Origin of the sequence: Paraburkholderia sp. GAS32, from assembly GCF_050434225.1 — a bacterium.
GTDB classification, from domain to species: Bacteria; Pseudomonadota; Gammaproteobacteria; order Burkholderiales; family Burkholderiaceae; genus Paraburkholderia; species Paraburkholderia madseniana.
Map to the genome: position 1 here is coordinate 171,813 of NZ_JBNPVS010000001.1, position 57,286 is coordinate 229,098.

At 60.0% G+C, this 57,286-nt stretch carries 52 protein-coding genes and 1 pseudogene (1 of these 53 running past the window's edge); 25 read left to right on the plus strand and 28 right to left on the minus strand.

All coding sequences use genetic code 11. The features are described from left to right. Positions 1–213: the final stretch of a hypothetical protein gene (locus P3T25_RS00770; RefSeq protein ID WP_154567114.1), read on the plus strand. It extends 222 nt beyond the left edge of the window; only the last 213 of its 435 coding nucleotides appear in the window; the start codon falls outside the window, past its left edge; the stop codon is at positions 211–213. A 30-nt stretch (positions 214–243) separates the two neighbouring features. Here the strand turns inward: P3T25_RS00770 and P3T25_RS00775 are convergent, their stop codons facing one another. After that, positions 244–2,199, minus strand: a complete 1,956-nt coding sequence (locus tag P3T25_RS00775; protein WP_154567100.1) for a PhoX family protein — start codon at positions 2,197–2,199, stop codon at positions 244–246. Positions 2,200–2,389: 190 nt separating this feature from the next. Continuing rightward, complete coding sequence (locus P3T25_RS00780; protein WP_154567099.1) at positions 2,390–2,962, minus strand: hypothetical protein; 573 nt, start codon at positions 2,960–2,962, stop codon at positions 2,390–2,392. Positions 2,963–3,589: 627 nt separating this feature from the next. Here P3T25_RS00780 and P3T25_RS00785 point away from each other — a divergent pair. From P3T25_RS00785 to P3T25_RS00795, 3 genes are all read left to right on the plus strand, one after another. Continuing rightward, positions 3,590–4,741, plus strand: coding sequence for a porin (locus P3T25_RS00785; RefSeq protein WP_154567098.1), 1,152 nt, complete (start codon positions 3,590–3,592; stop codon positions 4,739–4,741). Between the two features lie 295 nt (positions 4,742–5,036). Continuing rightward, complete coding sequence (locus tag P3T25_RS00790; RefSeq protein WP_174825341.1) at positions 5,037–5,387, plus strand: sugar ABC transporter ATPase; 351 nt, start codon at positions 5,037–5,039, stop codon at positions 5,385–5,387. A 155-nt stretch (positions 5,388–5,542) separates the two neighbouring features. Next, on the plus strand, positions 5,543–6,049 hold the full coding sequence (locus P3T25_RS00795; protein WP_171928745.1) for a metal-dependent hydrolase: 507 nt from the start codon (positions 5,543–5,545) through the stop codon (positions 6,047–6,049). Between the two features lie 313 nt (positions 6,050–6,362). On the opposite strand, the gene P3T25_RS00800 is transcribed toward P3T25_RS00795, so the two are convergent. From P3T25_RS00800 to P3T25_RS00810, 3 genes are all read right to left on the minus strand, one after another. Beyond that, positions 6,363–7,187 carry an AraC family transcriptional regulator gene (locus P3T25_RS00800; RefSeq protein ID WP_154559116.1) on the minus strand — a complete coding sequence of 275 codons (825 nt, stop codon included), beginning with the start codon at positions 7,185–7,187 and terminating at the stop codon, positions 6,363–6,365. 151 nt (positions 7,188–7,338) lie between these two features. Further along, the gene (gene epsC, locus P3T25_RS00805) at positions 7,339–8,274 is read right to left on the minus strand and encodes a serine O-acetyltransferase EpsC (protein WP_154559117.1); all 936 of its coding nucleotides are present in this window, start codon (positions 8,272–8,274) and stop codon (positions 7,339–7,341) included. 127 nt (positions 8,275–8,401) lie between these two features. Beyond that, positions 8,402–8,635, minus strand: coding sequence for a hypothetical protein (locus P3T25_RS00810; RefSeq protein WP_154559118.1), 234 nt, complete (start codon positions 8,633–8,635; stop codon positions 8,402–8,404). Positions 8,636–8,971: 336 nt separating this feature from the next. On the opposite strand from P3T25_RS00810, the gene P3T25_RS00815 reads away from it, so the two are divergent. Both P3T25_RS00815 and P3T25_RS00820 read left to right on the plus strand, forming a co-directional pair. Then, the gene (locus P3T25_RS00815) at positions 8,972–9,424 is read left to right on the plus strand and encodes a DUF3005 domain-containing protein (RefSeq protein ID WP_154559219.1); all 453 of its coding nucleotides are present in this window, start codon (positions 8,972–8,974) and stop codon (positions 9,422–9,424) included. Positions 9,425–9,631: 207 nt separating this feature from the next. Beyond that, a complete protein-coding gene (locus P3T25_RS00820; RefSeq protein ID WP_154559119.1) occupies positions 9,632–10,237 on the plus strand; it encodes a short chain dehydrogenase in 606 nt (201 codons plus the stop codon). A gap of 13 nt (positions 10,238–10,250) precedes the next feature. Here P3T25_RS00820 and araD read toward each other — a convergent pair whose 3' ends face one another. The 7 genes from araD to P3T25_RS00855 form a co-directional block, all read right to left on the minus strand. Further along, positions 10,251–11,990, minus strand: a complete 1,740-nt coding sequence (araD, locus tag P3T25_RS00825) for an L-arabinonate dehydratase (protein WP_154559120.1) — start codon at positions 11,988–11,990, stop codon at positions 10,251–10,253. Beyond that, entirely contained in the window at positions 11,987–12,910 is a 924-nt protein-coding gene (locus P3T25_RS00830) for an ABC transporter permease (protein WP_154559121.1), read from the minus strand. The genes araD and P3T25_RS00830 overlap by 4 nt, the downstream gene beginning before the upstream one ends. After that, positions 12,910–13,788 carry an ABC transporter permease gene (locus P3T25_RS00835; RefSeq protein ID WP_154559122.1) on the minus strand — a complete coding sequence of 293 codons (879 nt, stop codon included), beginning with the start codon at positions 13,786–13,788 and terminating at the stop codon, positions 12,910–12,912. The genes P3T25_RS00830 and P3T25_RS00835 overlap by 1 nt, the downstream gene beginning before the upstream one ends. Further along, positions 13,785–14,864, minus strand: coding sequence for an ABC transporter ATP-binding protein (locus P3T25_RS00840; protein ID WP_154559123.1), 1,080 nt, complete (start codon positions 14,862–14,864; stop codon positions 13,785–13,787). Before P3T25_RS00840 ends, P3T25_RS00835 begins: the two co-directional genes overlap by 4 nt. A gap of 142 nt (positions 14,865–15,006) precedes the next feature. Further along, positions 15,007–16,176 (minus strand): extracellular solute-binding protein, encoded by a 1,170-nt coding sequence (locus P3T25_RS00845; protein ID WP_154559124.1) that lies wholly within the window; start codon positions 16,174–16,176, stop codon positions 15,007–15,009. 285 nt (positions 16,177–16,461) lie between these two features. Continuing rightward, a complete protein-coding gene (locus P3T25_RS00850; RefSeq protein WP_154559125.1) occupies positions 16,462–17,406 on the minus strand; it encodes an SMP-30/gluconolactonase/LRE family protein in 945 nt (314 codons plus the stop codon). Positions 17,407–17,513: 107 nt separating this feature from the next. Next, on the minus strand, positions 17,514–18,455 hold the full coding sequence (locus P3T25_RS00855; RefSeq protein ID WP_154559126.1) for a dihydrodipicolinate synthase family protein: 942 nt from the start codon (positions 18,453–18,455) through the stop codon (positions 17,514–17,516). A 572-nt stretch (positions 18,456–19,027) separates the two neighbouring features. Between P3T25_RS00855 and P3T25_RS00860 the strand changes: the two genes are divergently transcribed. Next, a complete protein-coding gene (locus tag P3T25_RS00860; protein WP_154559220.1) occupies positions 19,028–19,732 on the plus strand; it encodes a helix-turn-helix transcriptional regulator in 705 nt (234 codons plus the stop codon). On the opposite strand, the gene P3T25_RS00865 is transcribed toward P3T25_RS00860, so the two are convergent. Beyond that, positions 19,716–20,033 carry an XRE family transcriptional regulator gene (locus tag P3T25_RS00865; protein ID WP_154559127.1) on the minus strand — a complete coding sequence of 106 codons (318 nt, stop codon included), beginning with the start codon at positions 20,031–20,033 and terminating at the stop codon, positions 19,716–19,718. The genes P3T25_RS00860 and P3T25_RS00865 overlap by 17 nt on opposite strands. Positions 20,034–20,187: 154 nt before the next feature. On the opposite strand from P3T25_RS00865, the gene P3T25_RS00870 reads away from it, so the two are divergent. Further along, the gene (locus P3T25_RS00870; RefSeq protein WP_093637295.1) at positions 20,188–20,781 is read left to right on the plus strand and encodes an acyl-homoserine-lactone synthase; all 594 of its coding nucleotides are present in this window, start codon (positions 20,188–20,190) and stop codon (positions 20,779–20,781) included. A 195-nt stretch (positions 20,782–20,976) separates the two neighbouring features. Here the strand turns inward: P3T25_RS00870 and P3T25_RS00875 are convergent, their stop codons facing one another. Beyond that, complete coding sequence (locus tag P3T25_RS00875) at positions 20,977–21,666, minus strand: FadR/GntR family transcriptional regulator (protein ID WP_054040669.1); 690 nt, start codon at positions 21,664–21,666, stop codon at positions 20,977–20,979. A 290-nt stretch (positions 21,667–21,956) separates the two neighbouring features. Between P3T25_RS00875 and P3T25_RS00880 the strand changes: the two genes are divergently transcribed. From P3T25_RS00880 to P3T25_RS00895, 4 genes are all read left to right on the plus strand, one after another. After that, positions 21,957–22,424 (plus strand): universal stress protein, encoded by a 468-nt coding sequence (locus P3T25_RS00880; RefSeq protein WP_154559128.1) that lies wholly within the window; start codon positions 21,957–21,959, stop codon positions 22,422–22,424. A gap of 381 nt (positions 22,425–22,805) precedes the next feature. Next, complete coding sequence (locus P3T25_RS00885; RefSeq protein WP_154559129.1) at positions 22,806–23,462, plus strand: helix-turn-helix domain-containing protein; 657 nt, start codon at positions 22,806–22,808, stop codon at positions 23,460–23,462. A gap of 131 nt (positions 23,463–23,593) precedes the next feature. Further along, complete coding sequence (locus tag P3T25_RS00890; protein WP_154559130.1) at positions 23,594–24,907, plus strand: SUMF1/EgtB/PvdO family nonheme iron enzyme; 1,314 nt, start codon at positions 23,594–23,596, stop codon at positions 24,905–24,907. Between the two features lie 624 nt (positions 24,908–25,531). Further along, positions 25,532–26,701 (plus strand): porin, encoded by a 1,170-nt coding sequence (locus P3T25_RS00895; protein ID WP_154559131.1) that lies wholly within the window; start codon positions 25,532–25,534, stop codon positions 26,699–26,701. Between the two features lie 135 nt (positions 26,702–26,836). Here the strand turns inward: P3T25_RS00895 and P3T25_RS00900 are convergent, their stop codons facing one another. From P3T25_RS00900 to P3T25_RS00910, 3 genes are all read right to left on the minus strand, one after another. Further along, a complete protein-coding gene (locus P3T25_RS00900; RefSeq protein ID WP_154559221.1) occupies positions 26,837–27,196 on the minus strand; it encodes a DUF4148 domain-containing protein in 360 nt (119 codons plus the stop codon). 1,338 nt (positions 27,197–28,534) lie between these two features. Further along, the gene (locus P3T25_RS00905; RefSeq protein WP_199203016.1) at positions 28,535–28,783 is read right to left on the minus strand and encodes a hypothetical protein; all 249 of its coding nucleotides are present in this window, start codon (positions 28,781–28,783) and stop codon (positions 28,535–28,537) included. Positions 28,784–29,261: 478 nt separating this feature from the next. Next, a complete protein-coding gene (locus P3T25_RS00910; RefSeq protein WP_429357247.1) occupies positions 29,262–29,927 on the minus strand; it encodes a nuclear transport factor 2 family protein in 666 nt (221 codons plus the stop codon). A 431-nt stretch (positions 29,928–30,358) separates the two neighbouring features. On the opposite strand from P3T25_RS00910, the gene P3T25_RS00915 reads away from it, so the two are divergent. Both P3T25_RS00915 and P3T25_RS00920 read left to right on the plus strand, forming a co-directional pair. Beyond that, the gene (locus tag P3T25_RS00915; protein WP_429357248.1) at positions 30,359–31,075 is read left to right on the plus strand and encodes a metallophosphoesterase family protein; all 717 of its coding nucleotides are present in this window, start codon (positions 30,359–30,361) and stop codon (positions 31,073–31,075) included. Positions 31,076–31,131: 56 nt separating this feature from the next. Next, entirely contained in the window at positions 31,132–31,449 is a 318-nt protein-coding gene (locus tag P3T25_RS00920) for a plastocyanin/azurin family copper-binding protein (protein WP_372342359.1), read from the plus strand. Positions 31,450–31,829: 380 nt separating this feature from the next. On the opposite strand, the gene P3T25_RS00925 is transcribed toward P3T25_RS00920, so the two are convergent. Beyond that, positions 31,830–33,017: a TIGR03118 family protein gene (locus tag P3T25_RS00925; protein ID WP_154559224.1), complete on the minus strand. Its 1,188-nt coding sequence runs from the start codon at positions 33,015–33,017 to the stop codon at positions 31,830–31,832. A gap of 508 nt (positions 33,018–33,525) precedes the next feature. Between P3T25_RS00925 and P3T25_RS00930 the strand changes: the two genes are divergently transcribed. Further along, the gene (locus tag P3T25_RS00930) at positions 33,526–34,023 is read left to right on the plus strand and encodes a class I SAM-dependent methyltransferase (RefSeq protein WP_166618157.1); all 498 of its coding nucleotides are present in this window, start codon (positions 33,526–33,528) and stop codon (positions 34,021–34,023) included. Between the two features lie 5 nt (positions 34,024–34,028). Here the strand turns inward: P3T25_RS00930 and P3T25_RS00935 are convergent, their stop codons facing one another. Both P3T25_RS00935 and P3T25_RS00940 read right to left on the minus strand, forming a co-directional pair. Continuing rightward, positions 34,029–35,420 carry a DUF3300 domain-containing protein gene (locus P3T25_RS00935; protein ID WP_429357249.1) on the minus strand — a complete coding sequence of 464 codons (1,392 nt, stop codon included), beginning with the start codon at positions 35,418–35,420 and terminating at the stop codon, positions 34,029–34,031. 363 nt (positions 35,421–35,783) lie between these two features. Continuing rightward, positions 35,784–37,115 (minus strand): hypothetical protein, encoded by a 1,332-nt coding sequence (locus tag P3T25_RS00940; RefSeq protein ID WP_429357250.1) that lies wholly within the window; start codon positions 37,113–37,115, stop codon positions 35,784–35,786. Positions 37,116–37,525: 410 nt separating this feature from the next. Here P3T25_RS00940 and P3T25_RS00945 point away from each other — a divergent pair. Further along, positions 37,526–37,648: pseudogene (locus tag P3T25_RS00945) on the plus strand (DDE-type integrase/transposase/recombinase); the annotation flags it as partial. Positions 37,649–37,859: 211 nt separating this feature from the next. On the opposite strand, the gene doeB reads toward P3T25_RS00945, so the two are convergent. From doeB to P3T25_RS00965, 4 genes are all read right to left on the minus strand, one after another. After that, positions 37,860–38,885, minus strand: coding sequence for a N(2)-acetyl-L-2,4-diaminobutanoate deacetylase DoeB (doeB, locus tag P3T25_RS00950; RefSeq protein ID WP_171925970.1), 1,026 nt, complete (start codon positions 38,883–38,885; stop codon positions 37,860–37,862). 182 nt (positions 38,886–39,067) lie between these two features. Beyond that, positions 39,068–40,276 carry an ectoine hydrolase DoeA gene (gene doeA / locus P3T25_RS00955; RefSeq protein WP_429357251.1) on the minus strand — a complete coding sequence of 403 codons (1,209 nt, stop codon included), beginning with the start codon at positions 40,274–40,276 and terminating at the stop codon, positions 39,068–39,070. A 73-nt stretch (positions 40,277–40,349) separates the two neighbouring features. After that, positions 40,350–41,504 carry a branched-chain amino acid ABC transporter substrate-binding protein gene (locus tag P3T25_RS00960; protein WP_429357252.1) on the minus strand — a complete coding sequence of 385 codons (1,155 nt, stop codon included), beginning with the start codon at positions 41,502–41,504 and terminating at the stop codon, positions 40,350–40,352. A gap of 103 nt (positions 41,505–41,607) precedes the next feature. Next, positions 41,608–41,844, minus strand: coding sequence for a hypothetical protein (locus tag P3T25_RS00965; RefSeq protein WP_429357253.1), 237 nt, complete (start codon positions 41,842–41,844; stop codon positions 41,608–41,610). 393 nt (positions 41,845–42,237) lie between these two features. Here P3T25_RS00965 and P3T25_RS00970 point away from each other — a divergent pair, with 393 nt between their 5' ends. Beyond that, on the plus strand, positions 42,238–43,716 hold the full coding sequence (locus tag P3T25_RS00970) for an NAD-dependent succinate-semialdehyde dehydrogenase (protein ID WP_429357254.1): 1,479 nt from the start codon (positions 42,238–42,240) through the stop codon (positions 43,714–43,716). Between the two features lie 10 nt (positions 43,717–43,726). Further along, positions 43,727–45,124 (plus strand): aspartate aminotransferase family protein, encoded by a 1,398-nt coding sequence (locus P3T25_RS00975; protein ID WP_429357255.1) that lies wholly within the window; start codon positions 43,727–43,729, stop codon positions 45,122–45,124. A gap of 82 nt (positions 45,125–45,206) precedes the next feature. Here the strand turns inward: P3T25_RS00975 and P3T25_RS00980 are convergent, their stop codons facing one another. The 3 genes from P3T25_RS00980 to P3T25_RS00990 all read right to left on the minus strand — a co-directional run bounded on the left by P3T25_RS00980 (position 45,207) and on the right by P3T25_RS00990 (position 48,160). Beyond that, entirely contained in the window at positions 45,207–45,683 is a 477-nt protein-coding gene (locus P3T25_RS00980; protein ID WP_172176542.1) for an Lrp/AsnC family transcriptional regulator, read from the minus strand. A gap of 222 nt (positions 45,684–45,905) precedes the next feature. Beyond that, the gene (locus tag P3T25_RS00985; protein ID WP_429357256.1) at positions 45,906–47,555 is read right to left on the minus strand and encodes a fatty acid--CoA ligase; all 1,650 of its coding nucleotides are present in this window, start codon (positions 47,553–47,555) and stop codon (positions 45,906–45,908) included. A 110-nt stretch (positions 47,556–47,665) separates the two neighbouring features. Further along, a complete protein-coding gene (locus P3T25_RS00990) occupies positions 47,666–48,160 on the minus strand; it encodes a 2,4'-dihydroxyacetophenone dioxygenase family protein (RefSeq protein ID WP_429357257.1) in 495 nt (164 codons plus the stop codon). Positions 48,161–48,362: 202 nt separating this feature from the next. On the opposite strand from P3T25_RS00990, the gene P3T25_RS00995 reads away from it, so the two are divergent. The 5 genes from P3T25_RS00995 to P3T25_RS01015 all read left to right on the plus strand — a co-directional run bounded on the left by P3T25_RS00995 (position 48,363) and on the right by P3T25_RS01015 (position 52,980). Then, positions 48,363–48,956: a TetR/AcrR family transcriptional regulator gene (locus tag P3T25_RS00995; protein ID WP_266256964.1), complete on the plus strand. Its 594-nt coding sequence runs from the start codon at positions 48,363–48,365 to the stop codon at positions 48,954–48,956. Between the two features lie 195 nt (positions 48,957–49,151). Next, positions 49,152–50,360: a CaiB/BaiF CoA transferase family protein gene (locus tag P3T25_RS01000; protein WP_154559145.1), complete on the plus strand. Its 1,209-nt coding sequence runs from the start codon at positions 49,152–49,154 to the stop codon at positions 50,358–50,360. A 192-nt stretch (positions 50,361–50,552) separates the two neighbouring features. Beyond that, positions 50,553–51,059: a 2,4'-dihydroxyacetophenone dioxygenase family protein gene (locus P3T25_RS01005; RefSeq protein ID WP_266256966.1), complete on the plus strand. Its 507-nt coding sequence runs from the start codon at positions 50,553–50,555 to the stop codon at positions 51,057–51,059. 50 nt (positions 51,060–51,109) lie between these two features. After that, entirely contained in the window at positions 51,110–51,991 is an 882-nt protein-coding gene (locus P3T25_RS01010; RefSeq protein ID WP_429357258.1) for an alpha/beta fold hydrolase, read from the plus strand. Between the two features lie 62 nt (positions 51,992–52,053). Next, positions 52,054–52,980: a 3-hydroxyacyl-CoA dehydrogenase gene (locus P3T25_RS01015; RefSeq protein ID WP_429357259.1), complete on the plus strand. Its 927-nt coding sequence runs from the start codon at positions 52,054–52,056 to the stop codon at positions 52,978–52,980. A 19-nt stretch (positions 52,981–52,999) separates the two neighbouring features. Here the strand turns inward: P3T25_RS01015 and P3T25_RS01020 are convergent, their stop codons facing one another. Further along, positions 53,000–54,025, minus strand: a complete 1,026-nt coding sequence (locus P3T25_RS01020; protein WP_429357260.1) for an AraC family transcriptional regulator — start codon at positions 54,023–54,025, stop codon at positions 53,000–53,002. A gap of 480 nt (positions 54,026–54,505) precedes the next feature. Between P3T25_RS01020 and P3T25_RS01025 the strand changes: the two genes are divergently transcribed. Beyond that, the gene (locus P3T25_RS01025; RefSeq protein WP_429357261.1) at positions 54,506–55,612 is read left to right on the plus strand and encodes a porin; all 1,107 of its coding nucleotides are present in this window, start codon (positions 54,506–54,508) and stop codon (positions 55,610–55,612) included. A gap of 74 nt (positions 55,613–55,686) precedes the next feature. Next, positions 55,687–57,021 carry an MFS transporter gene (locus P3T25_RS01030; RefSeq protein WP_429357262.1) on the plus strand — a complete coding sequence of 445 codons (1,335 nt, stop codon included), beginning with the start codon at positions 55,687–55,689 and terminating at the stop codon, positions 57,019–57,021. The last annotated feature ends 265 nt before the right edge of the window (positions 57,022–57,286 follow it).

Sequence of the window (57,286 nt, forward strand, 5' to 3'; positions counted from 1 at the left end):
TTCGGCTTTCACGTTTTCGCGGTGGTCGGCTACGAAAAAGACGATCCGATGTTCCGCGTCGGCGACGGTGAACCCGTGGCCCGCTCCGCCTATGGTGTCGTGGTGTTCGGCGGCGAATCCAAGGTCCAGGCCGCGCTCGCCGAGACCGGCAGCACAGCGATCGTGCATCGGGTGGCGCCGCTCGTAACGGCGATTTTCTGCAAGCGGAGTTGAGGCGGCGGGTCGCGCCGCCCCACTCGCCCCCTACAACTTGATCCCCGCCGGGTCCGCCGTCAGATACCCCACCGTCGCGCCGAAGCGGTCCTTATAGTTCGCCCGCACGAGCGGATCGAGTGTCGATTGGATCTTGTCGTGCAACGGACTTTCCCAATTGCCGACATGCTGGAAGTTGCTCATCACGTACGTCCAGCCGTTGATTTCGTCGACTGCATGCAGGCCTGTCGACTCCGCGCCCGCTGGGCACGACAACACACGTGCGAGCGTTTTCGTGTCGACGTTATAAGCCCACAGAAAATTGTTGACGTGCATGCCGCTGTCTTCGCCGATAAAGAGCGTGCGCAGTTTCTCCGAGAACTTGAGGTTGTCCGGATTCGCGATACGCTCCGGGTTCGCCGTGTTGCCAAGCACGTCGGCGGACGACAGATCCTCGCCGACCAGCGCCGCAGGCGCGGCCATGTCCACCGGCACCCAGTCGCTGTTGATCGCGCCGCCGCTGCGGTCGCGCTGGCCGCCCTCCATGTTCAGCGCGTAAACCGCACCGGCGTTGATCGCCTTGTCGACAGCGACATCGGTCGATGCGGCGTGGCCGCGCACCATCGATTTCTCGATGCGTGACATCGCCGAATACAGCACCTTGTCCTTGATATTGACCGTTGTGCCTTCGAGCTTCGTGAAACCCATGCTGCCGCCCGCCAACGCTGCGTAGCGATGCGTTTCGAGGAAGGTCGCCGCCTTGGTCATGCCCGGCTTGATGCGCACCCAGTTGAAGGTGCCGTTGTAGTTAATCTTCGTGTAGGTCGAATCGACCGGGTCCTTGATCGCGACGTCCATGATGTCGCTCGCGCTCAACTGGTTGGCGAGCGCCTCGATTTCGTCGCTGGTCGCGTGGCCCAGATTGATCCAGGAAAGCGTTGCCGCACCCGCGCTGCTCGACGATACCTGCGTCCACTTTGCGACGTACAGCGTGCCCGCCGACAGATCGGCCTCGCGATCGGCAATGAACATGAAGAGGCCGCCGTTGGTCGCGTCGTCGCCCATCAATACGGTGCGCTTATCCGGCATCACCTGAATCAGTTCGTGCGAGATGCGGCCGAGGCAGTAGTGTTTCCTGATCGTGCCGGTGCCGTCGGGATTGACGGTCACTTCCGGCAGATGTCCATAGTGATAGGGATTGGCGGTGGTTTCGTCACCGTAAAGGCTGCGGCTGAAGCCCTTGAACTGACTGTTGGTTGCGATCGTCGCGGCGTCCGGCTCGTACTCTTCGCTCGACAGATGCGTGTTCCACGGCGACAGGCTCGCGCCGCAGGTAATCCACAAGCCATGCGCCTTCGATGTATCGACGCTGTGATAGCCCACCAGCGTCAGCTTGCCCGTGGCCGGGTCCTGATCGAGCGTGAGCACGGCGATCGGCGACGGCAACTGGCCATACATCGACTTCAGACTCTGATCGCGGGTCGCGTATTCGAACTGCACGACGGCGAATACCGCATTGCCCTTGAGGCCCTTCACCGTCGGCTTGTCGAGACGAATCAGCGAACTGCCGTCCGGGCAGTCCGAATAGAACTGGCGCTCTTTGCCCGCTACCGATTTATCGATGATCGGCTGATTGTTGATATCGAAGTAGCCGCCGGCCAGGATCGTCCCGCCCTTGATGTTCGGCACCACGTCGCCGGTCACGAAAAACGGCTGGTACGCGAGCTTGAACGTACGGCTGCTGCCATCGCTCAGTTGCACCGAGAGCGTCGAGCCGACCGTCGTCTTCGCCATCGCGGCAGGGTCCGCCAGCGTCGGCGCGGCCATGCCGCTGAATGCCGCCGAGACGAAGTTGGCCACCGGCCTCACCGGTGTCGCCAACTCGTCGCCTCCGCCGCCGCACGCGGTCAGCATCGACGCCGTTGCAAGCCCGCCTAACGGCAGCATCGGCGCACCGGCGAGGAGTTTCAGGGCCTTGCGGCGGGAAAGGTCGAACGGCTCTGCCATGTTGTCGTGATCCAGGGTTTGGGTAGCGTGGGTGAATGCACAGCCGGCACGCACTCAGACCCAAAACCGCATGGTTCACGCTCGCGCCGCTATGACGCGAGGATTCTATGAAGTGAATGTGAAAGTATATTGACAGGCTTTAGTAATGTTAAATTCAGCTTTTAGTTAGCCGAAGCCCGTCACCGCCGCTCTATCCCGGACGGCGGAATTCGTTTTCGACCCACGCGGCAGCGCTCGCCTTGCTCAGCTTGAAGTTCGGCGCGACCTGCACTTGCGCGAGCTGTTCGCCGAACGTATCGAGCGCGGTCAGCAGCGCGTACGGCTCGTCTTCGTCGGGAACGATGTCGAGCGTGATGTCGAGTTCGTCATTGCCGTCCGCGCTGGCCACGCGCACTTCTTTGTGCAACTGGGCGCGCAGTTGCTGCTCATGGCGGCGCAACACTTCAGATGCGGTTTTCACCAGCGTGTTGAACGCCGACGTGTCGAGCGGCTTCGGATCTTTCTTGTTGCGACCCATCGTCCACGGGCCGACGAGTGCCGGTTCCGCTTCGCCGTCCTTGATCATGGCGACGGCCCAGCCTTCATCGTCTTCGTTCTTGATGACGCGCGCGGTCCAGCCGTCATCGCGCCACAGACGCGCTTCGTGCTGGGTTTCGGGCAGCGCGTCTTCCAGATGATCGAGCGGGGTTTCGTGGATTTCGGACGCGCCTTCCGTCGGGGAGTCAGCAGCGGTGTCGGACGATGGAAGGGGGGAATTGGTCATTACAGGTTTACTCACGTTCGCGGGGCGGAAACACAACTCAAGCCTGCGATTCTACCTGCCCCACACCCGCCGAACGCGGCCCTCTGACGAACGGACAAGCCAGGGCACGCTCTTCGCCAATCGAAATAGTGCATTTCGTTATTCGCGGGAACCTATAAACCGATTATAGAACGTTCGAAAAAAACGCGGCCCGAAAGCCGCGTATAAAAAGATGAAAAAGACACCCCTGGTCAGGGGGTGAAACGAATTGTAGAACTGTAATTCGCCGGGATAGAGCACACGAATTGGAAGAGTCCATTGCAGAAATCAGAATGATTCGAAATTCAGGCAACGACGCGCTTAAATCCTTACTGAATATGACACAGCGGGAGCGTCGCGATCGAGCAACACCGACAATTTGACGAATAGTTACAACGCCATCGCGCACAAATATTTTTTCTTTATTTACCCGCACTTACACAATTCTCAATCCGGCATTCCGAATTAGAAAATGCATTGTTGCGCCATATGTGGTTAAAGATATAAATAGCAGGCATACACTTCGCAGCGGATCGTCAGGCAGCCGGCGCAATCGGCTGTTAGCACTGGAATGCGATTCTCTACGCACTGTCCCGGAGTTATCTAAACATGAAAAAAACCCTCATCGCAGCAGGCCTCATGGGCGCGTTCGCCATCACCGCTCACGCACAAAGCAGCGTTACGTTGTACGGCACGCTGGACGCCGGTCTCGTCTACTCGAACAACCAGGGCGGCCACAGCAACTGGCAACAAGGCAGCGGTTCGGTGTCGAACACCTATTTCGGCCTGCGCGGCAACGAAGACCTTGGCGGCGGTCTGCATGCCATCTTCACGTTGGAAAACGGCTTCAACCTGAACAACGGCCAGTTTTCGGAAAGCAGCACGATGTTCAATCGTCAGGCTTTCGTCGGTCTGCAGAGCGATCAATACGGCACGCTGACGCTCGGCCGCCAGTACGATTCCGTGGTCGATTACCTCGCGCCGCTGTCCGAAGCGGGCGCGGGCTTCGGCAACAATCTCGCCGCTCACCCGTTCGACAACGACAATCTGGACAACTCGTTCTCGATCAAGAACGCCGTGAAGTACACGAGCGCGAACTACGCCGGCCTGAAATTCGGCGGCCTGTACGGCTTCAGCAATTCGGCCGGCCAGTTCTCGAACAACCGCGCATGGAGCGTCGGCGCTTCGTACGACAACGGTCCGCTGAGCGTAGCCGCCGCTTACCTGCAACTAAACAACTCGGGTAGCTCGAACCTGAGCGGCGCAGTCTCGCAAGGCAACGGCACCGCCGCCGTCGCGGCTAACCTGCAACGCACGTTCGGTGCGGGCATCAACTACACGTACGGCCCGGCGACGGCTGGCTTCGTGTACACGCATACGCAACTGGACGGCATCACGGGCGTGGACGTCGGCGGCACGACGCTGCCGGGTGTGGCAGGCACGAACCTTCATCTGGACAACTACGAGTTGAACGGCAAGTACGCACTGACGCCGGCACTGAGCCTCGCCGCTTCGTACACGTTCACCGACGGCAAGATGTCAGGTTCGAACGGCTCGGGCGATCCGAAGTGGCACACGGTATCGCTGCAAGGCGACTACTCGCTGAGCAAGCGGACCGACGTGTACGTGGAAGGCGTGTATCAGCACGCATCGGGCGAACTCGGCAACTTCGGTGCGAACGTGGCGGCGATCAACACGCTGGCGCCGTCGTCGACCGGCAACCAGGTTGCTGCGGCTGTCGGCCTGCGTCACCGCTTCTAAGTTTTTCTGACGATACATGCAGAGCGGCGTATGGGTCCGCCCTGCAGCCGAATCCGCGCGTGGCACGATCACGCGCGGGTTTTTTTCAAGGCGCTTACGTTCTTACGTTTCGACGTAGCGGTAGTGACGGCGCAAGCATGCCGTGGGTATACTGAGGTCGGCTGCCTTCCTTGCCGTAACGTCGTTGCGGTTGAACGGCTGCTTCGTCGCGAAGCATGACGTTGCGTTCAATCGCGTTGCGCTTCGCCCGCGCCCCAAGTTCCCGTACACGATCGGGGACGCCGACGATCGGACCATGAAAAGACTTCTTCTGCTTGCTCCCGCTGCTGCCCTCACTGCTTTTCTCGCTGCCTGCGGTTCCAGCGGCCCCGCCCGCGACGCGTCCCAGCCGATGATGTACGTGTCTTCGCAGCGCGCCCCTGCTTATATCGCCGATTGCCTCGAAAGCAAGCTGTCACGCGTGCGAATGTCGCGCGTCGGCGACGCGACCGAGATCGCCGTCGGCTCCGATTCGAACAACTCGTATTTCGTTACGCTCACGCCGTACAACGCCGGCTCGGCCATCAAGGTGATGCATCCCGCGAATGCGCCGGACGATCCGCCTGAAGCGGAAATGCGTGTCGATATTGCGCGTTGTGCGACCTGAGGTTTGGGTCACGCGGCTGCGTTGTTGAGGGCGACACTGAAGACCACGCCGATGTCCGGTTTTTTTATCTCCTGTGTTGGCTATTTTTTTATCTGCTCATCTGCGAACATAGCCGCCCCTTGGCTTTTATCCGGCGCACCGCGTCGTGAGGTTCGATGGCATCCAACAAAGCACATCACGCGACTGGGTTTGCGGCCGGCGTAATCGCGGCGGCTGTTGTCGCGCGCGTCGGCGGCGGTGGTTCGTTTCATATCGGCGTGTTGTTGAGTTTCATCGCCGGAGTGGCGGGGAGTACGGCGCCGGACTGGCTGGAGGTGGCGTGGTGGTCACGCGCGCGAAGGCTGTGGATTACGCATCGTACGCTGACGCATTGGGGGGTGGGGTGGGTCGCGTTGCTCGTGGGCTCTTATCATTGGCTTGGGCATTCGGTTTATGCTGCGGCGGTGTTTGGGTTTGCTTGTGGGGGGGTGATGCATTTGTTGGCCGATTGGCCTAATCCTTTGGGGGTGCCCTGGATTGCTGGGCGGCATTCTTTGAATCTTTGGAATAGTGGGCATTGTGATTTGATTGTTGTTGGAGCGGCTTGGGTCGCCGCGTGGTTTGTTGGGGAGCATGTTTGGTTGCATGGGGTTTCGGTTTTTAGGTTTTTTAGAGTTGGGTAGGGGGTGGCTTTATTTGCCTGCGCGGCGCTTATGTCTGTGTGCGTATGGCGTTGGCCTTTCCTTGATTTGTTAGTGGTCTATTAGCGTTGCCCCTGTGCGGGGCGGCACCTACTTTTCTTTGCATGCCGCAAAGAAAAGTAGGCAAAAGAAAGCGGCTCAAACCGCTAATGCTAAGTGGGCACCGTGGTCTGCTGCGGGTAGTGGTGCATCTGGAATCTGTGTTCGTGCCCCTGCATACGCCAGTGACAAGGGCGTCATACTTCCGGCGGCGCTGCGCGCGCCGAAGCGTTGTTCTTAACCCCGTTGGCGTACTCTATCGCCGCTTCGCGGCTGCGTAGTTCGCAGGGGTCATGCCCATCAATCGCACGAATGCTCGGGTCATGTGGCTCTGATCCGCAAAGCCCGCTGAGGCTGCGGCGTCTGCCAAGGTCGCGCCACGCGCGATCAGTTGTCTCGCAAGCATTACCCTGCGCTGCATCCTGTATGCGTGCGGTGGTAACCCCATCTCGTGCGCGAAACCCCGTAGCAACTGGAAGCGACTCATGCCGGCGTCAGCAGCAAGGTCAGTTAGCGTGAGCGGTGACGAAGGGTCGTCGTCAATACGCGCCCTCGCTCGTGCAATCGGATTCAAGGTCTGTGACAACCGTGGACGTGCGTGCGCCGTCGCGTGAGTTCGAAGTAGATACCCAAGCAACTCGAGCATCGTCTCCTCTCGGATCAGGTCGTCCGGCACGGATTGCGCCTCCACCGATGCTGTGAACAGGCGCTCGAATAGCACCTTCAGTAACGGGTCGTGTACCACCGGTTGTGTCAGTTCGATCTCGTGTGTGGCGATTCCACTTAATTCGATTGCGGCGTCGCTTAGCATCGATGGCTCGAAATACAGCATGCGCCATGCGCGTCCGCGCTCGTCGAGCGGGCTGCCGTCGTGTACCTCCCCCGGGTTCACCATGATCGCGTCGTTCGCTCGTGCTTCTACTACGCCGCGGCCGCTTGATGATCGATGTCCGCCCGTAACGATCACGCCTACCCCGAAGCGGTCGTGCGAATGGCGCGGAAACGAATGCGTCGTTTCGGCCACCGTCGCTTCGACGCCGGCGATCGCGCAGCGAGGCATGTGAACGCGGCCGCGTGACATGGTGCGCCTCAGAAGTTAACTAGCGTTCCGCGCGGCACAACACGCGGCGGTCTGCACGCTGAATCGCGCAGCGAGCCGTATGCAGATCGCCAGAGCACCCCGCGCGCCAGTCCACGCGGCAAAGTGCGAGATGACGCGTGAGCCAACCCGCTCATCTACCGCCCCCCTCTTCCGTTCCCGTGCGCTCACCCTCGCGGATCTTGCCTTGCGATACGCTGCTGCCCGGCGGCACGCTATGCGTCAGCCACACATTGCCGCCGATCACCGAGCCGCGCCCGATCGTCACGCGGCCGAGAATCGTCGCGCCTGCATAAATCACGACGTCGTCTTCAACGATCGGATGGCGCGCGTTGCCCTTGACCAGCGTGCCGTCAACATCCGCAGCGAAGCTCTTCGCGCCGAGCGTCACGGCCTGGTAGACACGCACGCGCTCGCCGATGATCGCGGTCTCGCCAATCACAACGCCCGTGCCGTGATCGATAAAGAAACTCGGGCCGATGGTCGCGCCCGGGTGAATGTCGATGCCGGTCGCCGAGTGCGCGATCTCGTTGATGAAGCGCGCGAGCAAGGGCACGCCGAGGCGGTGCAGCGCGTGCGCAAGACGATGGTGCGTCATTGCCCACACGCCCGGATAACACAGCAGAATTTCAGTGATGTGCTGCGCGGCCGGGTCGCCGGTGAAAGCGGCCTGAATATCGCTGACCAGCAACGCGCGAATACCGGGCAACTGCGTGCCGAACTCGCGCGCGACATTGAACGCGCGCTCCTTCAGATCCGCATCGGGCGTTTCGCCAAACTCGGGCAGAAAGCGCAAGGCGCGGCGAATCTGTTCGGCAAGCAATCGCAACGTGCTTTCGAGCGTGTGGCCGACGTAGTAGTCGACGGTTTCGTCAGTTAGATCGGGGGCGCCGTAGTGCGTGGGAAACAACGCCGCGCGCAAGCCGGTGACAATGGCGATCACCGCATCGCGCGACGGCAACTCGCGAATGCCGAGCGGATGCCGCGTGCGATGCAATTCTTCACGCGACGCGCGCAGGTCCGCGACGATCTGTTCGAGACCCCAGTTGTGGGCAGGCACATTAGGCATAAAAGGACAGCGCCGCGCGATAGGCGCGGTTCAGAGTGATTGTCCCAAGAGATTACCGCGTTTTGCGGCGGTTCGCGCAACGTCGCGCGGCTGCCCGGTATGCCGGTTCGCGCGTGGCGGACGCGCTTCAGATCGTCACGCTGCTCGCATCGATCCAGCGCACGGCCCAGTCGCGTGCGTGCGCGATGGCGGTGGCTTCGTCAGGAAAACGCAAGTCAGTGGGGAAAAAACGGTTGGCGACCAGTTCGCCGTCGCTGGAGCGGGAGATGACCACATACGGTTGCCAAGTGCCATCGCACGCGCGCGCCGGCGCGCAATTCAGCAAGTAGCCGCGATGTGTGAATGCAGCATCGAAATGCATGTGTCACCCGCCCTGACGGCCCCGTAAGATGTTTTGAGTAGCGCGCGTCTGTTCGTTGTCGGCCATGTAAAAAAAAGCCGGACGCATGTCGTCGATTTAACCGCGCTTCGCTCGTCGGAGTAAGATCATACTCTGTAGAAAATAGGCGTCCATTAAAAAAAACGAAAAGAATCGCTGACGCAATCGCCACGTGAAATGCCCGCATATGTCACTGCACATAAGCTGCACATAAGCTGCGAGGCAACCGCGGTACAACTCACACGCACAAAGAGGTTGTGCGAGGCGGAACGGGTTTTGCTGCACTTCAACCATGTCCTCTTCAGTGGAGAATGCATGATGAACAGCGACATCAACAAGCCGGCAGACGCCGGCAAACTACCGCGCACCACCGGCCCGAGCACAACGGAACTGCATAACGACCGCACGCACGACAGCACGGTCGACACCGACGGCAAGAATCTCGAGGCCGCCCGCATCGCCGGCCACAGCCCGATCTCGCCGGACGAGATCACGACGAGCAACGCGAGCCTGATCAACAGCGTGCCCGAGGCACAGGACGGCATGGCCGGCTTCGACAGCCGGGTTGGCGGCAATCATCTGCTGCTGGCGCTCGAACCGGGCTACACGGTCATCGATAAAGGCATGGTCGAGCCGCAAGGCGTCGATTCAGAAGATGAACTGTTCGACGACCCGCGCCCAATCCGCAGCCGTCGCGAACGTGGCCGCATCCATTTCGCCCTCAATCACCTGCGCCCTACCCGCGTGATTGAATTACATCGGGCGAAATAAGTATTCGCGCGGCGCATATTTGTTTGAATTGCGCCGCTCGCACCAATTAATCAGTCCATTCCAAAGTGCGCACCGTTTGAATGACGGTGCGCGTTTCGTTACGGATTAGAAACTCAGGGTTGCAGGACCTGCAAGCCGAACGGGCTTTTTCCGCCCGTCGAACGCCGACACAATCGACTGCATGTCCAATACCAAACGGAGCAGCAGATGAAAAAAATTGTCGTAATAGGCGCAACCGGCACGGTCGGCCAGGCAGTGAGCACGGCATTGAAAGCACGCCATGAAGTCATCGAAGTGGGCGCGACGCGCGGCCAGTATCGCGTGGACAGCACCGACCCGGCCAGCATCGAGCGGCTCTTTAGCGAGATTGGTAAAGTCGACGGCATCGTCACCGCCACCGGCAAGCTGCATTTCGGCCCGCTGCCGGAGATGAGCGTCGAGCAGTTCTGGGTCGGTCTGCGCGACAAGCTGATGGGTCAGATCAATGTGGTGCTGGGCGCGCAGCGGTACGTGAACGACGGCGGTTCGTTCACGCTGACGAGCGGCATTGTCGGCGACGAACCGATTCGCGAAGGCGCGAACGCAACCACGGTCAATCTGGCCCTGGAAGGTTTCGTGCGCGGCGCCGCGATCGAATTGCCGCGCGGCATCCGCATCAACGTGGTGAGCCCGACCGTACTCACCGAAGCGATGGCTGCTTATGCGCCCTACTTCCGCGGCTTCGAGCCGGTCACCGCCGAACGTGCCGCGCAGGCCTATCTGCGCAGCGTTGAAGGCGCGCAAACGGGCCGCGTGTATCGCGTGGGGTATTGAGCCTTCAGAACGCTCAGTGAATCTCCGGCTCGCCGCTTGCATCCGTCTGCGCGCCGCCGCGCTGCAGGAAATCGAAGTCGCAGCCTTTATTCGCCTGCAGCACGTGCACCTGATGCAAGGCGCCAAAGCCGCGCGTAAACCGCGGCTCGGGTCTGACCCAGGCGGCCTTGCGGCGCGCCAGTTCTTCCTCCGCTACGAGCATGTTGAGCTTGCGCCGCGGCACGTCCAGCTCGATCAGATCGCCGCTCTGCACCAGTGCAAGCGGGCCGCCGATAAACGACTCCGGCGCGACGTGCAATACGCACGCACCGTAGCTCGTCCCGCTCATCCGCGCATCCGAGATACGCACCATATCGCGCACGCCCTTTTGCAGCAGTTTCCGCGGGATCGGTAATTGCCCCCACTCGGGCATGCCTGGCGCCCCCACCGGTCCCGCGTGCTGCAGCACGATCACACAGGTCTCGTCGATGTCGAGCGCTTCGTCGTCGATGCGCGCGGCCATGTCGTTGTAGTCCTTGAACACCACGGCGCGGCCGGTGTGCACGAGCAAGCGCGGCTCGGCGGCACCGGGTTTGATCACGGCGCCGTCGGGCGCGAGATTGCCGCGCAGCACCGCGAGACCGTTATTGGGCAGGAGCGGCGCGCTGCGGCGGCGGATCACCTCGTCGTTGAAAATCGTCGCGCCTTCGAGGTTTTCGCCGAGCGTGCGGCCATTCACCGTTTTCTGCGAACGGTCGATCAGGTCGCCCAGTTCAGCAAGCATGGCCGGCAATCCGCCCGCGTAGAAAAAGTCCTCCATCAGATACGCGCCGGTCGGACGAACGTTCGCCAGCACCGGCGTGCGGCGCGAGATGTCGTCATAGCGATCAAGCGTCAGTTCGACGCCGGCGCGGCGTGCGAGCGCGATCATATGCACGATCGCGTTGGTCGAACCAGAGAGCGCGAGGCAGGTGGTCACGGCGTTATCGATTGAGCCGGCGGTGATCAGATCGGATGGTTTCAGGTCCTCCCACACCATCTCGACGATACGCATGCCGGTTTTCGCCGCCATCTGCGCGTGCCGCGAATCCACTGCGGGAATGGAGGCAAATCCGGGCAACGTGAAGCCGAGCGCTTCGGCAGCGCTCGTCATGGTCGACGCGGTGCCCATTGTCATGCAGTGACCCGGCGAGCGGGCAATGCCGCCTTCCACACCTTGCCAGTCCCCTTCCGTGATGGTCCCCGCGCGCAACTCGGCCCAGTATTTCCAGACGTCAGAACCGGAGCCAAGCGTGACACCGTTCCAGTTGCCGCGCAGCATCGGACCGGCCGGCAGAAAGATCGCCGGCAGATCCATCGAGATCGCGCCCATCAGCAAGGCGGGCGTGGTCTTGTCGCAACCACCCATCAGCACGACGCCATCGGCGGGATACGAGCGCAGCGTCTCCTCGGCTTCCATCGCGAGGAAGTTGCGATAGAGCATCGTGGTGGGCTTCTGGAACGGCTCGGCGAGCGTCTGCACGGGCAGCTCGACCGGAAAGCCGCCTGCCTGCCAGATGCCGCGTTTCACTTCCTCGACACGTTGCTTGAAATGCGTGTGGCAGGTATTGATCTCGCTCCATGTGTTGAGGATCGCGATGACCGGCTTGCCAGCGTATTCCTCGCGGCTATAGCCCATTTGCGCGGTACGCGAGCGGTGGCCGAACGAGCGCAGATCGTTTAAGCCGTACCAGCGGTGGCTGCGCAGTTCTTCGGGTTTCTTTCGCTTCGTCAACGTCTTTGCTCCTTCACGCGCGACACGATCTGCGTCGGGCTGACGAATTGCAGCGCGATCAGCACCCAGATCAACGTGATCGCCATGTAGATCATCGCCATCGCGTCGATCGATTGCGGTGCGCGCACGCCGGTTGAAAATACAGCGTAGTACAAGGCGACCACGAGCGTTTGCGTCGCGGGGCCCGCTGTAAAGAATGTCAGCTCGAACATGCCGATCGTGCGCACCAGCACGAGCAGCCCGGCGGCCAACATGCCGGGCACCAGCAGGGGCAGCAGCACGTAGCGGAAATAGCGAAACGTGTTCGCCCCGAAAATGCGCGCCGCCGCTTCGAGATTGGGATCGATCTGCTCGATGAACGGCGTCATCACCAGAATCACGAACGGCAGCGCCGGCACGAGATTCGCAAGGATCACGCCGCTCAAGGTGCCCGCAAGGCCGACTTTGTACATCACGGTTGCCATCGGAATGCCGTAGGTCACGGGCGGCACCATCAGGGGCAACAGGAAAATCAGCATCGCCATGCGCTTGCCGCGAAACTGCACGCGGGCGAGCGCATACGCCGCGGGCACGCCGAGTACAACCGACAACACCACCACGGCGCCGACCACTTCGACGGTGACCCACAACACGCTCGCGAGCTGAAAATCGCTCCACGCCTGCGCGTACCAATGCAGCGTGAAGCCTTGCGGCAACAAGGTGCCGAACCAGCGGGTCGCCAGCGAATTCACCGCGACGGTCGCAATCAGCAACACCACGTTGACGAGAAAGAACACCATCGCGCCCCACACCAGCACCTGCCAGATGCGGCCCGGCACGCTGGCGCGCTGCTTCACGCGCTTGCTGGGTTGCTGGGCGCCGTCGTTGTTTTCCTTCGACGCGGACCACGAAGGATGCGCGGCGCGGTGATCGCTAGCCATCAGCCTTTGCCTCCCGTCACCGGACCGCTGTAGAAGAAGCGGCGCGCGCCGAGCATCGCGGCGACCACCAGCAGTTGCACGAAACCCATCACCATTGCGATCGCCGAAGCAAGCGAATAATCGTAGCTTTCGAACGCGGCTTCGGCTGCGGCGATCGACATCACACGCGTCGGGCCGGCGGGCGCACCCAGCAGCACCGCCGATGGAAAGACCGAGAACGCCTGCACGAACGACAAACAGGCGGCCATCGTTAATCCAGGGACCAGCAGCGGCAAATAGATCCGGCGGAACTGCTGCCACGGGCTCGCGCCGAGCGTGGCGGCAGCGCTCGCGAGCGTCGGATCGATGCCGGTCACGTAGGACAGCGTCAGCAGAAACGCAAACGGAAAACCCGACACGATCAGCGAAATCAGCACGCCCCAGAAGTTATGCGTCAGACGCACTTCATTGGTGTAGAGATGCAATCCTTGCAATGCCTGGGGAAACCAGCCATTCGGGCCGAAATACGTGAGCATGCCGTCGGCGATCAGCACGGTGCCGAGCGTGACAGGAATCACCAGCAGCGTCGTGGCGAGTTTCTGATAGGGCGAATTGCGGCGCAGCGCAAACGCCACCGGAACCGACACGCCTACATTGATCAGCGTCGCGGGCACGGCGAGCTTGAGCGTGACGAGAATGGTCGGCCACATCGACGAGTCGGTGAAGAACGTCAGGTAGTTGGCCCACAGGCCGCCGCCGTTCATCGGCCGGAACGACAGCACCAAACCATACGCAAAGGGATAGATGAACAACGCCACGATGAAAATCAAAGCTGGCGCGACCAGCCACGCCTTGGCGTCGCGCGGTGCGAGCGGCGGCGACAGCGTGGGCGTGTTCAAGCAGCCTCTCCGTCATAGACGAGCGTACGTGAGGGCGGCACGCGCAGACTGATGCGTTCGCCCTCTTCGAATTCGCCCGCGATGCGCGCCCACAAATCGCCGAACGCGGTCTTCACCCGCAGCAGTGAATCGTGCCCGCCGTATTCCACGGTGTTCACCAACGCGTCAAAGGCGTTTTCCATGCCAGGTGCCGCGTGCTCCATATCCTCGGGGCGCAGCGCGACGCTCACGCGCTTGCTGTTGAAACCGGCCATCGGCGTGCCGATCAGACGCACACCATTCGCGCTCACCGCAACCCCATCGCCTTGCGTGCCTTCGAGCGTGAATTCGGCTACGTTTCGATAGCCCATGAAACGCGCCACGTGCAAGTTTTGCGGCCGCGTGTAGACCTCTTTCGGCGTGCCGATCTGCTGCACCACACCCTCTTTCATCACGACGATGCGATCGGCCATGGAAAGCGCTTCGTCCTGATCGTGCGTCACGTAGAGCGTCGCGCGTTCGAGCTTACTGTGGATGCGACGAATCTCAGCACGCATTTCGATGCGCAGCTTCGTATCGAGATTCGACAGCGGTTCGTCCATCAGAATCAGTGGCGGTTCGATCACGATCGCACGCGCAATCGCCACCCGCTGCTGCTGACCGCCCGACAGTTGTCCGGGCAGCTTACGCTCATGACCGACCAGTTGTACGAGCTGCAATGCTTCGCGCACCCGGCGCACTGCCTCGCTCCTGCCGACGCCACGCATCTTCAATCCGAAGCCGACGTTATCCAGCACGCTCATATGCGGAAAGAGGGCGTAGTTCTGGAACACCATGCCGAAGCCGCGCTTTTCCGGCGGCAGCACGTCGATGCGTTTATCGTCGAGCCAGATGCCGCCGCCGCTCAAGGGCTGCAAGCCGGCGATGCAATTGAGCGCCGTCGATTTTCCGCAACCCGAAGGTCCGAGCAACGCAATGAACTCGCCACGCTGGATATTCAGATCGAGCCCTTGCAGCGCCGCGACCGCCTGGCCCTCCGCATTCGTGAAACTGCGGCTCACCGAATCGAGCCGCAACTGCTCAAAGTGATGCTTCATGGCGGTTTCCTGATGCGCGTGACGCTCGAATCGCGAAGGCTCAATCGAACAGAGGCGCGTGATGCTTCGTGCCGGCTTCCTGTGTGCATGGCAGGCGAACCTCTGCGGACCGAATGAACGCGCGCACGGACTCACTCAGTGGCTACTTGGTCTTCTGCGCGCCTACGTCGCTGTCCCACTTCTTGAAAGCCGCGACCATTGCAGCCGCATTCAGCGGCAAGACATGCGGACGCTCGGCCAGCAGCTTCGCGTACTCGGGCCGACCATATTTCGTCAGCACATCCTGGCTGTGCGCGGGCGCCTGCTCGACACTCACGCCCTTGATCGCCGGCCCGGGATAGAAATAACCGTCGTCATAGGTCATGGCCTGCTGCGCCGGTTCGAGCATGAAGTTCATCAGCTTGTAGATTACGTCGAGCTTTTCCTTCGGCACACCCTTCGGAATCACCATGAAGTGCGCGTCGTTCACCCACGTCATGTTGTCGAATGCCTGCACGCGGAATTCCGCCGGCACGATGCCGAGCGCGCGCGGGTTGATGTCCCAGCCGGTCACCGTCACGGTCATGTCGCGCGTACCCTCGCCGAGTTCTTTCATCACCGCCGATGTGCCGCCGGGATAGTAAGGAATGCAATCGTTCAATTGCTTGAGGAAAGCCCACGTCTTGTCCCAGCCGTGAATCGGATCTTGCGGATCCTTGTCGCCGAGCACGTAAGGCAGGCCCATCAGGAACGTGCGGCCCGGACCGGAGTTCGCCGGCCGCGCGTAGATCAGCTTGTCCGGATGCGCCTTGCACCATTGCAGAAGTTGCTCAGGCGTTCTGGGCGGATCAGTCACTTTGGCCGGGTTGTATTCAAGCAACGGACCGGCCGGCATATAGGCGACCTCGAGACCGAAGCCTTGTGCCAGGTCCTGCATCTTGCGCGGACCGGGCGCGTATTTGTCGAGCACGCCGGGGAATGCCGCCGCATTGTCCGGCAACAGCTTCATCCAGAGATTCTGTTCGATGCCGGCGGCCAGTGCGTCAGTGCCCGTCAGGACGAGATCGATGTCGGAGCGGCCAGCGGCCTGCATCGCCTTGATCTTGCCGGGCAACTGCGGCGCGGGCGCGTTGGTGAACGTGAGATTGGCGACGAGATTCGGATACTTCGCCTTGAAGGCTTCGAAACCCTTCTGCGTGAGTTGAAGGTCGCCGGCTACGTCGACGATATTTAGCGTTACCGGATCGGCCGCATGCGCGGTGGTTCCCAATGCGGCGCTTGCCACGAGACTTACGGACACCAGCCTGAGCGCCAACCTGCCTGAAACAGTCATTGCGTCTCCTCGCTTCTTGGTATGGAAGTCCGCCGGCCAGATGCGCTGCTGGCGGTGTCTCTCTACCAATGGAACATAGCGAAGCGGAACTGCCGATGTCAAGCAAATACTCGCCACCGGGTTTTGCCCAGAAAATTGGCTTTTTTTGCGGGGAATCCTTGTGGTTCAACGGTTTGCGCGCGTTATCCAAGGGCAAACCCGGAGTCGACAAGCAAGTCGGGCAGCTAGTTGTCAAGCAACCTGCACTTGCACTGCGCACTCAGGCTGCCCGCACGCCTTGCGCGCTCACCCGCCCTGGACGCCCTGCGTATTCACATACACCGAATACAAGCCGTGGCTCGCCGCCATGAACAACCGGTTGCGATGGCGTCCGCCGAAGCACACATTCGCGCAGCGCTCCGGTAACGCGATATGGCCGATCGGCTCGCCTTGCGGCGTGAAGACGCGCACGCCGTCGAGTTCGTCGGTGCCCATGCCCCAGCCGCACCAGAGATTGCCGTGTGTGTCGACGCGAAAGCCGTCCGGCGTGCCCGGCCCGGCGTCGATCAGCACGCGGTTGTTCGACAGTACTGCCCGCTCGCCGCTGGCGTCGACATCAAACGCGCGAATCTTGCGCGGCACGCCACGCGATTCGACGATGTACAGCACAGACTCGTCCGGCGAAAACGCGAGGCCGTTCGGGCCCAGCACGTCGTCGGCGACCATGGTCACCTCGCCCGATTGGCCGTCGATGCGGTATACACACGCGGGCAGTTCCGACTCCTGCCGCTCGCCCTCATAAAAACTGTCGATGCCGAAGGTCGGATCGCTAAACCAGATCGAACCGTCCGACTTCACGATCACGTCATTCGGCGAGTTGAAACGCTTGCCAAGGTAACGGTCGGCGAGCACGGTAATCGAACCGTCGTACTCGGTCCGCGTGACGCGCCGCGTCAGGTGCTCGCAGGTCACAAGGCGGCCCTGGCGGTCGCGCGTGTGGCCGTTCGCATTGTTCGACGACTGGCGAAACGTGGTCACCGCGCCGCTAGTTTCATCCCAGCGCAGGATACGGTCATTGGGGATGTCGCTCCACAGCAGATAGCGGCCGTCGCCGAACCAGACCGGCCCTTCTGACCAGCGCGCGCCCTGATATAGACACTCGACGGAAGCAGACGCCAGGATCAGCGACCTGAAGCGTGGATCGAGAACGCGAATGGAGGGATCGGGATAGCGTCGGCTGGTGTCGATCATGCGTAGGCTTTGAACGATGGAAGTTGAGGGGGAAAGCGAGTCGAAGCGCGTTGTGTCCTGCACGCCGGCGCGCCGCGCACGCACCTGTAATCGGGGCCGCTGCGAGGTCAATGCGACGCCGGCTTCTGCGCGAACTGACGCTCCAACGCGAGCAGGACCTGCGTCGCATGATCGATCTTCGCATGATGTTCGGGCGGCGTCGAACTGAGTAGCGGCAGGATCGGCCCCATGTCGGCAATCTTCGAGAACGTGACAGCATCGTGCAGCACGCGGATCAGCGAGATTTCGTCACGCAGGGTTTCGAGTGGCAGGAACGCGTCATAGAGACGCTGCGCCTTGTCGGTATCACCGGTTCCGACGGCTTGCAGCAGGGCCATGACCATGCGCGGCGCAATGCATCCCGAACCCGTCGTCCATGCGACCAGACCGAACTCGCGCAGATGGACGAGCGCAGGCCGCTCGCCCATGCCCGACACCACCTTGACCACAGGCACGGCTTGCACAAGTCGGCGCAGATACGGATCATCCGCAGGATTGTCGCGCACGATCGCGTATTTGACGGCCAGCAGCGTGCCGCGCTCGATCAATCGCGCGAGCGTGTCGAGCTCCACGTAGTTTTCGCTCTTGATGTACAGGGTGAGCGGCATGCCCGCCGCGTCGGCGACGCGCGTGAGCCCCGCCTCCACGCCTTCGGACGTCGTAAAACCGCTCAGCGGCAACACCATTGCCGTACGGTAGCGGGTTTGCGCAAGGATACGGGCCTGATCGACCATTTTCCCGTAGTCGGGACCGATTGACGGGATCACGCGCGTGCCTGCACTCGCTGCGTCGGCCAGTAGATCCAGCAAGTCCCGATACTCGCTGACGGCCACGTGATAGAGGTTCGCATTGCCGCCGTACAGCAAGGTGCGCACGCCGCCAGCCTCGATGTGGCGGATCAGCGCGCGATTTTCGGCGGCGTCCAGCGTGTAGTCGGCGCGGCGTGCAAGCGGTGGCACAGCTATCACCGACGCGACGAACTCACTGTCGAGAATCGGGGATTCGTTCATGACGCCTCAAACGCACGGGGACTGGGCGTTCAAGTTAGCACCGGGTTCGCAATGTTGTCAAACAACCTGAGTAAGATGTCATCGCGCCATCTTGAGTCGAAGTCGATGCGAAGAAGCCAAAGCCGGCAAAGTCCGGTACGTCGCTTTCGTATGACAATAGACGGCGACAGGCGGGTGTTAGAGAATGGCAAAGGGCCAGGTGGAAATCGTCAATTGGGTAATTAGCGTGGTTTTGTCCGGAATTTCGACACGCACGGTCATTCAAAGTGGTTTGACAATAATGTTGCAAATCAAATGCATCAAAAAGGCCACTACGAGAAAATTACCCACTTTATCGACCCGTGAATGTTAATCAGGTCGAAGAAATCCGATATAAGGAGTAATTCGTTCGCCTGGTTGCAGAACTAGCGCTGGTGGCGTTTCTTTAGAAATCACCCTTGGCTTGCGAAATAATTTTTAGTGATAGATTGTGAAGATAAAAACAGCCGGACGGATCGCCGTACCGCAATTAACCGCAACGGGACGTTTGCGAGTCTGAGAGAACCAAATTGTCGCTACATTTTATCGAGGAAATGGCGCCGCTACTGAACGCCGCAGATGAAGCGGAATGGTTCGGCGCGATCGCGGGCCTGGCCGACACATGGGGCTTCGACAGGCTTTTGATTGCCATGCTGCCGCGCCCGACCATTCGCCTTGAAGACGCCTATGTGCGGAGCACCTACGCACCGGCCTGGCGGCGCACCTACGACGAGCAGGGGCTCGTCCATATCGACCCGACTGTCTCGCATTGCGCGACACGCGCCGCGCCGCTGATCTGGTCGCCGGACATTTTTACGACCGCACCGCAGCAGTCGATGTATGAGGAAGCCCGCGCGCACGGCCTGCGCTCAGGTGTGACGTTGCCGATTCATGGGCCGAACCAGGAAGCCGGCATGATGTGCTTCGTCAATGACAGCAATCCGACCGACGCGTTCTGGCGTCACATCAACGTCGCGTTGCCGAATCTGGTGTTATTGCGCGATCTGGTGATCGATACCAGTCAGCGCCATTTGAATACGCACACTCAGACTTTATTGCCCAAGCTGACGCCGCGCGAACGCGAATGTCTGAAATGGACCGCGCGCGGCAAATCCACCTGGGAAATCTCCCATATCCTGAGCTGCTCGGAAGCCGTTGTGAACTTCCACATGAAGAACATCAGGACGAAATTCGGTGTGAATTCGCGGCGCGCGGCGGCCGTGATCGCCACGCAGTTGGGGCTTATTGACCCGGGTTGAGCAAGGCGACGGCGTCGCGGCTGTACAGCACCCGCTCAGCCCGTCCCAGATCGGCGTCGGAAACGGTTTTGGTGAAGTAGAGGCCCAGCAGGATCGACACCGGCGCCGGAATTTCGGCACCCGATTCGAACCGGCTGCCACGCGACTGCGTCACGCCAAAGCGTGCCCAGAAGCGGCGCTGGCTCTCCTTCTTCTTCTTGCGGTAGGCAATGATCAGAACACGATCCACCGCCGATGACGGCTCTGCCGGGCGGGTTTGGACCGAGGGTTGCGCTTGCCAGTGGTTTTCGAGAAGTTCCATTTTTGTGTCCCGTCGGTTGAGGGCTGAGGCTTATCTCGAATTCTGCGTTATCCGATAAGCATGCACACCTATCCAGGTAGGTAGGTGGCGGAAAGATTCAAAATGCATAAGTTTTCTTGCGTATTGGGTACCCCAACACGTTCAGGAGAACGTCATGCAAACAGCAATCCGGATTGGAATGCGGCAGGAATTCGACAACGCGGACATCAACGAGATGTACCGCCTGCGGGCCCGGGTGTTTCACGGGCGGCTCGGGTGGGACATCCCGACCATCGCGGGCATGGAAATCGACGGCTACGACGCGCTCGGGCCGCACTACATGCTGATTCAGGGCGACGATCGGCACGTGCGGGGCTGCTGGCGCCTGATGCCGACGGAAGGGCCGAACATGCTGAAGGACACCTTCCCGCAATTGCTCCACGGCGCGGATGCACCGGTCGGGCGGCATATCTGGGAACTGAGCCGGTTTGCGATCGAAACCAGCGGCGAGGAACAGTCGTTCGGCTTTGCCGACCTGACGATGCAGGCGATTCACGAACTCGTGACGTTCGCCGACCGGATGGGCATCACCCGCTATGTCACGGTGACCACCACGCCGATCGAACGGCTCCTGCGCAAGACCGGGATCGACATCAGCCGGCTCGGGTCACCCCTGCAGATCGGCGTGGAACGGGCCGTGGCGCTGGATATCGCGGTCAGTCCGAAGACCCGCACCGCCCTGTTCGGGCCGATGGCTGCCGCCGCCTGACGGCAGGGCACCACTGGGGCCGCGGTTGCGGTGACCCGTTTGCGGGCAGTCCGGATGCAATGGGCTAGTTGCAGTGGACTGGTCACGGCGGGCTGGTCACGGCGGGCTGGTCGCGGTTGCCCGGCTAAAGCAGACCGGCAGCCCGGTTACCTGGTTACCTGGTATTTGCGACCCGCGGCGGAGACACGCGGGATATCAGGAACCGAACATCCGCTCGAGCGCATTCTCGAGATGCGCGCGCATCGCCTTCCCCGCTGCAGGGCCGTCCTTACGGCGGATCGCCTCGAGCACGGCCATATGTTCGGCCTGCACGAGCCGCTGCCGCTCCACCGTTTTCACGAGCGAAAGATTGCGCGACAGATTCATGCTGAACAGAATCTGTTCTTCGATGAACGACATGACCGTGATGAAAAACGGGTTCTTCGAGGCGCGCGCCACCGCCAGGTGGAACATGAAATCGTCCTGCGCGCCGATGCCCCGGGTCTCGATGATGCGTTCCAGTTGGTCCCACGCATGCTGGATCGCGGCGATGTCGTCCGCATCGGCCTTGAGCGCGGCCTGTTCGGCCGCGCCCGCTTCGGTCACGATGCGAAATTCATAACAGCGGCGGATGTCGGACAGCGTTTCGAGCGGCGCGAACCGCCGCACATCCGGGTCCGGCCGCCGCGCGACCGTGGTGCCCGAACCGTGCCGCGTCATGATGATCCCGTCCGCCCGCAAGCGCGCCAAAGCCTCGCGTACAGTGGGCCGCGACGTCGCAAAGCGTTCGGCCAGCGCATGCTCGGTAGGCAGCCGCTCGCCTTCCTTGTACTCGCCTTCAAGAATGCGATTGAGGATGTCGCCGTAGATCTTGTCGGGCAAGCCCGTCGTTTTGCGCTCGTTCATCAGCGGTGCTGAAGCAGCTTGTCTGAGTAGGTCCTGATTGTAAGGCAAACCTGACCCTATCTTGATTTAACATAGGCACCCCGGCTTGACAGGCATGCCGCAAACGCCTGCTGCACGGTGATTGCCGGGTGACGCGCCGCTATCGCAAAATTTGACAAGTGTTTGATTTACATCCTGACAGGATGCACCTTTTTCAGCGATCATTTACGCTGGTATCGGAGATAAATCGTCAATGAGCCCGGCCGTGCGCAATGGCCGCGGCATCCCAATCCTTCAGACGCGGAGTCGATATGTACACACGCATCCTCGTAGCGGTCGACGGCAGCCACACCTCGCGCCGCGCATTCGAAGCAGCGCTCGCGCTGGCGAAATCCACCGGCGCTGTCATGCAGCCGCTCTACGTCGTCGAAAACACGCCGATGTATTTCGAAGCGCCCGGTTATGACCCGTCCATTCTGCGCAACCGCCTCGTCGAAGAGGGCAAGGAACTCTGCGCGGAATTCGCCCAGGCCATGGCAGCGAAAGGCGTCAAGGGGGAGCTCATCGTGGGCGAAGCCTCCTCGCTCGACGACGTGTCGGTGGTCGTGCTAAAAGCGGCCGCCGATTTCAACGCCGATCTGCTGGTAATGGGCACGCATGGCCGGCGCGGTTTTCAGCGCCTGATTCTCGGCAGCGTCGCAGAGCGCTGCGTGCGCCAGGCGACCTTGCCGGTACTGCTGATCCCCTCTGCGGCCGGCAAGGTTAGTGAAGACGCTTGAACGCGTGGCAACGCACATTGCAAAGCGTGTGCTTGCCGAATCAAGCGGCACACGCAGCGCTATATCTTCGAAATCAGTGCAGAGCATGCTCGCCACGATACATAGCAGTCCATAACCACAAGCAGCAATGCGAGCGTGACATCGCTCAAGATGCCTAACCGCGCGAACGCGTCATTTTGTCGCTAAACGGGGGGCATGGGCGGTGGGACAATCAGTTGTTACTCTGACAAATGGTTGCAGAACATGCCTACTCCTAACGCTGTGACTCGCTCCGCCGGCGCTGCCGATTCCATTCCGATCCCGTCGCCGGCGCGTGGCGGCCGTCGTGCCGCGCCGGTGAGGGCAACTGCGCGCACCGCCGCTCGTTGTTCGAGTTGTTCGATGCGGGCGCTCTGCATGCCGCAAGGCTTGTCGCCCAAAGAACTAACGAAACTCGAAGCGCTCATTTGCAGCGCGCGCTCCGTGCAGCGCGGCGAAGCGCTGTACCGCAGCGGCGACCGCTTCGACAATATTTACGCCGTGCGTTCCGGCTCCATGAAAACCGTCATGGCCCACCGTGACGGCCGCGAACAGGTCACAGGGTTGCGCCTTGCCGGCGAAGCGCTCGGCCTCGACGGTATCAGCGAAGACGTACATGCATGCAGCGCCGTCGCGCTTGAAGACAGCACCGTGTGTATCGTTCCCTACCCCGCCCTCAAATCCTTGTGCCGTGAAATCAGTTCGATGCAGGACCGCCTGCACAAACTGCTGGGCGAACAGATCGTCCGCGAAGCCGGCCAGATGATGGTGCTCGGCTCCCTTTCGGCGGACGAACGCGTGGCGGCATTTCTGCTCGACGTGTCGGAGCGCAACGCGCAACGCGGCTATTCATCGGCGGAATTCAATTTGCGCATGACACGGGAGGACATGGGCAGCTACCTCGGCATGACGCTCGAAACCGTGAGCCGCACCCTGTCAAGATTTCAAAAGCGCGGCCTGATCGACACACAAGGCAAACACATCCGGATCGTCGATCTGGAGGGCTTGCAGAAGGTGTAAGCCGTACGCGCAGGACCTGGCCCGCGCCGCCACGTCCCCGGCTATCCGTTTTTTAGCGCGCATTCGTCTTGGCATGGCTCCTGCGAGCGGGTACAGTCTTTAGTCCGTCCCCCGCAAGGAGACCTGGCGAAATGAATCGCGACCCCGCCCCGCATCACCCGCTCGTCCAGCGTCTAATCGACGCGCGTCAGATTACCGACGCATTGTTTTCTATCGTCAAACCCGAATTTCTGTACGAACGGCCGATCCGTGAGCGCCACCGGATCGTGTTTTACGTCGGCCATCTGGAAGCTTTCGATCGTAATCTTTTCGATCAGCGCCTGTGCGATCTGCCGGCATTCGATCCGCACCTCGACGAGCTCTTCGCTTTCGGCATCGATCCTGTCGACGGCGGCTTTCCGACCGATCAACCCAGCGACTGGCCCTCGCTCGACGCCGTGCGTGCCTACGGGTTGCGCGCCCGCGAGCAGATCGACCGCGAACTCGACGCGCTGAGCGACTCCGCACGCGTCGGTCGCAAGGGCGCCCATGCTGACGCGTCCGAGCAGTTGCTGAACGTCGCGATCGAGCATCGGCTGATGCATGCCGAAACGCTCGCGTACATGCTGCATCAGTTGCCGCTTGCGCAGAAGGTCACCGGGTTGCGGGAACCGGTGCTCACGCGTCCTGAGCCGCGGCCGGCGTTGTCGTCGATGGTCAGCGTGCCGGCTGGCGCAACGGTGCTCGGCATGTCGCGCGAAAGTGGCCATTTCGGCTGGGACAACGAGTTCGGCGAAAAGCGCGTCGACGTGCCCGCGTTCGAGATCGACCGTCACATGGTGACGAACGGCGCGTTTCGGGTGTTTATCGAGGCGGGCGGCTATCGCGAACGGAAGTGGTGGACGGACAAGGATTGGGCCTGGAAAGAAGCCGAACATATCGAGCATCCCGCCTGCTGGTCGCAGCAAACCGGGAGCGATCAGAACGGCGCATGGATGCTGCGCACGATGTTCGACGAAGTGCCGTTACCGCTCGACTGGCCCGCGTACGTGAGCCACGCCGAAGCCAGCGCTTACGCGCGCTGGGCCGGCAAGACGCTCCCCAGCGAAGCGCAATGGCAACGCGCCACACATGGCGCACCGCACGCCGCATCGGGAAATTTCGATTTTCGTAGCTGGGACCCGCAGCCGGTCGACGCATATCCGGACAACGTCAGCGCGTTCGGTGTGGAAGGTCAATTCGGCAATGGCTGGGAGTGGACTTCCACGGTGTTCGACGCACTGCCGGGCTTTGAAGCGTTTCCGTTTTATCCGGGCTACTCCGCCAACTTTTTCGACGGGCAGCATTACGTGATCAAAGGCGGTTCGGCACGCACCGCGCAATGCATGTTGCGGCCGGCTTTCCGGAACTGGTTTCAACCGCATTACCAATATGTGTATGCGGGCTTTCGGTGTGTGAAGGCGTGACGAACAAAGCATAAGCTGATGCCCAAAATCACCTATCACTTTAATCCGACAAAGATCATCTATCGGTTAACTTCACAACCAGAATCAGCTATCGCTTTAAATTTGGCCGCGAACGTTACGCGGTCAAACCGTCGGCCGCCGTCGTACCCAATTGGAAACACGTTGCTCGGGATTCCCCTGACGGACCATAACCCAGAGCCCTTAAGCGCTTCCCTGGTACGCCGCAAGGGCTCGCTTTCTTCAGACGGTTGCTGAGCGCCCAGGCAGCAATGCTTGGGCGGAACGCTATCTTCTGGGCATCGGCTGTGAGCAAACCGCCCAGTTCGGCGAACGCTTCCGACAAAAAAAATCTTGCCGAAGCCGCGTTAAGCGTGGGCATCGGCTGTCTACGGATACGGTAAACGGCAAGCATGCTTTCTGCTTTCGCGGGACGAAATTCGGCCGAATTCCAGGCTATTTCGGACATATTCCTTTAGAAGGTCAACTCTGTTTTTCATTAATTGAAAGGATAGTTAATTATCAGGTGTCGCATATCGGACACGATCTGTATTTCAACTTTTTACATTATTGTTTTACGCGATTAGTCTCTCTGCATGAGGATTGACGTCCAACGCAGGAGATGAGATGAAACGCACCACCTTTTCGATAATTTCGCTGGCCGCGCTCACGTCCGCCGGCGCCGCGCATGCGCAAAGCAGCGTGACCTTGTACGGCACGATCGACACGTCGCTGACCTACGTGCACAACGCACAGGGCGACAAGAATCTCTGGGCTCTCGGTAACAGTAGTGCAGGCAATCTGTCGGGTTCACGTTGGGGCCTCAAGGGAACGGAAGATCTTGGCGCCGGCCTGAAGGCCATCTTCCAGCTCGAAAACGGTTTCGATCCGAGCACCGGCAAACTGGGGCAAGGCAGCCGGCTATTCGGGCGGCAGGCCTACGTCGGTTTGACGAGCGATTCGCTGGGTTCCGTGACGCTCGGCCGCCAGTACGATCCGCTGATCGATCTCGTACAGGGCATCACCGAGGACAACTATTTCGGCAGCGCATTCGCAACCGCGGGCGACGTCGACAATTACGACAACAGCTTCCGCGTGAACAACGCGGTCAAGTACACGTCGCCGGTCTGGTCGGGTCTGCAGTTTGAAGCGATGTACTCGTTCGGCGGCATCGCGGGCAGCACCGGCTCGGAGCAATCGTATTCGGCGGCGGCCGCCTATAACAATGGCCCGATCGCCCTCGCCGCCGGTTACTTCTATGCAGCGAACAGTCCAGCGTCGGCGGGCCCACGCAGTCCGACAGCGGGTTGGAACAGCACGTCGGACGGTACGTTCGATGGCCCGATCAACAGTGGATACCAGACCGCACACTCGCTCGGGATTGCCCGCGTCGCAGGCCAATATACGCTTGGGCAGTTCACGCTCGGGGCCGCCTACAGCAACTCGCAGTACCGCCGCGACAGCGCTTCGGTGTTCGCTTCGAACGAGAAGTACAACACGGGTCAGGGATTCGTGAACTATCAAGCCACCAAGGCCCTTCTGGTCGGCCTGGGCTACAGCTATACAAAATCGAGCGGCGATACCTCCGCGACGTATCACCAGGTCTCGCTCGGCGCTGACTATTCCCTTTCGAAGCGCACCGATGTGTATGTGACCGCCGCCTATCAGCATGCGAGCGGCGAAACCGGCAATGGCACAGGCGGCACAACGGCGGCGCAAGCCTCGATCGGCTCGTACGGATACGCAGGCACCAGCAGGCAGGAAATGGTCAACCTCGGCCTGCGTCACAAGTTCTAGAAGACCTGTTGCATGTGCCGGGCATGCAACGAAACGGGCCAGTTCTGGGAATGGGGGCGCGCAGGGGTGCTGCGCGCTCAGAGGACGATGCTCGGCGACCGGATGGGGCGCCAGCGGCTCGTCCCACCTGACTGTTTAATGGGTGCCGAAGTAAATCGGCTTCGTGCCATCATGGGCTGCGGGGCGGGCGGCTGCGGGGGCACCGGATGCCGACGAACCGCTGACCACTCCACCCAGTCCACCGGTGTCAGCTACGGGGACCTGTGCGGTCGCATTTTTCGCATTTTGTGCCGCCACGCGAGCCTCTGCGGCCTGGATGTCGGCCGGATAGTCGGTATCGTCGGCATTAGCCGGGTTGTAGCCTGCCTTTTCGAGCTGGACAAGCTCGGCGCGCACTTGCGCACGCGTCACAGGCGCGTTCGATTGCTGGGCAAACGATACGACCGGCGCGGCCAAAGCCGAAGCGAGAACGACGGCGGGAATGAGTGCTTTCATCATGGCGGCTCCAATTCACAGTTTACTTAGCATTCCAAAATACAATACGGCAAGTTTCCACTTTTGGAACGTCCCGTCGCACGAGTTGCATGGATCTCCTTGATCCTTGTCAACCGTCCGGCGTGTACTGGTTAAACCACGACAAAGTCCGTTTTATTCCCGATTAGCAACTCGAGGCCGCTGAAATCGGGGGCCACTCGTTTTCAGTGCAATAAACGACGGTGCGCAAAGCCCGTAAGGACACGGAGGCCGGTAGCGACGCACGCCCTCTCGCTGGGAACCAGCACTCGCTATCACCGCGACGATCGGCGGCTACGACCCGTGCGCGGTCGCCGATTGCGGCTCGAACCAATTTGTACTTCAATCCGCTGTCATGCGAAGACGACGGAGTAGTTCCGCCCCAGCTGGCGTTACCCGAAATCTGCCATCGTCGAAAGCCGTAGGTACAATTTCGACGAGCCTCGCTTCTTGAAGAGCGATCGCATCTGGATCACCAGGTGCGACCTGGTTGGGCGCATCGAGCAGTAGAAACAGAATGGCGATCTCATGGTGACTCAGCAGCGATTTCATCATCGACCTCAGGCATACACGAGTACTGGACAGGGAGCGCATCGGCGCGACGAACAACTTGGGTTTCGAATGACTTACATGTTGCGGCGAATCCGACGTGGCGCCCGTCAGAACGCTGTTCATCGACTTTACGGAGCCCGTCTAACTACGTTTATGAAGTTTGGTTTGGCATTAGCGGGCCGCGATCGATACTGATGTGTTCAGGCACTTCGCTTTGCGGAATCATGTCACCGGTATTAAATGGCGGTGGACGTGTGTTTGGCTTGAATACGGGGTCGCCTTTGCGTATCGCTGTGCGGGTGGACCTGCTCTCGAGCATCGCGGTGCTCTCCTGTCTCGAACCTCGCGCCGGATCGGCGCATTTCGTTCATGCACCGCGAATTTGCAGGCGGACCGTCTGCTCGATCGCTGGCATGCTCTCCCAGCCTATACCGAAGTCGCTCGAAATTTATTCCAGCTTCGAACTGAAGAAAATGAATGCGAATATCGCCGCTCTGGCGATGGTCCTACGGTTAGATCTACCGCGAGTTGAAGTACCCAGTGATTCTTACCGCGATCACAGTGCCGCCAGACAAACCATCGAGGGACGCATGACGAACGACGACCGAACCTGCGGCACTGCGGCGGCAGGACCGCAAGCCGAAGCGTTTGAAGGACACGGTCCACGCCTACGCACCGCCCTCACCTGCACGGCACGGGCCGACGCGGGCATGCTCGCCACCGAACGTCGACGTACCGAGCTTGCTGATGATCGGCACCGCAGCTCCGCTACGCTGCAAGCCGACGACCCGTCAATGCCGGCCGTGCAATCGCAGGCGGAAATACACACCAGCAGCCGTCATCGTGCCGAAAGAAGAAAATCGCATGCGAACCGCTTGGGGCCAAGGCCTCGACGCGCACATAGCGTCTCCTCTCGCAACCAATACGGCCGAATTGAATTACGCGGAGCCGCGTCGTCGGTGTCGGCGTAAGCCATTTTTCTACCAGGAACCGCAGGGACTTCTCGGCGATGTTCATGTTCGCCTCCTTCCATTTCTGCCGCAGCTCACGACGATCAGCTATCGGTAGCGGAACCCTGCGACCTGCAGATCGTGCTGCGTACACTGAGCTAACCACGCCAGCGTCCGCTTTATTCCCGAGCCTCGAACGTGGCGGCATGCCGCGATTTCGGGCGCGCCTGTACAACTCGCCCGAGTTTTTGCGAGTTTTCTTGATCAGAGCCAAACCGGTCCGGATGCGGCTTCCCGTTGGACGGACAGTCGAATGGCGGGAATAAAGGTGCGTCGTTTCAAGTGCAACAGTGAGATCAAGGGGAACCGAAGTGCGATCAATTGAGCCAATGCGACCAGTTCGTTGATTGGTGTGGCTTTCGGCCACCGAGGGGGTTGCATCTTTAGTTCGATTGACAGCGGTGTTCGGCAGCCTCGACTAAACCGCGGCGCGCTGTCTGGCGCGAGGAGAGGCCCGCGGCAGACAGCGTGTTTCGCCGGATCGACTAGAACATCGTGTTGTCGTTGGCCGACTGCTCGGGCACGGGTTGAATCACATCCCAGTGCTCGGCGACCTTGCCGTGCTCGACGCGGAAGATATCCACGATGGCGTTGCCGCGGTCTTGCGGGTTGCTGGTCGAGTGAACATGCAGAAAGACGAGATCGCCGTCGGTCGCACTGCGCACGATGGCCGAACGGGCATCGGGGGCATGCTTGAAGTATTCGGTAAAGAAGCTGATGAACGACGCGGACCCGGTGGGCACATGCGGATTGTGCTGAATGTAATTCGGTGCGAGCACGGTGCTAGCAGTCCTGAGATCGTGCCGGTTAAACACCGCATCGTAGAAGTTCACGACTAGCGCGCGGTTGCGCTCTTCCTGGGCAATATCGCGAGCGGCCGGATGAGCCGGCGCGACGCTATCTTCGGCGCGGGCCACATGGCTTGCGATCAGCACAAAGAAAGCAGCGGTGGCTGCCGCGCGCTGGAGCAAGGAGGTTCTGTTCGGCATGACGATCCCCTTCTTTTCGTTGAAAGCCGGCGGCTGCAAGGACTTTAGCATCCGCAGGTGGCGGCGACGAGACGGATCTTGCCGGCGCATCGGCGCTCCCGCGCCGAATCGCTTGCGGCATTGCAACCGCGTCGCCATACCATCTGCGCCGGCCGCAACCATTGAGGATAGGGAATGTGTGACAACCTCTCCTCTCCAGCCGTCTCGATGCGTACATTCTCAACTACCTTGCTACATCGTGTCGATTCGGAATCCGTTCGATACGTAGAGGGCGAGTTCCTGCATTGACGGTGTCCATCGTTCACGCCGTCAGGCCGCCCCACGCTGCTGCGCCGCGAATATCCCCTTTTTCAGACCTGTTCCTCTTTTACTGTCGCCTCGTCAGCTTTCTGCATTGGCGGCTTGTAGCCAATCGACACCCGGCTACGGTCTCCCGACACCGGGAAGCCCGCAGACATTCGCGACTTCGCAAGCCTGGCGAGCTCAGGTAGTGGGAATAAATCTCCAATCGGGCAGGTACTCCCTACTGAAGGCGCCCGTTTCTTCCCAGGCGATCCGGCCGCTCAGCTTGCTGATTCGCTTGCGAGAATCTCATGTCGTCACAGAACCCATCCGATCCTTCACGTCGCAGGGCCTTGAGGTGCATGGCCTATGGCGGACTCGGAACACTGTTCACGCTTTCCGGCGGCGTGCTCACGCCCATCGACCTGGCCATAGCGCAGGAAAAGAACGGACAGTCCGTGGACATAGGCAAACCGTTGTTCCTGCAGATCAGCGACACACACATCGGGTTCAACAATGAAGCCAACCCTGATGTGTCGGGAGCACTCAAGCAGACCATCGATCTCGTCAAGAGCATGCCCACGAAACCTGCTCTGGCCATTCATACAGGCGATATCACCCGCCTCTCGAAAGCTCAGGAGTTCGACCTCGCATCCCAACTCCTGTTCGAATTACCGGTCCCGGAACTTCATACCGTCCCGGGCGATCACGACGCAACGGATGATTCCAGCGCGGAATATTTCTGCCGCTTTGGCAAGGCCTCGGATAACAGTGGCTATTACAGCTTCGACCATGACGGTGTTCATTTCATCAATCGTCAACGTCATGCATCTCTCCAAGGTAAAGGCAATATCACCTTCCATACGGCTCGCTCCACTGCCTTTCCTCAACCTACCGCCGGGAATGGCCCAGGCCCGGTACCGCTGACGGTTGCGCGCGACCAGTCGCCAAGAATGCCTGGCGTGACGACCGTCTCGTTCGCCGGCCATCCCGGTGTCGCCCCGCCTCACGATTCAGCAACTGCATAAGCTTCGAGGAGATCATTGTGAAAAATCATTCGTTACCGAAATCCGTATTTGCGGTCGTGTTCTGCCTGGTAGCGTCCGGAGCTACAGTCACGGCGTCCGCACAAAGCGCGAGCGACTCTCTCGTGACGATAAAGAATTTGATGTTTTCGCCCTCGTCCGACACGATCAAGGCCGGCACGACGATCACGTGGATGAATCTCGATGCGGAGCCGCACACGATAGTCCACGACGTAGGCGCCTTTGACGTGGGCCTCTTTCATTCGTATGACCTCGATCAAGACGACACGTTTTCGTACAAGTTCGACAAGCCCGGGATCTACAAGGTCTATTGTGGGGACCACCCCGACATGAAGGAAACGATCACGGTTCAATGACTCGAGCTACTGTGGTCTGAGCCGAGTAACGCCATGCATATCTGGAGCATTGACGTACAGCGCGTCGACCGCGAAATCAATCACTACGATGCCGTCGTGCCGCTTGTTGTGCGGATAATGCAGCTTCGGCCGTGGCGCTGTCACGTTAAATTTAAAGCGATTCTTCATTCTTCATCACGCGATCTAACTCGACCATCTCAGCAACGTGACAGTGCCAGCCGGCCTCCTCGTCGCGGTGAAGCGACGAGGTTAAAGTCAGTTTGCGAAACGCACTCTGACCCGACGGAGGTCGACATGAACTATTGTGGCGTAGACCTGCATTCGAACAACTGCGTGTCGATCGCCAGGAAGCTGCGCAGGGAGCCACGCGCGACTGCCGGCTATTGCCTGTGCTGATCGGATCCTCGCGACTTGGAGACGCTCAATGGAGCGATGGTACCGAACAGTCCATTGGTCTCTTTGTTAGGACCTGCCGAGAAGTACAGCGTGTCCGAGCTCGAGTTGCGGCCGCCACCGAGTGTCAGAGACCACAACCCGTCGATAGCCACTGGATTGCCGAACGGATTCTCCAACTGATCGACGAACGTGCCGTCATCGTTGAAGACATTGATTCGGCCGTCGCCGAAGTTGCCAATCAGGATCTTGCCGCTGAAGCGGCCGAATGCAAACGATGCGCGCGTGATGCCCCAGGGCGAATTGAGCGCCCCCCGGCTGGCGAAGCGGTGCAGCAGGTGGCCGTCTGTATCGAATACATCGACGAATCCATGACCTCTGCCTGCAACATCGTCGTGCTTCTGATCGTTCTGCTGCGCATAGGTGACAAAAAGGTCGCCATCGATGTTCGCGATACCAAACGGCGCGTAGCCGGCCGGGATGTCCGGGTCGGTGAAGCCGCCGTCCGTCGTCACGGACGTGAACAAGCCGTTCGTACCGTTCGGCCCGAATACGTCGATCCGACCCGAGCGGAAGTTCGTGGCGAACAGGAAACCTCCTTTTGCGTTTACGCCGAAGACGAGACCCTTGTAGACGGCCCCGCTGGCGGCGGACGGAAAGGACGAGTTATCGGCCGCGATCACGGCGTTGGTCGGCGGATTCAACCCACCGGCCCAAGCGGAAATCGTGCCATCCTCGGTCGCGAAGATGAATGCGGCCTGGATCGAGGTACCTGGCACGAGAAACGCCGATGAGGGATTCCACACGATTCCGGTCGGCGCCGCAGGCGTGGGATTCGGTGGATTGTTGGGAAAGACGGGATGACAGGCGCCGGCCGGTATGACATTGCCTGGCAGCGGGATGGAGACCTGCAGCGCCACCTTTGTCCCCTCGCCGTCATACAGCGTGGAGCAGCCTGTGGCATTGTCGTTGATCCAGAATGGACTTGCTGCCGGACTAAAGGCAATACCCCAGGCGTTCTGTAGTACCCCGTCGACCTTCGGGGCAGCGCCTGCCAGGTTGGACACGAGTGGTGTGACGACGTAAGCATCATCGTCAGCGGCATGCCCGATTGTGAAACCGGCGGCGAGGACGATCACGGCCGCCGCTTTGAGCCCCCAAGAAACCTGTGACATGACTACCCTCCTCAGCCTGACTGGTAAGAAATTGCTCCGCGAGTTGGCGCCTGAGGAGGCTAAACGACCGCGGTCCTTCAAATATTCCCGCTGTACTTCAAAAATAATTCCACTTGCCACCCGGTCGTATGGCGCGACTGAGTTAACAGCGGCTGGCTCAACAAGATCACGATGGGCTGCGGAAGCACGGCGCGCCAGAAAGCGGCTTCCCACGCGACATCGGGCGGAATATTTCGAAGCCCACTGAACGAGCATTCGTCCTTTGCGGTCAGCCTCAGAATAAAAAGGTACTCATGGCAAATTCGTAACGATTCAGTCGGTTTCGCGTCAACTACTACCTGATATTCTTGAGGCGGTTTCCGCAATTGCATCACGACTGGGGTACATTTGTAGACCGTCCGACGTCGTGTTCTTTCCTCGCATGAGCCTAAATTTTTTCAAGCAATGGTTAAGAGGCCCTGCAACCGTAGGCGCAGTGGCTCCCTCGTCGCGTTGTCTCGCCGATGCCATGGCTGACGGCGTTGAGGCTTTCGAGGCGATCGTCGAGGTGGGGGCCGGCACCGGAGTTGTGACGGACTCTCTCGTGCGTCGGCACCCGTCAGCGCGGCTGATCGTATTCGAACTCGGAGATCAATTGGCCACCGAACTGAGAGGGCGATTTCCACAGGCGCATGTGGTCGGCGGCGCATTCCATGCGAACGCTTCGGTCCTTCAAGACCTGCCAGCGAAAACTATTATTGTGTCCGGACTGCCGTTTCGTTCGCTTTCGTCTGATGTCGTCGAACCCACGGTTGCCGCATTCGCTGAACTCCTTTACGCGGACCGGGCTCGACGTCTTGTGCAGTTCACGTATCAACCGAGAGTCCCGTTTACTGCCCCTGTAGGGTTGTGTTGGCACCGCATCAAAACAGTCTGGCTGAATGCGCCACCAGCGAACGTCTGGCATCTGAGCAGCAAGACCAACTGGCAAGGTAGCGACGCGGCGGAGCTTGGCGCGTCGGCCTGATCTCTTCAGCGTGTCCTGGCGCCGTCCGACGTCGCCGGCCGCGCCACCCCGCCCGCAGGACGGAATACGGGCGCTGGCATGCCGCTGACGCGTCCGGGCATGGCTGGCGCCTGCATGCCAAGGCCGCGACCGGACGGTACTAAGCCTGGCGCGACGTGTAGCATCACCACAGCGGTTGGCCGCGGCATCGGGTGCGGCATCTGCGCTGGAGGCGCCCGCTGTACTTGAGGCGCCTGTACGTGGGGCACCTGCGGTGGGTGAGGTACCTGTGCGCGGGGCGCCGTCCATACCTGAGGCGTCTGCGCATGAGGACCCTGCGGCGCTGGCACCGGAGCCGCCTGCGGATGCGCGCTCCCCGGCATCCCCGCGACGGCCGGCACGGTGCGCGATGAAGGAACGGCCAACGCTGCCGGATTTCCGCGCGAGGCCGGGCGCGCATCCGGCGACGCGGCGTTCGACGCAAACCGGCTCTGCACGACCGGGTCGCGGTACGGAACGCCGCGCCGATGCCACGGATCGTGCGTCCACTCGACTCCCGACGGCCTATGGTGGCGGTCCAGGTCGGCGAAGCGGTCGCGGTCGAGGTCGATGTGGTGCCGATGCCAGTCACAATGCTCCCAACCCCACAGCGGGACGACTATGGCTACGCTCACCCAGCCGAAGCCGAACGGACCGGGCACCGCGTCGTAGAAGTCATTTGGGAAATAGTCGGGCGGATAAGCGGGATAAGGCCAGGCGCCATAGGCAACCGTCGGGTTGTAGACCGGAACGTAGACGGTGTCCGCGCGGGCGGGCTGGATCGTGATGTCCTGCCCGACCTGGTTGACCGCCTCCTCCGGTATCGACTGCAGCGTGCCTGCCGCCTGCGCACGCTGGCGAAGGCGCTGGATCGAATCCATGACCACCGGCTGGCTGGCCAGAAAGGCGTCGCCAATGCGCTCGGTCCACTCGAGGTTGTCATCGAGCATTTTCAGCACCTGCGGAAATGGCACGAGCGACTTCACACTCGGATCCCAGGGCTGCTGCTCGAGCGCGTCAGTCAACTGCCCACCCTGGAGCGCCGAGTTGCCCGGCTGCTGAACCCAGCGATCGGCTTCGACGACTTCCAGTGGATAGGTCGCCGCCATCAGGATCTGGGCGACCAGCGGATCAGGATAGAGCGCGATCGGCGCGAGCATTTGATCGAGCTTCTCTGCCGTCAACGGCGCGACGACCTGCGGCGCCGGCTGGACCTCGCCCTCACCATGCACGCCCGATGACGCTCCGAGGATCAGGCTTGCCAGCGTCCCGGCGAGAATCCGGAACATGGTCGACTTCATCTTACCTCCTCGCAAGGTGCGATCCACGCAGATCGGCTGCGGATCGCCCTCGAACCAGACATCGCTGGTCTGTTGCACTTTTGACTCCGTTCGAACGTGCAAATTCGCGAACGCGGGGCTGCTGGCCGATCGAAATCGTTACCGCTGTTACAGCTCCACGGAGAGAACGATCGGGACGGGTGGCAAATTCCAGCGCCGCCTCCAGCGCTGCGCGCGATCGGGTTCCAACGCGGGGATTGCGCCATCGTCAGGGCGATTACATTGGGATGTTGGGATGCGCGGCGCGCAACGTCGAAAGCTCGAGGTCGGACCGAATCGTGAGTGACGCCCGGCCTGCGGCGCCCTGCGCGCCGGGGGTCGAAACGAGAGATGTGCGCCTAGCTACGACCAGTTGAAGGGACCAGCCAGGGTATGCGGAGGCGGTTTGCTGGGTGGCAGGCATTAATCGCCGTCCTCCTCATGCTGACGATGTTTCCAGCCCTTGTGCCAGCCATTGTCGTGCCATTGCCGGCGGTCCCTGTACTCGGCCTCATATCCGTGGCCGTAGGCAACGGGCACTTGCGCGTACACGATGGGAGGCTCCTGATACACGACTGGGGCGCGCTCGTATACGACGGGAGCCGCTTCAAAGACGACGGTTGGCGGCGCTTCATATACTGGAACGTACTGCGCCGAACGGAGGCGATCCTGCGTGGCGAAATCGCCCGCACGACCGGGCCGCCCCGTAGCAAACTGCGGTGCAGCGAAATCCCGGGAAGGCACAGCGCCGCGATCGAACGGAGCGGAAGGTACGTGCCGGGCGATCTCAGCACGGGAAACGGCGGTTCCGCGAGAAGAAGCCGACGATGATGGCGCGCCACGACCGGTCGAAGACGTCTGTCGCCTTGGCGGTGTCGATCGGGTGATGCCGAGCGCCTGCCGCACGCTTGCCATAAAGTGCGACGCCCAATTCCCACGATTTTGGGGCACGCCGTTGCCCGCTTTGCCAGGCCGCCCTGTAGCTGGCCGCGGTGCAGCAGAAGCCCGGGAAGGTGCCGCGCGGCGTTCGAACGAAGTGGAAGGCGTAGGCGGGGCGAGTGCGGTACGGGCGATTGCGGTTGCGCGAGCAGGAGTTGCGGTTGATGGCTTGACCGGACCGGACGAAGACACTTGTTGCGTCGGCGATGCCGGTCGGGTTATCCCGAGCACCTGCTGTGTGCTCGCCTTCGATTCGACGTGGGCGCTCTGATCATGGTTGGGCCAGACATCATAGGTGACGGCACCCACGACGCCGACAGCCAATGCGCTTGCCGACGCAACCCAAAACCCGGTGCGTCCGAAACGCGTAGGCGGTGCGGCCGGTACTGGATCAACGGCAAGATTGGCGTACACAGCCGGGCTTCCTGCACCCAGATGCAGCAACCCCGGCCGTCCGGGCACGGCGCCGGCCTTCGATTCATTTCGTCTGATCTGTCGATAGACTTTGCTCACACTTGTGTGCAGCCGAGGGAACCTCCTGAAGAGGATGATGAGCGAAACGATCACGCACATCAGCGTGTTGGCCAGATTCATCCAGAACATTCCATTCGGAATTCCCCGGCTCATTTCGAGGAGCATAAGTGCGAACGTGCCATTGCTGAGAGCCCAGCTCGCCCAACTGAGCAGACTGTGGCTGCGCACGTCTGCTTCCCTCGCGAGGAGTTTTCCGATGGTCGGAAGGTACGTCAGGATGCGCGCCCCATTCCAGAACAGAAACATCGCGCTAAGAGCCTGGATGTAGAGTTCGTGAGACATCTCGACTCCCTTGCCATGCATGGCGGACCGGCTCCGGCCACTACGATCATCCGCGCCGTCTAGTCGCCAACATTGAGGTTAGGCATGAAAAACCTGCCAACACCGCATCGGGTCGCCCGTCCGATGGTCCGATCTGTCGACCGCGTGGGTAGCAACGTTTTCATAGCGCACTGGCTCATGATAGAAAACTTGTCGCAACATTGCTGCTCCCCGTCTTCTATCGCCTATGGATGTGCTGAACGAGCCGGTGAATCGGTAAATCTGAGACGTCCTGGTGACTTGAAGGTGGACAAGTCGTAGCACCGAGGGTGCGCCTTCTCGTTCGGGTCACTGGAGATAGACGTTTATCGGTTGTTTCGCGATAAGGTCGCCACGGCAAGAAAGTTCCGCGATGACAAGGAATCCTTATGTGGCGTGTCGACGAAACCTATCTGAAAGTTCGCGGCAAGTGGATTTACCTTTATCGATCGGTTGATCGGGCCGGCCAGACCGTCGACTTCATGCCCAGCTCAAAGCGCGACGTGGCTGCTGCCTGGAATTCCGTCCTTTCTACTTGATACGGTATCCTTCTCATACCAGAAATCTCGTCAAAACTGCCTACTTGCACCAGAGCCGTATATTCCACCCAGGTCAATCGGTGCAAGTTGAGACATCGGGATTGTTTTACAGAAGAGGTTACAGGTTGAATGGGCCGACGCGAGCCCAGAGCCGCGATAGCAGCAATCGCGCCTCTCTGAGAACAACTCAGCCGGCCACTACCACATCGCGCTCGACGACTATTGCAACAACCGCGATCGTGTCGCCGACTTTCACCAACCCAGGAAAGTGTCGGGCTACGACAATCCCGTCTCGCCGTGCTCTGTATTCGACCGCCGGCACGCCGGTGCGACTCGTGTCGTAGATGCGTGCCAGGACATCGCCGCACGTAACCGTTTCGCCCAGGTCGCGGCACATCTCCAGCAATCCGCCGTGGTCGCTGGTTGTGTAGCAGGATCCGTCCGGCATATCGAGGAGTGTTGTCGTGCGCCGCTCCGTACCCGGTTGCCCATCACCCTCCAGGACGCCGGCGTACCGCAAGAAGCCACGCACGCCCCGGTCAGCAATAGCGACGCTTTTCGCCGTTGACGCACCGCCGCCGCCGAGTTCCGTCGATACGAACACCTTGCCAGCCTCCTCGACTGCCGTGTCGAACATCCCGACGCTGTCGAGTTCGAGAAGCCGCATCGAGTACGGGGCGCCGAATGCTCGCATCGCGGTCTCGCAGCGTGCCTGCTGAGCCGTGTCGTCGAGCACGTGGATCGCGGCAAACGGCACGAAATCGAGCGTGCGACCGCCAGCGTGAATGTCGAGCACGCAATCCGCAAGCGGGAGCAGGTACCGCTGGAAGTAGTCAGCGATTTTCTCCGTCACGGTGCCGTCGGGCCTGCCAGGGAAGCTGCGGTTCAGGTTGCCCGCGTCGATCGGCGAAGTGCGTGTACCGGCCTGGAACGCCGGATAGTTCATGAACGGAATGATAATGACCCGTCCACGCACGTCATGTGCGCGAAGCTCGCCTGCAAGCTTCGACAACGCAACGGGGCCTTCGTATTCGTCCCCATGGTTGCCGCCCGTAAGCAACACGGTTGGTCCCTCACCACGTTTCACGACCGCAACCGGAATCATGACCGCACCCCACGCAGAATCGTCCCGTGAGTACGGCAGTTTCAAGAACCCATGTTGCTCGCCATCGGCGTCGAAATCGACAGTGGGGGTTATTGGTGAAGCCAGCATCGGGGCACTCCTTGATAAAAGCTCGTGTGGCGCCTTGCTGTAGATCAGGATACCTTAGTTAGACATCACCGGCGCCCTGGTCGTCACCGTTTCGCACAACCATCAACTCACAGTGCTCCGGAGAAGTTGAGTAGCAATGCCCTCATCCACTTCTCCCGGAACATGTGTCAACTTCGAACAAGTCAGTTTTTGACAAAGAGCTTCCGCGGAACATCGCACAGACATGATGAACCTGTCGGTGTAATGACGATGCTCTCGGTAATCTCCAGTCCCCAGTCCTCGAACCACAGGCCGGGCATGAAGTGGAAAGTCATGCCCGGCTCCAGCACTGTTTTATCCCCTACGCGCAGGCTCGTAGTACGCTCGCCCCAGTCTGGGGGATAGCTCATTCCGATCGGATAGCCCACGCGACCACCTTTCTGAATGCCGTGCCGATTCATGACAGAAAAGAAGGCCGTTGCAATATCCTCGCACGTGTTTCCCGGCTTGGCAGCTTCAAGCCCAGCCTCAATTCCTTCAATAACCGCTTTTTCCGCGTCCAGGAATTTCTGCGGAGGCTGACCGATATATACCGTTCTCGACAACGGACAGTGGTATCTTCTATAAACCCCTGCAATTTCGAAGAAGGTACCCGCACCGCGCTGGAACTTCGAATCGTCCCACGTCAAATGAGGAGTAGCAGCCTCAATTCCGGTCGGGACCAGAGGCACAATCGACGGATAATCCCCACCGAAATCATCCACACCCCGAATCGCGGTTGCGAAAATTTCAGCAACCAGATCGTTCTTCCGCATACCCGGCTCGATCAAATCGAGGATTCGAGCGTACATCTTCTCCAGGATGCGCCCCCCGATCCGCATATAGCGCAGTTCGGTCTCCGACTTCACGGCGCGTTGACGGTTAACGAGCCCTGTGGCATCCACCCACGAGTTCTTCGGCAAATGCTTCTGCAGTGTCGTAAGCGACGCCGCAGAAAAGTAGAAGCTGTCCATTTCCACCCCGATAGCCAAACCTTCCCAGTGACGACCCGCAATCACTTCGCGAGCAAGGTACTCCATCGGATGCAAGTCACGCTGGACATACTCCTCCGGGTACGCGAACAATGCGGAATCGGTCATGTAAGTGGTCGCTTTGGCACCGTTGAAATCGATGCCGCGTCCGAACCAGACGGGTTCGTTATCCATCGAAACAACCACACATTGATGGTTGTAAAACGAATAGCCATCGTACCCCGACATCCAACCGATATTGGCGGGGTCCGACACGATCAGCAGATCCATGCCTCTCGCGACCATCTCGGTACGTACTTTTTCTAAGCGAACCAAATATTCCGCGCGATCGAAAAACTTTCGAAGCTTTGGAAATCCGGCGTCACTTGAGATTTCGCTCATTGACAATACCTCATAACTTGAGAGACAAACATCCGGAAGCTCGACTCGATCAGCTGCTCCCGGACGGAACCGCTTACATCGTCACTTGGTCGACGAACGTCTTCTTCCCGTTTTGATAGTCAAAGATCGAGATCACACCGTTCCGAAGATCCCCTTTCTCATCAAATCTGGTTTCACCAGTAACGCCGCGATAGTCGGTGGCCGGCGTCGCAGTCAGAATCTTTGCCGGATCTGTCGAATTCACACGACGCATCGCATCTACCACGATATACACGGCGTCGTAGGTGAACGGTGCATAGATTTCCATCGCATGCCCAAAACGCTTTTGATATTTGGCCTTGAACGCGGCGCCTCCTGGCATCTTCTCCGGGGACGCTCCAGGCTGAGAGCACACTACGCGATCAACTGCGCTTCCCGCCAGCGCCTCCAATCTGTCAGAGCATACGCCATCACCAGAAAGAATCTTCGCCTGCAAGCCGAGTTGTGCGGACTGTTTGGTGAAAGGCCCCCCGGTTGCATCCAGACCGCCATACATGATTGCGTCAGGTTTTTCACTCTTGATTTTCGTCAAAATGGCGTGAAAATCGACAGCCTTGTCGTTCGTGGTGTCTCGAGACAGGACTTGGATACCCAGGTTTTTTGCCGCCTTTGCGAACTCATCCGCCAAGCCCTGGCCGTATGCCGTAGCATCGTCAACGATCGCAACGGTTTTGATCTTCAGTTTCTCGCTTGCATAGTTTGCCAGCGCAGGACCTTGTTGCGCGTCAGTGGCAACCAGGCGGAAGACGTTTTTGAAACCCTGTCGCGTGAGAGTCGGGTTGGTCGCCGATGGTGTGATCATCGTAATTCCCGCGTCGCTATAAATTTTCGATGCCGGAATCGAAGTGCCCGACTCCATGTGGCCAACGACGGCCACCACTTTCTCGTCAACGAGCTTCTGTGCCACCTGGGTAGCCGTCCTCGGGTCTGCGCCGTCGTCTTCACCGTCCAATTGCAGGACGATCTTCTGACCACCAATCACGAGGCCTTTTGCGTTGATCTCTTCGACCGCGAGCCTTGCACCATTCTCGTTGTCTTTACCCAACTGTGCGACAGGGCCGGTGAGCGGTGCAACATGGCCGATCACCACTGTCTCATCTGCGACCGCCGGTGCCGAGTAGACGGCCGCGAAAGCACATGAGAGCGACGAGAGTGCCGCAATATACGAAAGGGATTCAATTTTGCGCATGATCACCACCTGTTATTGAACGTGAGATAACTCAAGATGTAGCGTTATAAGCGTATGTAAAGCAAAAGGCGCAACCACGCCGTTCGTCGTGAATCTTTCGAGATTACGGGTAACTCAAGGAACCATCCGTCACACGCTCTTCACCATAGAAGGCCGTATGCCATCCAATTAAATGCGCCTCTGCTGAAGCGCCAAATCGCTGTTTCCCTTCCGTTCGAGCGTATGCGTGATTACTGAAATCGGAATGGTCAGTGGACTCCGTCGTCACGTTGCGTTGCGAAGCACTGTCGGCAGCGGGATGTCCGATCTGAACGGCTTCGCGACGTGAGCCAGGTTTCATGCCTCCTCTCCTCGAGTTCATTCGGAATGAAGAGAGTTTCCGCCGGCAATAAAAGCGCAATACGGCGTTTGGTCGCTGCATCACGCAGAGAATCTGCGTTTTTTTCTTCGTCGCGCACAATTTGTGCGGACCTTCAACTGGCAGTGAATCGTCGGTTGTTTGACTACCGGAGATGTTGTGCGCCGGGCCAAGAGCCGTAGCTCGTGCGGTCGTGCGTGTAGCGGCCAGTCGCCTCGACGGGAATACACCCTCAATGCCACGCGGCGTTGAAAAGCTGCATAGCGAGAGGAACATCGCCGGAATTCGACGTCACAATCAATTCAAGTGCGCTTTTTCAGCGAGGCACCGACGCTACCATGTATACGTCGTTTGACGAGCTTATAAGGACACGTCGTGAAAGAGTTAGCAAGAAATGCACTGGCTTCGCTGGGCCGCGCGGACCTGTTGGAACACCGGTCCTACGTGAACGGTTCGTGGAAAGCCGGCGAGGAGAAGATAAGTGTCATCGATCCCGCAACCAGCGAGGTGATTGCCCAGGTGGACATGCTTTCCGCGCACGCCGTTGATGCCGCGGTCGATGCCGCGCGAGCTGCGTTTGAAGGCTGGCGCGAACTTGTTCCGACCGCACGTGGCGCGATTCTTCGAAGGTGGGCTGCATTGCTGCGGAGCAACTCCCAAGACCTCTCCGTAATCATGACGTCGGAGCAAGGCAAGCCTATCAAGGAATCGCGCGGGGAGATCGAGTACGCCGCGAATTTTCTCGACTGGTTTGCAGCCGAAGGCGAACGTGCCTATGGTGAGACTATTCCGAGCCACCTGGCGGGTAGCCGGCTGACTGTCACCTGGCACCCAATCGGAGTGACGGCGGCAGTTACGCCCTGGAATTTTCCGATCGCGATGATTACGCGTAAGGCCGGCGCCGCGCTCGCAGCGGGTTGCCCGATGATCATCAAGCCCGCGCCGGAAACTCCGCTATGCGCGCTGGCCATCGCAAAACTGGCTGACGAAGCAGGTATGCCGGCGGGTGTGTTTCAGGTCATCAACGGCGACGCGGCCGAGATGTCCAAACGTCTTCTTGAAGCTACGGAGGTCCGCTCCTTCAGCTTCACCGGTTCGACCACGGTGGGCCGAATCCTGCTGCGCCAGTCGGCAGAGACGGTCAAGAAGGTCTCGATGGAACTGGGCGGTCACGCACCTTTCATCGTATTTGATGACGCGTCTCTCGAGCTCGCGGTCGAGGGCTGTATCGACGCGAAGTTTTCGACGTCCGGCCAGGATTGTCTTGCGGCAAACAGAATCTACGTCCAGCGATCCATCTACGAGCAGTTCGTCGAGAAGTTTTCGACCGCTGTCAAAGACCTGAAGGTGGGACATGGTCTGGATCCCAGCTCCGACATCGGCCCGATGACGCGTCCGTCTGTGTCTGCGAAATGTCGCGACCAGATTGGCCAGGCAATAAGCGCGGGAGCTCGCGTCGTTGCAGGTGGAGGCACCTCTCCGCTGGGGCACCAGTTCGTTCTTCCGACAGTTCTGGCTGACGTCGCAGATGACATGGATATTGCGAAGGAGGAGACGTTCGGTCCGGTCGCCGCAATCCTGCCGTTTGATACCGAAGCTGAAGTACTGCAACGCGCAAACAATTCCGAATACGGTCTCGCTGCGTATGTCTACACGAGCAACCTGAATCGTGCGATGCGTATGTCCGATCGACTGGAGTACGGGATGGTGGCCGTCAATACGCCGAAGTTCACGGGTGCATCGATTCCGTTCGGGGGATGGAAGCAGTCGGGCCTTGGGCGGGAAGGATCGCGCTACGGCATGGGTGATTACATGGAGCAGAAGTACACCTGCTTCGGCAATTTGAAGGATTGAGGAGATAGACATGGATATCAAAAAGATTTCGGAAATGGATCGCAATTCGGTCCTCCACCCGTTCACGCAGCTTCACGATTTTGCTGCCGGGAAGGCCGGAGATCCCACGATCGTTGAAGGTGGCAAGGGCATTCGCATTCGCGACGCCGAAGGCCGCGAGTACATTGACGGGTTCGCCGGCCTCTACTGCGTCAACATTGGCTACGGCCGCGACGAAGTCGCCGAGGCGATTGCGCGGCAAGCCTACAAGCTCGCCTATTACCACACGTACGCCGCACACACGACGGAAGAGCTTGCCAAACTGTCTGACCGCCTCGTCAAGATGGCGCCGGGCAAGATGAGCAAGGTGTTCTACGGCCTTTCCGGCTCCGACGCCAACGAAACGCAGGCGAAGCTCGTCTGGTACTACAACAATCTTCGCGGGCTGCCGAAGAAGAAGAAGATCATCGCGCGTGAACGCGGATACCACGGGTGCTCGGTTGTGTCCGGCTCGATGACGGGCATGAGCTTCTATCACGACTACATGGACCTGCCGGTCTCGGGCATTTTGCATACGGGCGTACCCCACTATTATTGGGGTGCAAATCCGGGAGAGACGGAGCTGGAGTTCTCGGCACGTCGTGCTCGCGAGCTGGAGGAACTCATTCTTCGTGAAGGCCCGGAAACTGTCGGTGCATTCATCGCTGAACCTGTCCTCGGCACGGGCGGCATCACGCCTCCACCGGAAGGCTACTGGGCAGCGATCCAACCGGTTCTGGCGAAATACGATGTCCTGCTGATTGCAGACGAAGTGATCACAGGCTTCGGTCGTACCGGCGCGATGTTTGGTTCGCAAAAGTACAGGATCGAGCCGGACCTCATCACCGTCGCGAAGGGGCTCACGTCGGCGTACGCGCCACTGTCGGCATGTATCGTGGGTGAAAAGGTCTATGAGGTGCTCGACGCAGGTGCACAGAAGGTCGGTGCCTTCTCGCATGGCTACACGTACTCTGGCCATCCGATTGGCGTTGCAGCTGCGAATGCAGTCCTCGACATCGTCGAGCGTGAGGACCTCCCCGGAAATGCCGCCAACGTCGGCGAATATTTCCAGACGGCACTAGAGGATGCGTTCAGCGATTCGCCGATCGTCGGTGAGGTTCGTGGTGTTGGCCTCATGGCAGCGGTTGAATTCGTTGCTGACCCGGCGACCAAGCAACGCTTTGACGCGCAACTGAAGGTCGGGGCACGAGTGTCAAAAGCCGCTCGGGACCGCGGGCTGATCGCTCGCGCGATGCCGCACGGCGACATCCTGGGTTTCGCTCCTCCGCTCACGATTACCAGGGCGGAGATCGACGAAATCGTTGGCATTGCTCGTCAGGCGGTCTCACAGGTTGCGAACGAACTGGCCAAAGAGCCGACGCATTCCTAAGTTTCTCTGACCGCTCTTAAGTCCGATAGTTAGCTCCTTTACGTCGCGCGATGTTTAGGAGTTTCTTTCTTTCCAACCCAATCTAAATTGATGCGCCCAAAGGCATCGGCAGAGTAAAGCCAGCTTTAACGCGATCCATAACAACCATCGTTTTGAAAGACTTAATATCCGTATTCTCGTAGAAGAAACGCCTGGTAAACTGCTCGTAGTCTTCCATATTGTTTGCAGTAACCAGTAGAACAAAGTCTGCATCACCCGTAACGTAGAAGCCGCTCATTACCTCGGTAGTATTGCAGATCGCCTGCTTGAAGCGGTCAACGATGTCCGCCCGCTCCCGCTCCAAGGTGACCAGGACCAACATCGTCACGTTCCGGCCAATCGCCTTGGGTGAAACGATTGAAATGTCTGCTTCAATCACGCCCTCTGATCGCAACCGCTTCAGTCGACGTTGGACCCCAGTTGCGGACAATCCGACCTTCTCTCCAAGCTCGTCGCTGGTCAGGCGATTGTTACGTTGCACAAGGTCAAGAATGCGAGCGTCGATTTTGTCGAGATCCATGGTCATTACGGCCTGGCTATTAAACAACTGACAGAATAGCGGAAGTCCTCTCGAGCATCTAGCACGCGACACGGCGTGGCCAATCTCGACGTTGCGCGACAGAGATCGTGATAGGCGTAACCGTCTGTTGACTAGATGACCAACTCCTCGCCAACGAACTCGTCAAGCGTTGCCACGCTATAGCCCGGGATGCTCATCGTCTCGTCTCCTCCATTTCACCGGTCAGATAAACAGTTCACGCAGACGTTTCTTGTTCATCTTGCCGACGCTCGTTTTTTCGAGCGCCTCGACGAGCTTGACGATCTGCGGTACCGCGTACTTCGAGATCTGCCCTTTCTCGCTGAACGCGAGGACGTGCTTTTTGACATCCTCCTCCGTAAGCGTTGTAGTTAGGCCCTTCCTGGGTACAACCAGCGCCACGGGCCGTTCGCCCCACTTTTCGTCCTTGACACCGATTACGGCAACTTCCGCAACACCTGGATGCTGCGAAATCAGGCTTTCGATTTCAAGCGACGAGACCCACTCGCCGCCTGACTTGATCACGTCCTTGATGCGATCGGTGATCTGCAGATTGCCCGTCGCGTCGATGTTGGCAATATCCTGGGTATGCAGATAGCCGCCTTCCCAGAGCTGCTCGGACGCCTCCGGATTCTTCAGATAGCCCTGGGTAAGCCACGGTGCGCGCACGACGATCTCTCCATACGCCTTGCCGTCGTGCGCGACGTCTTCCATGTTCTCATTCACAATGCGCAAGTCGACGAGCGGCACTGGATAGCCGGTCTTGCAGCGCAGGCGCACCTCCTCTTCCGTGTGGATGTCCCCGCTGTCCGGCCTCAACTGCGCGAGGCTCAGCATGGGGCACGTCTCGGACATGCCGTAGCCGGTAAAGATATCGATGCCACGGTCGAGCGCGGCGCGCGCGAGGCCGTGAGGCAATGCGCCGCCGCCAATGATGACCTTCCACTTGCCCAGATCGACATCCTTTGCCTCTGGACAGTTCAACAGCATGTGCAGAATCGTGCCGACGCAGTGCGAGAACGTGACCTCTTCGTCGCGCACCAGTTGCACGAGCCGCTCCGGCACATAGCGTCCTGGATAAACCTGCTTCACACCGAGCACCGTGGCGATGTAGGGTATGCCCCAGGCGTGAACATGGAACATCGGAGTAAGCGGCATGTACACGTCGCCGCGATGAAAACGTTGCCCCGACACCGGGCTCGCCAGCGCAGCCATGGCGGTAATCGTGTGCAACACCAGTTGCCGATGTGAGAAGTAGACGCCCTTGGGCAAGCCGGTGGTTCCTGTCGTGTAGAACGTGGTGGCCCGTGTGTTCTCGTCGAAATCCGGGAACGCATAAGTGGACGCGCTCCTGGCAAGCAGGCTTTCGTATTCGTCGGAGAACGGAATCGTGTGGGCGCATGCTTCGCTGCCTTCCTCTTCGATCCAGACGAATGTGCGCACCGTTTCGAGCTTGTCCTTGATCGCTTCCACCACAGGTAGAAAATCGGTGTGAACGAGCAGGATCTCCGCGCCGGCGTGATTGATCGTATAGGCGATTTCTGACGGCGAGAGCCGCACGTTCACCGTCTGCAAGACGGCACCCATCATCGGGATGGCGAAGTAGCATTCGAGGTAGCGATGACTGTCCCAGTCCATGACCGCGACGGTACTGCCATGCTGCGCTCCGAGTCCACTCAGACCACCGGCGAGCCGCGCAATGCGTTCGCCCAGCGTCCTGTAGGTCAGCCGCTTCTGCCCTCTGTACACGATCTCCTGGTTCGGCGCGTGGGCGAGTGGCGTATGCAGCAGGTGCTTGATCAGCAATGGATAAGCATAGGCTGACGGCGTCGGATTCATCGCCTGGTCGTGCATCTACATCTCCTTGGTTCCGATAGTGGGTACCCGGTTCACGAATGCATCCACCAGCGGCGTCCGCGTAGTGGCATCTCGGCGATGCTCTCGAGCCGGGTTATGCAGGCGTGCTATTGGCCGATCAGGTCGATCTCGGGCAACTCATTGGCTTTGCAGTAGTCCTGATAGCGGCTCAAAGCCGTCCGCCACGTCTCGACGAACGTGACCTTGCCGTCTTCGTCGAGGAAGTGGAGCTCACCGGTCGACACCACGAGCGCCATACCATTGTCGTCGTCGGAGAGATTCGTGAACGAGTGTGACGACTCCGAGGGCTCAAACACGAAATCGCCGGCTTGCGCGATCCAGTCGTGCTGGTCGTATTTCCAGCGACCACTGAGGGTGTAGACCATCACCGTGCCGGTATGGCGATGAATATGCGCGCCTTCGCCTTTGGCCGCCTTCATGAGCAGGACCACTTCGCCCGTGACCGGGTTGATCTTGAAGTACTTGAGTAGAATCCTGTCGTTGATCGGCGCGAAGGGAATCCACGGCGTGGCGTTTCCAGCGATATGGACCGTGTCGATCGCGGAAACATCGTTGAGGGCTAGCGTCGCTTCTGCGTTCATGGAATGAGTCTCCGATTGTGTTGAGGGCTGGGCGTGCGCCGCGTGAACCGTGCGCAATCTCCAGTGCCTATTCAATCGCAAGTCGTCCGTGGGAACTTGACCTGTGCCGCCCTATTTTGTACTTTACGCGCCACTCGCCTGTTCTTTCCGATAGTGTGGGAAAGGCCAGAGAACGAGGCACAAACAACGGGAATACTACGACATGCAACAAACCGAAAAGCGCGAAAATCGTCGGATCGAGATCGCTGACCACGCGATCAGGTGCTTTGCGGAACACGGGTACGCTGAAACGTCGCTGCGCGACATCGCGGAAGCTGCAGAAATCAACTTAGGGCAACTGCACTATTACTTTGAGAGCAAGACCGACCTCATTCTCTACACAATACGTCGCTACAAGACCCGCTTCATTGGTCGTCTTGTGGAAGCGATGGAGCAGGAAGGAACCACGAAGAACCGCGTAACCTCTGTCATCGACTTGCTAATCGCAGCCGCTACGCGCGACGCGAAGATTCATCGTCTCTGGTACGACCTACGCGCTCAAGCACTGTTTAATCCAGGTTTGCGCGCGGCCACCTCGGAGATCGAGCGGGATCTGGAGAACGCCACCTCTACACTTCTTCATCTGCAGCAGCCTGAGGCATCACGCGGAACGATCCATCAGACATTTCTCCTGCTTGATGCGCACTTCTTCAATGCACTGCAAATGACACTCTCTGGAGAGGACCCCGAAGGCAAGCGATTTCGGCGCACCATACGGCGCCTGCTGGTTGCAGCGATTCCTGCCACTACAAAATAGGTCAACTGTCTAAAAAATTGACAAATTAGGACGATCGTCCCAATAATTCCGAACCTCGGGCGCTCGAGACTCGGGTTAGGGATCGGATCGATGAAGAGTTCCACGCAAGTTGCGGACGACGCACTCACCTCCAGCCTGCACCCGGTCGACTAGAAGTGACCTCCTCGCTATACCCCCTGTCAACCTGGATTTGCCATGTCTAACCTGCCCTCCTCACTGCCGCTCGCCGGCATTCGCGTTCTCGATCTCTCCCGGATACTTGCCGGACCGTGGTGTTCCATGGTGCTGGGTGACCTCGGCGCCGAAGTCATCAAGGTCGAGCACCCGAAGCGCGGCGACGACACCCGCGATTGGGGCCTGCGCGTCGGTTCGACCGAGACAGCCTATTTCAACAGCGTCAACCGCAACAAGCGCTCCGTGAGCCTCGACCTGCAAACCGCCGAGGGCCAGCAGATCGCGCGGGAGCTGGCGCAGAAGTGCGACGTCGTGATCCAGAACTTCAAGTTCGGCGGCGTGGAAAAGCTGGGCCTCGGATACGAGCAACTGAAGCAGGAACATGAGGACCTGATCTACTGCTCAATCTCCGGCTATGACCGCACGGGACCGGAAGCCGCACGTCCCGGCTACGATCTGGTGGTTCAAGGCGAGGCCGGGCTGATGGCGCTCAACGGCGAAGCCGATCAGCCGCCCCTGAAATTCGGCGTTGCGGCCGTCGACCTGTTCACCGGGATGTACTCCGCCCAGGCGGTGCTCGCAGCGCTGTTCGAGCGCCAGAAGACCGGCAAGGGACGCCACATCGAAATGGCGCTGTTCGATTGCGGCCTGATGATCACGTCGTATTACGGGCTGGAAGCGCTGATCATGGGCGAAGACCCGCCGCGTTACGGCAACGCGCATCCCTCGATCGTGCCCTACGGCGTATTCGATGCGGCCGATGGACCGCTCGTCATCACGGTCGGCAACAACAGTCAGTTCACGCGCTTCTGTCGCGATGTGATTGAACGCCCGGATCTTGCCGAAGACGAGCGCTTCCAGACGAACATCGGCCGTGCGGCGAACCGCGAGGCTCTCGTGCCCGAACTCAAGCGCGAGATTGGCCGGAGAGCACGCAGGGTGTTGCTGGAGCGCCTGGCTCAGGCCGGCATTCCATGTGGCGAAGTGCTCGGTCTTCACGAGGCACTCACCTCGAAGCGCGCGACGGACGCCGGGCTCGTGACGACGCAGCCGCATCCGGAGGCCGGCAGCACGCACGTCCTCGCTCCGCCCTACCGCTTCGACGGTGCGCGCTTGCCAGTACGAAGCGCACCGCCGCAACTCGGGGAAGGCACGAAGGATGTTCTGCAGTCGCTGCTTGGTCTGTCGGACGAACGGCTCTCACGGTTGAAGGCTGACGGCGTCGTTTGACGCCGCATTGCGCCTCGCTACAGGACCACACTTTCCTTCCGGTCCAGAGAAGAAAAACCTGGCGCGTAAAGTACAAAATGGGGCGGCACAGGTCAAGTTCCGACGGGCGACTTGCGATTGAATAGGCACTGGAGATTGCGCACGGTTCACGCTGCGCACGTCCAGCCCCCAACACAATCGGAGACTCATTCCATGAACGCAGAAGCGACGCTAGCCCTCAACGATGTTTCCGCGATCGACACGGTCCATATCGCTGGAAACGCCACGCCGTGGATTCCCTTCGCGCCGATCAACGACAGGATTCTACTCAAGTACTTCAAGATCAACCCCGTCACGGGCGAAGTGGTCCTGCTCATGAAGGCGGCCAAAGGCGAAGGCGCGCATATTCATCGCCATACCGGCACGGTGATGGTCTACACCCTCAGCGGTCGCTGGAAATACGACCAGCACGACTGGATCGCGCAAGCCGGCGATTTCGTGTTTGAGCCCTCGGAGTCGTCACACTCGTTCACGAATCTCTCCGACGACGACAATGGTATGGCGCTCGTGGTGTCGACCGGTGAGCTCCACTTCCTCGACGAAGACGGCAAGGTCACATTCGTCGAGACGTGGCGGACGGCTTTGAGCCGCTATCAGGACTACTGCAAAGCCAATGAGTTGCCCGAGATCGACCTGATCGGCTGCCAGGGCGGCCGCTAAGCGACGTCGACGCACCTGATCCACGCTTCTGCCTCACGGAGATCACACCGATGACTCACCTTGCACCCTCCGCACCGCTTCTGCCCCTGGAAGAGCTGACACTGGCCTGCGGGCCGCATACCCACAAAGCTCTGGCCGCGGGGCCGCGGAGCGGGGAGTGCGTTCTCCTGCTGCATGGGTGGCCGGAATTCGCCGACTGTTGGCGCGAGATTCTGGCCGCGCTCGGCGCAGCAGGCTACCGGGCAGTCGCTGTGGATCAGCGCGGCTACGCTGAGAACGCCCGGCCGAAAGACATTGCATCCTACGCAGCCGGGCATCTCCACTCGGACGCCCTGACATTCGCCAATCAACTGGGCGCAGGACGCTTCCATCTGATTGCCCACGATTGGGGCGGGCTGGTTGCGTGGGGGCTCGCCTCGACGCATGCACACCGCGTGAGTTCGCTGTCCGTGCTGGCCACGCCACATCCGTTAGCGCTGCAAGCGGCGCTCCATCAAGAAGACCAATACAAGCGCCTGGATTATGTTCGTGCATTTCGTCAACCAGGGGGTGTCGCAGAGCAACGCCTGCTGGCGGACGGAGCAGCGGCGCTGCGGGCCGCATACGCCGGACGCGTTCCAGCTTCGCTCGTGGACGACAACGTGCGGCGCCTCAGTGAACCGGGCGCGCTTTCCGCGACATTGAACTGGTATCGCGCGCTCCCCGACGATCTGTCTTATCCCGCAGGCCGCGTTGCCGTCCCGACACTCTACGTTTGGGGATCCGAAGACCGCGCCCTGGGCCGCGAAGCCGCACTGCTCACGGAGGGCTTTGTCGACGGGCCCTACCGTTTCGAAATACTCGAGGGGGCAAGTCACTGGCTCCCGGAAGAAGCGCCGGACCGGATCATCCCATTGCTGCTCGACCATCTCGCCGCCTCGCCGCTGGCGTGAATCCTCGTACTGGCAAAAGATCCGGCCCATCCGATCTACGATACGCACCGCACCCGTCACTCATGCCTACTCATTCCCTAAACGACAATCAGCCGATCGCACGCGTCATGGTGGCCGGCACCGGCGTGCTCGGCGCGCAGATCGCCTTTCAGTGTGCGTTTTCCGGTATCGACGTCGTAGCCTACGACGTCGATACCGCATGCCTCGATCGCGCGAACGCCCGTTTCGATGCGCTAGGGCGCGTCTACGCTGCGGACCTCGGCGCGTCTCGCGAGCAGATCGAAGCCACGCTGGCACGCATCGAGGGCAATACCGACCTCGGTTTGGCCGTCGCCGGCACGGACCTCGTCATCGAAGCGATCCCTGAAGATCTGGCAATCAAGCAGTCTTTCTACCGTTCACTGTCGGCAGTAGCGCCGGCCGGCACCATCTTTGTGAGCAACTCGTCGACACTGGTGCCGAGCCAGTTCGCAATGTTCAGCGACCGGCCCGAGCGCGTGCTGAGCCTGCATTTCGCGAACGAGATCTGGAAGCACAATATTGCGGAAATCATGGGGCATGCGGGCACCGACCCCGCCGTATTCGCGCGCGTGGTTGAGTTTGCGCATCGCATCGGCATGGTGCCTTTGCCGCTGCGCAAGGAGCAGTCCGGCTGCCTGCTGAACACAATGCTCGTGCCCATGCTGGTCGCCGCGCTGGGTCTGCTGGTCAACGAGGTCGCAGATGTTCAGACGATCGACAAGGCGTGGATGATTGCCAAGGAGGATCGCATTGGCCCTTTCGGCGTTCTCGACAGAATCGGCATGACGACCGTCTATAACGTGACCCGCGCGCTTGCGGAACGGTCGGGTGATTCGACGCATCGGCGCATGGCGGAATACGTGAAAACGCATTTCATCGATACAGGGCATCTCGGTGAACTGACGGGACGCGGCTTCTATCAATATCCCGATCCGGAATTCCTGAATCCAGCGTTCGTCGCCGCGTGAAACGCAGGGCAGGCTATGGCTACTCAGCAGAGCGTCCGGGGTCAGCTCCGTGACGCATTGCTCGAAACTGCCGGGGCGTGACGCCCCGCAGTCGCTTGAACGCACGGCTAAATGCGCTTTGCTGCGAATAACCGAGCAGTTCCGAGATCTCGGCGAGACGCAGGTTCGACTGCTGCACATACTTAAGTGCGAGATCTTCACGAACTTGTTCCCGCAGTTCATCGAACGTCGTGCGGGCCTCGGAGAGGCGACGTTGCAAGGACCGCGGGGACATGGCGAGCGCTCGCGCTATGGCGTTGAGCGAACTGTCCGTGAACGGCAAAAGTGCGCGAATCATCGTTTGCGTGCGCACCACCCATAGCGCCTCCACCTGGGCTCTTTCTCGCCGCAAATGTGCCTCGAGCACACGATGCGCGTTACGGCGAAATTGTGTCACCGGACGCGTCACCGTACCGCGATCGAGGACAATCGCGTTTCTGTCCTGATCGAACTCGAGGGATGCTCCAAACGTACGCCTGTGCATTGTGCAGTCCGCAGGCGCCGAATGACGGAATTGCACAACGGCCGGTTGCCAGGCGGTACCGCAGATGGTACGCAAATACTGCATACCGTTAGCGAGACCCAGTTCAACTGCCTGAACCTCTCCGGGACCGGAAGCGTTTTCAAGGTCGTAAGTCAAAACCATTCCCTGATCGTCCCGCACAGCCCGTACAGAAGACATCGACGTATGTAGTACGTAGAACTCGGCAAGCGTATCCATTGCCTCCCCGATGGTACGAGCACCATGCATCATGACAAGGATCGGCCCCAGGACCGCAAGGCCCTGATATTCGGCCAGCCTTAGTCCAAAGTTCCGGCATTGCGTAACTTCGGCAGCTAGCGAAAGGAATCGAAGCACTTGCGCACCCCGGATCGGCACATCCGCGGAACGGAGCGCAAGCTCCGGCAGATCGGTTCCGGCCGCAACCAACTCGGGTTGAACGCCGAGCACCTCAAGCAGAGGAGCAGCTCCGGTCAACACAACACTGGGTAGGTAGCCTTGCATTCTAGATACAGATCGTCACTTGAGATGGTTCGCTGCGAGAGGGAATTTACCCGATGGTATCGCGTTGTCGACTGAAAGAGTACGCGCATTTGGCGCGGGGTCTCATTCGCGACCATTTTGTCTTGTAGGACTTGCCGCGTGCCGCGACGCAGGTGTTGAACGGGTCGTCGACGATGATCCGGTTAGCTGGCTACGCTGTCTGGTGAGATGTGGCGCGCAAAGTACAAATTCCGGCGGCGCGAGTCAAGTTCCCACGCGTGAATTGCGCGTAAATAGGGACCAGGGATTATGCAACGGCAAATCGGCAAGTACCTGAAGCATGATTAGGCATCCAAAATTTATAACGACATATAAAACGCTTCGGCTTGGTCGCGTCTACGCGCAACGCTCTACTCAACGCGACAACACCGAATCACACCGCCGTTCACGCCGGTATCGCGCCATTCATTTACATACTATGAACTAAAGGAGACACCCTTCATGACGAAAAAGATTTCCACCATTCGTGCCATTCGAGACGCCGCCGTCGGCGGCGCCTGCACACTAGCCGTCACATTCGCCAGCGCACCCGCTGCTCATGCGCAAAGTAGTATCACCCTCTACGGCATCACCGACGCCTCGATCCTCTATACCAGCAAGACGGCCAACCTCGCCACCGGCGCCAGCGAAGGACACCAGTTTTCCTTTGAATCTGCCGGCGAAAACGCGTCTCGCTTCGGCCTGCGCGGAACCGAGGATCTCGGCGGCGGACTCGCCGCCATCTTCACTCTCGAAAGCGGCATTGACATCTCCAACGGGGGATTCGGGAACTCCAACGGCAACTTCTTTGGCCGCCAGGCTTGGGTCGGCGTCACCGGCGGCTTCGGCACCGTCACCGCCGGCCTTCAGTTTTCGCCGTTCCTGTTGTCCATTTTCGCGAACGACCCCCGGGACCTCAAGCAGTTTGGCAGCGGGCTCGTCAGCTACGTCGACAACGTCATCGTCACCGGCCTCTTCAACCCCAACTCCGTTATGTACACGTCGCCCGAGATTGCCGGCATCCAGGGCCGCGCGATGTACGCATTCGGTGGGTCTCCGGGTAACTTCCAGGCCGGACAACAGTATTCAGCGGGGCTCACATATCACTACAGCGGCTTGCTGATCACCGCCGCAATGTATAACGGCAACTCCGGCGGCTCCGCGGCCACCATCCCGAACCCTAGCACCATCGCCTTCTCCGGGCGCAACATCGGCGCCACCTACTACTTCGACCGCCTGACTGTCAAAGCCACTTACACGCTCTACAAGGTCGCCGGCTCCTTCGACAACCGTGTGATCTCCGGCGGCCTCGCCTACAAGCTCACACCCGCCCTCTCCCTCGACGGCGGCGCCTGGTACACCCGCGACGGCAACAACTCCAACAACCATTCGATCCTCGGCTCGCTCGGCGTCGACTACTCGCTGTCAAAGCGCACCACGCTCTATAGCCAGGTCGCCTACGTCAACAACCATGGGGGCATGAACACCGGCCTCGCGATCAACGGCGCGCTCTTTGGCGTACCTGGTTCCCAATTCGCCGCCGACCTCGGCATTCGCCACTCGTTCTGAACGTTCCCAGACGACTGCGGTCGGGGTATACCGGCCGCGACGACACCAGGCTTAAGCCCGGAAAGAGACAAGTCATGAAATCTGGCGCGATTACTAGCGCTCCGCCATCGCAATCCTCGCTGACCAAGGCGACCGATGCAGTGTTTCTAAAGATCAGTTGGCGGATCCTGCCGATACTGGTGGTCTCGTACATGATCGCTTACCTGGATCGCGTCAACATCGGCTATGCGCAGCTACAGATGAAACAGACGCTGCCGTGGAACAACGCGGTCTATGGCCTCGGCGCCGGCATCTTCTTTCTCGGCTACTTTCTTTTCGAAGTTCCAAGCAACCTGCTACTAGCGAGAATCGGTGCGCGCAAGACGTTGCTGCGGATCATGGTGTGCTGGGGCATCGTCGCTGCGGCGACAATGTTCGTCGCAACGCCGACCGAGTTCTATATCGCCCGCTTCCTGCTTGGCGTCTTCGAGGCAGGCTTCTTCCCCGGCATCATTCTGTACTTCACATGGTGGTATCCGTCGGCGCGTCGCGGCCAGGCGATCGCAATCTTCATGTCGGCGACAACCATTGTCAGCGTGATCGCGGGGCCGCTGAACGGCGCGATCCTGAAGTACCTGCATGGTGTCAACGGCTTGTCCGGCTGGCAGTGGCTGTTTCTGCTTCAGGGACTTCCCGCGGTAGCACTCGGTATTCTTGTTTTCCTGTTTCTGGAGGACAAGCCAGCGGACGCGAAATGGCTTTTGCCTGCCGAGAAGGACCTCGTGTATTACAGTCTCGAACACGACAGGAATGATGCTCAGAGCGAGATCCACGCGAAGTTGGGGGACATCCTGCGCAACCCCAAGGTCTGGCTGCTGTCGCTGGTGTATTTTCTGCTGCTAGGGGCGACCTACACAATAGTGTTCTGGGCTCCGACCTTGATCCAGAGCTGGGGGGTCAAGGACGTGCTGGTGGTCGGCATCCTGGCGGTGTTCCCGAACGGATGTGGCGTGATTGGGATGATCCTGATTGGGCGCAGCTCTGACCGGCTGCATGAGCGCCGCTGGCATTTCGCGGCCTGTGTTGCCGTCGCGGCACTCGGCCTGTGGAGCACCACGCTGCTTCAGGGCAACCTGGTGGGCGGGCTGATGGCGCTGTCGTTCGCCGTGATCGGCATCGCTGCTGCGACGCCAGTTTTCTTCACGCTCGTTAGCGAGTCTCTGTCAGCAGGTGCTGCCGCCGCGGGCATCGCACTCATCAGCAGCCTCGGCAACCTTGGTCCAGCGGCGAGTCCGGCGATCAACGGGCTGATCACACAGCACAGCGGCAGTATGGTCTACAGCATGTATGTGGTGGTCGCGCAGTACCTGCTGGCCGGGATCATCCTGCTAGTCTCGGTGCGTTCAGCAAAGGGCGTGCGCTCAGTTTAGTCAGTCGCTTGATCGACAGTAGTAATATTCCTGAAGGGACGCTTTGAAAGATCAAGCTCCACAATAGAAGTGTCGAGGCACGTGGTCGCCCGGTTTGGCGTCGCAAGCAGGCCCGGTCCAAGCTGGCGTTTCTCAAAGAGCTCCGCTACCTTGGCGACAAGCCGATGGATGCATGACTAAACGCCCGTTGCAACCACATCGAACCGAGCCCCGCCGGTCGATCTCCTAACGAAATGCCTTTGATCGAGAGGGTGGAGAGCAGAGC

Excerpts from the sequence above, each read along its gene's own strand:
- P3T25_RS00775 (WP_154567100.1), bottom strand. The coding sequence starts at position 2,199 with ATGGCAGAGCCGTTCGACCTTTCCCGCCGCAAGGCCCTGAAACTCCTC.
- P3T25_RS00780 (WP_154567099.1), bottom strand. The coding sequence starts at position 2,962 with ATGACCAATTCCCCCCTTCCATCGTCCGACACCGCTGCTGACTCCCCG.
- P3T25_RS00785 (WP_154567098.1), top strand. The coding sequence starts at position 3,590 with ATGAAAAAAACCCTCATCGCAGCAGGCCTCATGGGCGCGTTCGCCATC.
- P3T25_RS00790 (WP_174825341.1), top strand. The coding sequence starts at position 5,037 with ATGAAAAGACTTCTTCTGCTTGCTCCCGCTGCTGCCCTCACTGCTTTT.
- P3T25_RS00795 (WP_171928745.1), top strand. The coding sequence starts at position 5,543 with ATGGCATCCAACAAAGCACATCACGCGACTGGGTTTGCGGCCGGCGTA.
- P3T25_RS00800 (WP_154559116.1), bottom strand. The coding sequence starts at position 7,187 with ATGTCACGCGGCCGCGTTCACATGCCTCGCTGCGCGATCGCCGGCGTC.
- epsC (WP_154559117.1), bottom strand. The coding sequence starts at position 8,274 with ATGCCTAATGTGCCTGCCCACAACTGGGGTCTCGAACAGATCGTCGCG.
- P3T25_RS00810 (WP_154559118.1), bottom strand. The coding sequence starts at position 8,635 with ATGCATTTCGATGCTGCATTCACACATCGCGGCTACTTGCTGAATTGC.
- P3T25_RS00815 (WP_154559219.1), top strand. The coding sequence starts at position 8,972 with ATGAACAGCGACATCAACAAGCCGGCAGACGCCGGCAAACTACCGCGC.
- P3T25_RS00820 (WP_154559119.1), top strand. The coding sequence starts at position 9,632 with ATGAAAAAAATTGTCGTAATAGGCGCAACCGGCACGGTCGGCCAGGCA.
- P3T25_RS00830 (WP_154559121.1), bottom strand. The coding sequence starts at position 12,910 with ATGGCTAGCGATCACCGCGCCGCGCATCCTTCGTGGTCCGCGTCGAAG.
- P3T25_RS00840 (WP_154559123.1), bottom strand. The coding sequence starts at position 14,864 with ATGAAGCATCACTTTGAGCAGTTGCGGCTCGATTCGGTGAGCCGCAGT.
- P3T25_RS00845 (WP_154559124.1), bottom strand. The coding sequence starts at position 16,176 with ATGACTGTTTCAGGCAGGTTGGCGCTCAGGCTGGTGTCCGTAAGTCTC.
- P3T25_RS00850 (WP_154559125.1), bottom strand. The coding sequence starts at position 17,406 with ATGATCGACACCAGCCGACGCTATCCCGATCCCTCCATTCGCGTTCTC.
- P3T25_RS00855 (WP_154559126.1), bottom strand. The coding sequence starts at position 18,455 with ATGAACGAATCCCCGATTCTCGACAGTGAGTTCGTCGCGTCGGTGATA.
- P3T25_RS00860 (WP_154559220.1), top strand. The coding sequence starts at position 19,028 with ATGGCGCCGCTACTGAACGCCGCAGATGAAGCGGAATGGTTCGGCGCG.
- P3T25_RS00865 (WP_154559127.1), bottom strand. The coding sequence starts at position 20,033 with ATGGAACTTCTCGAAAACCACTGGCAAGCGCAACCCTCGGTCCAAACC.
- P3T25_RS00870 (WP_093637295.1), top strand. The coding sequence starts at position 20,188 with ATGCAAACAGCAATCCGGATTGGAATGCGGCAGGAATTCGACAACGCG.
- P3T25_RS00875 (WP_054040669.1), bottom strand. The coding sequence starts at position 21,666 with ATGAACGAGCGCAAAACGACGGGCTTGCCCGACAAGATCTACGGCGAC.
- P3T25_RS00880 (WP_154559128.1), top strand. The coding sequence starts at position 21,957 with ATGTACACACGCATCCTCGTAGCGGTCGACGGCAGCCACACCTCGCGC.
- P3T25_RS00885 (WP_154559129.1), top strand. The coding sequence starts at position 22,806 with ATGCGGGCGCTCTGCATGCCGCAAGGCTTGTCGCCCAAAGAACTAACG.
- P3T25_RS00890 (WP_154559130.1), top strand. The coding sequence starts at position 23,594 with ATGAATCGCGACCCCGCCCCGCATCACCCGCTCGTCCAGCGTCTAATC.
- P3T25_RS00895 (WP_154559131.1), top strand. The coding sequence starts at position 25,532 with ATGAAACGCACCACCTTTTCGATAATTTCGCTGGCCGCGCTCACGTCC.
- P3T25_RS00900 (WP_154559221.1), bottom strand. The coding sequence starts at position 27,196 with ATGAAAGCACTCATTCCCGCCGTCGTTCTCGCTTCGGCTTTGGCCGCG.
- P3T25_RS00905 (WP_199203016.1), bottom strand. The coding sequence starts at position 28,783 with ATGAACATCGCCGAGAAGTCCCTGCGGTTCCTGGTAGAAAAATGGCTT.
- P3T25_RS00910 (WP_429357247.1), bottom strand. The coding sequence starts at position 29,927 with ATGGTTGCGGCCGGCGCAGATGGTATGGCGACGCGGTTGCAATGCCGC.
- P3T25_RS00915 (WP_429357248.1), top strand. The coding sequence starts at position 30,359 with ATGTCGTCACAGAACCCATCCGATCCTTCACGTCGCAGGGCCTTGAGG.
- P3T25_RS00925 (WP_154559224.1), bottom strand. The coding sequence starts at position 33,017 with ATGTCACAGGTTTCTTGGGGGCTCAAAGCGGCGGCCGTGATCGTCCTC.
- P3T25_RS00930 (WP_166618157.1), top strand. The coding sequence starts at position 33,526 with ATGGCTGACGGCGTTGAGGCTTTCGAGGCGATCGTCGAGGTGGGGGCC.
- P3T25_RS00940 (WP_429357250.1), bottom strand. The coding sequence starts at position 37,115 with ATGTCTCACGAACTCTACATCCAGGCTCTTAGCGCGATGTTTCTGTTC.
- doeB (WP_171925970.1), bottom strand. The coding sequence starts at position 38,885 with ATGCTGGCTTCACCAATAACCCCCACTGTCGATTTCGACGCCGATGGC.
- doeA (WP_429357251.1), bottom strand. The coding sequence starts at position 40,276 with ATGAGCGAAATCTCAAGTGACGCCGGATTTCCAAAGCTTCGAAAGTTT.
- P3T25_RS00960 (WP_429357252.1), bottom strand. The coding sequence starts at position 41,504 with ATGCGCAAAATTGAATCCCTTTCGTATATTGCGGCACTCTCGTCGCTC.
- P3T25_RS00965 (WP_429357253.1), bottom strand. The coding sequence starts at position 41,844 with ATGAAACCTGGCTCACGTCGCGAAGCCGTTCAGATCGGACATCCCGCT.
- P3T25_RS00975 (WP_429357255.1), top strand. The coding sequence starts at position 43,727 with ATGGATATCAAAAAGATTTCGGAAATGGATCGCAATTCGGTCCTCCAC.
- P3T25_RS00980 (WP_172176542.1), bottom strand. The coding sequence starts at position 45,683 with ATGGATCTCGACAAAATCGACGCTCGCATTCTTGACCTTGTGCAACGT.
- P3T25_RS00985 (WP_429357256.1), bottom strand. The coding sequence starts at position 47,555 with ATGCACGACCAGGCGATGAATCCGACGCCGTCAGCCTATGCTTATCCA.
- P3T25_RS00990 (WP_429357257.1), bottom strand. The coding sequence starts at position 48,160 with ATGAACGCAGAAGCGACGCTAGCCCTCAACGATGTTTCCGCGATCGAC.
- P3T25_RS00995 (WP_266256964.1), top strand. The coding sequence starts at position 48,363 with ATGCAACAAACCGAAAAGCGCGAAAATCGTCGGATCGAGATCGCTGAC.
- P3T25_RS01000 (WP_154559145.1), top strand. The coding sequence starts at position 49,152 with ATGTCTAACCTGCCCTCCTCACTGCCGCTCGCCGGCATTCGCGTTCTC.
- P3T25_RS01005 (WP_266256966.1), top strand. The coding sequence starts at position 50,553 with ATGAACGCAGAAGCGACGCTAGCCCTCAACGATGTTTCCGCGATCGAC.
- P3T25_RS01010 (WP_429357258.1), top strand. The coding sequence starts at position 51,110 with ATGACTCACCTTGCACCCTCCGCACCGCTTCTGCCCCTGGAAGAGCTG.
- P3T25_RS01015 (WP_429357259.1), top strand. The coding sequence starts at position 52,054 with ATGCCTACTCATTCCCTAAACGACAATCAGCCGATCGCACGCGTCATG.
- P3T25_RS01020 (WP_429357260.1), bottom strand. The coding sequence starts at position 54,025 with ATGCAAGGCTACCTACCCAGTGTTGTGTTGACCGGAGCTGCTCCTCTG.
- P3T25_RS01025 (WP_429357261.1), top strand. The coding sequence starts at position 54,506 with ATGACGAAAAAGATTTCCACCATTCGTGCCATTCGAGACGCCGCCGTC.
- P3T25_RS01030 (WP_429357262.1), top strand. The coding sequence starts at position 55,687 with ATGAAATCTGGCGCGATTACTAGCGCTCCGCCATCGCAATCCTCGCTG.